Source organism: Geobacter sp. (assembly GCA_009684525.1).
Classification (GTDB): domain Bacteria; phylum Desulfobacterota; class Desulfuromonadia; order Geobacterales; family DSM-12255; genus Geoanaerobacter.
In genome coordinates this window covers 1267279-1324254 of the sequence record WKKR01000001.1, presented here as the reverse complement: position 1 = coordinate 1324254, position 56976 = coordinate 1267279, and the positions used below count along the sequence as shown (strand labels likewise).

Below are 56976 nucleotides of genomic sequence, written 5' to 3'. Positions count from 1 at the left end.
TATCAGCCCTTGCCCATGTAAAGTGGGAAACCAGCTTTGATCGTTTCGTCCGTGCTGTCAGCCTGACGCGGTTGACCAAGTACGAACTGCTTAGGAGTGAAGCAACATTGGGCAAGCTCGGTTCTCTACTTTCAAGGGTTCAAGTGGAGAGTGCACGGGAGATAATCTCGCGTGAAGCCCCAGGTCTGGTTGCCGCAGTTGACCGTTTAGAGATGGATTTGGCTTCACATTACAAAGAGTACCTGGAAATGCAAAAATCGGTTCAGCATCGAGTCGGCGATGTGTTGTGGCAACCGACTGCAGGCTGGGGTATCGTAAAATGCCCAGAGTCAGAGAAAAAGATTGAAGCTTATCTTCATCTGCGAGGTGAGCAGAAAAAAGTGGTAGCACACGGTTTCTTTGTCAATGTGACCCAACTGTCTGGCAATGTGTCTCAGGTGGGTGAATTTCTTCAATTGTTGACCTAGCTTGTTAAATTTCCTCATAGAGTTTCTTAAATAAAAAAAGGCGACCACTTGGGCCGCCTCTATCCAGGCCGGATGGGTATCCGGCCTGAAGATGTTAGCAGGGACTCCCGCCGGCATATATGGCAAGAACCTCGAATTCGCCACCGACAATGTTGTTGCGGTGCAGCGCCTTCTCAAATTCCTCCCAGCTCAGCGTGAATTCCCTACCGTTGATACGTGCTCTGACTGACATGACTCTATCCCCCTTGTAGTTTTGTTGGTGGCCCAAAAGGGCTCCCTACAACCACCGCCGGGACGGTGGCTCTAGGGAACCCTCTTGAGCCGGGGGGAAGAGTCGGGGGAGGGCGCATGGAGCGCCGCTCCCCCGTTATTTATAAAAGTCCCTGTTCGACAAAACTCAGGAACTCGTCATCACCGACGATGATGTGATCAAGTACCCTGATGCCGAGGATGTCGCCGCTCTCCTTGAGACGCTTGGTGATAGCGATATCTTCGCTGCTGGGGTTCGGATCACCGGTCGGATGGTTGTGCACAAGCAGGATGGCCGCTGCATTGGACAGACATGCCGTCTTGAACACTTCCCGAGGATGAACGATGGCCTGGTTGAGCGAACCGATGGATACCCGGTCGAAACAGACGATCCGGTTCTTGCCGTCGAGATGCAACACCACGAAATGCTCCTTCGTCTCACACCGGAGATCCCGGAACATCTCATAGACCTGCTCTGGTTTCGTGAAACGCATCGACACCCATTCCGGGGCATCGTCACGCACGACTTCATTTCTGTAGCGGGCCTCGATAGAGCGCACCATAATTCGTTTGGTGACCGGCGGTACCGGATCACCGAAGAGATTGAGATTCATGTCCTCCTCCGATAGCGGGGGCGGACTTCCCCCTGGGGGCAGTCATCGCCCCCATAGGGTTTGAGATAGATTATGTTCAGTTCTGGAGAGCCAGTACGGCTTCCCGGAAGGTCACGCCATCCAGCGCCATCGTGGCACTGATCGAATCCCAGGTCCGGTTACAGACGAAACAGTGGACATGGTTTTCGTACAGGGCCATGGACGGATTGCGGTCCTCGTGAAACGGACAGCAGCGATACCGCCCCTTGGCGAATTCTATGATGCTGGTGATGGGATACTGCCGGGCCTGGTCGATCATCTCCGGGGTGATTCCACCTGGCACCTGCACCGTCTCCTTGCCGTTGACATGGTTCAGGAGCGCATTCGCCTCCCTTTTCAGGGGGCGCAGCTCCTTTTCCTGGTCTCTGATGAAGGATTCGGACAGGGCCTTGATCAGCGGGTCGCGACTGCGATCCATCCGCCGTCGCGCTCCCCAGATCTCCCGTTCCAGATGTTTGATCTGCGGCTGCAGGAAGGCCAGCCGGCGCATTACCGCGTAACGCTCCGGCACTCCCATATCCCGTGCCGCCTGCAACGTTGCGTTTAGGGTCATGGCAAGCCTCCTTTCAGTCACGTAGCCGTTCGTCCCAGCAGCACTCGCCGATGAAGTGGGTGTAGTCGTAACGCTGGTACAGAATGCGTGCTGAGGACTGCGGAATCATGCTGCCGCAGCCGACGCATTTGACAGCTCGCTGGAGCGGGCTGTCCGTGGCATTCAGCTCCCGGATGAAGGTCTCGTCGCATTCCTGGCAGTCGTACAGCTCACGGTCGATCCCCAACAGGGTGTCGGTACGGGTGACTTCCAGAAAGCAGCCGCACACTGGGCAGCCGAGCTGGCTGGTATCGCCTTGTTCCGCGAGCCGTTCATGGTTATAGTTGTTGCGGGCGACGCGGAGATTCTCCTCGAAATCGATCTCCATCCGCTCACAGAAGTGCATCAGGTCGGTGAGCAGATCCTTCACGTCGTCTTCGTCGCCATCGAAATCCCGGCTTTCGAGGGTCAGGCAGTAGGCCTGCATGACCGTGTCGATCCTGCCGGCACGTTCCTCTTTGGTCGGTTCGTCAGTCTGTCGGTCGAGAGGGCTCATGATCACCACCCCCTCTTGTTCATCTGGTCGAGAACCATTCTTAGATCAATTCCGGACTCGGCAATCTTCTCGATGTGTCCAACAGCATGGGCGACTTCGCCGCTGCTCTGGGGAACCTTGAGAAGGCATTCCTCCTCGAACCCCTCGACATCGTAGTCGAGAATTATCACGTCTATATCCGGGATCTGCTCCGGTACATTGCTGACAATGCTCTGCACCAGACCACCTTCTAGGACTACACCGACAATCGATTTGGCCGGGGGCGGGTCATCCGTTCCCGGGCCGATATCGCCGGTTTCCGCTGCACTGATCCGCTGTTCCAGCCATTGTCCGGTGAAGCAGTACTGGATATCGTCGGCGGTAATGAATATCGCACCGCCGCCGTAGCCATCAGGGCGCATCTTCGAGCAGGTGTAGGCGCTCTCCTTGGAGATCCAGGGGAGTTCGCCGTTGGAACGGCGGATGATTTCCTGGAACCGGTTGAGAAGATCATCCTCGGTGAGTTCGATTTCCTCCCCTCCGGGCTCCTCCGGATCGAGGTAGCCGTTGCAGCACCACTCATCCGCGTAGAGGTAGAACTTGTCCTCGCCGTCGGCTTCGAAGGTGATGCTGAACGCTTCGATGAAGCGCCGGTCCTCGTCGGTGATGAGGTGTTTGGGGACTGAAGGTTGGAATACTGCCTGTGAATAGTAGTCTGCCATGGTCTGTCTCCTTTACTTGATAGGCGGGGAGACAGTTCCCCCGGAGGGAGACGTGTCTCCCCGGTGGGGTTGGTGAATGATGATCAGGAAGTTACACACTCTTCCCGCTCATCCAGGATGTCATGTTCGTCGAGCGACTTGATCAGCACCGTGTCGGTTTCCCACCGGACATCGGTGTGTTTGTAGTAGCCCGACCAGAAGAAATCACTGTCGGTGACGTTCAGAGTGGAACACTCCATCCGCCCCTCGAACTCCTTCATGGCTACCTTGCCGTTGTCCGGCTCGGCATCCCAGTCGGCAGTCCTGAAATCGCAGGTATGGTTGAATTCACTGATCTTGTAGGCCTTCATCTGTCTCACGACTACCGCCAGTTTCTTGATCCGCTCGATGAGCGCGGCGTCAAGATCGATGACGGCAAAGTCAGCGTTGTCGGAAAAGAACTCGCTGTTGTCGTGCATGGGGATGATGAGGCGCTTTACGGTGTTTGCTTCAGTCATGGTCGGTCTCCTTGTTGGTTGCTGAGACCGGCCCCTCTTTACGGGGAGTCGATCCCCGCGAGGGTTGTGGGTGATGGTCAGGCCCGCTTCCGCAGGGGAGCGGGTTGGCGCAGATAGACGCCGAACAGGGTGAATTCCAGAGCTCCCGTGTCCAGTAAGGTCTGGTACGTGCCGAACGGCAGTTCCCGGGTGACCTCCTTGCCTCCTTCACAGTGGATGACGGCAATGGATGATGGAACTGGAACGGGTTCCGGTCTGGTGACCGGCAACTGGATGACGTTGTTTCTGAGTAACGGTGCGGCCTTGATGTCCCCCCTGACGCGGGCGTTCTCGTGCTGGGTCATCTTCTTCAACAGTGCCGACGGGTCGGAGTAGTTGAAGTTCCCCTCCTTGAGCGCTTTTGTCATTAGGGATGAAAAGGACTGGCTACTGCTGCATTCCGCCGGGTCGATGTCTGGGGTTTCCCCCTCCGCCAGCTTGGCGACCATCCTCTTCTCCAGGGTGTAGGCAAGCTGCAGCGCCTGAACTTCCGAAGAGGTGAGATACCAATAGCGGACGGGACGGACTTCCCCGAACTGAGCCCGGTGGATGTCAGCGGTATTGACACGGCGGATTCTGCCGTCCCCCTGTTCGGCCAGCCTGGTATTGGATGTATAGTCGTACCAGACGAGGTTGTTGAACTGGGATAGGTTGAGACCCGTGGCGACGCGGTGGAACGAGACGACAACGACCTGGGCCGTTACCTGCTCGAACCATCCGACCAGTTTTTCAGGAGCAACCGAGTCAGGCAGGATCTCAATGCTGGCGCCCTGGACGTTATCCCGAAGGATTCGTTTCAGGACGGGGCGCATATCGATCTTCTGCGTGTTGCCGGTATAGACCAGCAGACGCTCTCCCCGGTCAATCACCCCCTGGGCGATAGTGATCAGTTTTTCTTCTTTTTCCAGCAGCAGCTCCCCGTCGGGAAGCGACAGCCGGTGCAGCGTGCCGAGCGGAGCATCCCGCAACTTCAGCTCGTCGTCGTAATGTCTGAACGTGTCACTGACACGGAGAAATGCGGCATTACGGACGGCTGCGGCTGCCAGGAGACCCTCCGGTGGCAGTTCTGCATTGTCGATGATGTTTTCGATGCTCCGGTGACAGGTTTCCACCAGAGCGTGTGACGGACACTTGATGACCTCCCGTTCTACTGGAGGCAGATCATCGAAGTCGTCACTGTCCACATTGACGAAGTTGGGGAGCGTGTAGATCAGGGCTGCCGGCGAGATTCCGGCGGTATCGTAGGTGGTGACACGCTCCGATTCCCGGTGTCGGTTCTTCTCGTCAGTTTTCCTGACCTCTTTGAATGCTCCGTACTTTGTCTGGAAATCAGTAGCAGACTTCATCTCCCAACCGGAGTTGCGCATCTGCTGCGGATTCAGCCCCCACAGGATGTTGTAGACTGATTTCGCCATACCGTTGGTAACGGTGGCGGTGAGGGCGAGAACCTTAGCGGCGGTGGCGGCGAGTCGGATGAATGCGGTCCCCTGATTGCTCATCAGGTTGGCCGCGTTGTGGGCCTCGTCGAAGATAGCGAGGTCGAACGGTATCCGCTTCAGGAGCCGGATGTACGGTAACTGCTTGTTGTGCGTCCGGGCTTCCGAGGCGGTGCCGTTTGCTTCGATCTCGCTGATCCAGCGTCGGTAACTCATGGCGGGTCGGTCGTTTTCAGGAATATAGGTGAAGAGCGGTTCGCCACAGAACCAGCATTTGGGTTTGTCACCCTTGCGGATCTTCTCGGTCAGAGGCGAACGGCAGGATGTGCAGACTTCCGCATACTCCACGGAGCTTTGCCCGTTCTTCTTGACGATGGATTTGCGGCTTTTGAGGCAGAGCCGGTATTTCGGGTGCATCCGGAGCCGCGTGTAGGCGATGAGGTAGAGTCCATACGGCCTGGTGGCGGCCAACTCCTTCATGGCGTCCCAGGAATCGATGACATGTACGGCAAACCCCTCGTTGGCGTACTCCCGTGCCAACTGGGGGATTAACTGCGGCTCCGATACCATGACCGTCCGTTTTGCCTTGGTCAGGTACTTCACCGCTTTCGCCATCCAGGTCTTCCCGGTGCCGGTGTTGGCACGAATGCCGATCCCCCGGCGACCGGTACGGTACGCCTTGATGACGGCTTTTACCGCTTCCCGTTGCGGGGGGAGCAGGCCGATCCCCTGCAGTTCGTCAGCCAGAAATGCTTCGTCCTGACCGATTTCATGGAGGGGCCGGTAGAGCCGCGAGAGCTTCTGCAGCAGTACCGAGGAAAGGTTGCTGTTCAGTTCGTAATAGTCGAACCCGTGTTCCCGGGCCGGTTGGACATTGCCGTGCCGGTCCATGAGAAACGCTTCGACCGTCGGTTTACAGACGGTCGTTTCGCTGTTGCTCTCCGGGTCCTTGAAGGTCTCGGTTCTGGTGATGACCATGAATTTGGCCAGGAAGAAGTCGCCGTTGATAGTAACGGATTCGATCTGGCTGTTCATGGCTGCCAGCTGCACGGCGTGGGCCGTACGCAGGGTCGAAACGGGCTGGATGCTGGTGTCGTAGGACGACGGATACTGCCGGTCCAGCACCATCCCTGCCGCCTTGTCGAGCCGCTCCTCGCACTCCCGATAGAACTCCGACAGGTCGCGGGCGGTCATGAGCGGGCGGTTGCTCCCGTTGCTCCCTCTGAGGGAGAGCGTCTGGCGTTCATTTGCAGTGAATTTCGTGCGCACCGCTCCGTCCTCCAGATTGGCCGGGGGCCAGCTCTGGAAGCGGGCGTATTGGCGGTAATACTCGCCGCTGTTGTCCTGGTCCTTGGCGAGAAACACCACCAGCTGCTTGAAACGGCCATGTTCTTCGCTCAGGAAGGCGTACCGGAAGGAAAACGTTCCGTGGACTATCTCCAGGAGTTTTCCCTTCAGCTCGTATTCCGGGATGATGAGAACCATCACCCCTTCATAGGCGAGCAGCGGAGCCGTCTTTTCGACCCAGGTTGCCAGTTCGTTGCCGGCGGCCCGATTGTAGGGGGGGTTCAGCAGGATCAAGTTAAACTTCCCGGCGATCTCCACGTCGAAGAACGACGCGTTGAGCTTCTGGGTTGTTCCGTGAATCCTGGCGAATCTGCCGGCATCCAGTTCAACGGCATACGAGAGGATTTCGTGAGGTGAGCCGTCGGCTGCGGCATTGCGCCGCTTGAGCCATTTGGTCACCGTGGTGAGGAAATCGCCTTCACCCGCACAGGGGTCAAGGACGGAAATGGTTTTAAGAGGGTTGCTCCGTCGGCTCTTCCAGCCGAACGACGGCTCCAGGGTCTTGAGGACGGTCTGGACGTCGGACGGGAAGGTCGGGTAGTACCCCTTGTTCAGTTCGTTTCCCCGGGTGCGGGAAAATGCGCTGTTGATGCTTGCGGTAAGTTCCATGCCTGTCTCCTTGATAAGGTGGGGCAGGCGGATTGAGATACACTCGTCCCGAGGGGAAGGTGGTCAATGCCGCCTACCCCGAAGCGGGATAGATTAAATGACTGCTGCCGGTGAAGTCTCCCTGGTCAAACGGTACGTGTCATAGTTGATCTGGTAACCGTTGGACTGGATGACCGCCAGCAGATGATTCCTGGCGGCCTTCATATCGGCGTCGTCCTCCTTGGTGATGCCGCCGATATTGGCCCGATCCAGCTCTCGGATGCCCCGGAGAGCGGCGATCAGGAACTTCTTATCGGTCCTGTTGGCGAGTGTGCTCATGGTTGCTCCTTCTCGATGGTGAAATGTGCTGTTGTCTGCGGCATTTTGAGTCCGCCGTACCTGAGCCGGTTGATGATCTCGGATTTCAGGTCGTGAGCCCGGAATTTCCAGCACCGCTTGTTGCCGGTGACCGGTTCGATCTCCCGGGAGACCTCGTTGAACAGCGTCTCGTACCAATCGCGATGAACGAACTCGCGCTGGTCGAGAATCCTGGCAAAGACCTGGTAGCACACAGCCTTTGAGGCACCAATGAGATAGGGTGAGTCGGCGGACGGGGTAATGTAGATGCCCGACTTTCTCCCATCTTAGGGATGACCCGCAGGGGGTGGTTGCTCCAGATGTTGATAGATCTGTCTTCTTTGCCGTGGCACTCAAGAACCCCCTTCATGGCCAGGATCTGGGCGAAGGCCCGGATTTCCTGGGTGGGGCCGTAGGCGGTGAGATAGAAGATGGTGCGGGCACCGGGTTGGGTATCGTCCAGGAACAGATCCCGGCAGATGACCGTTGCAGACGCCTTGTCATTTGAAATGGTGATTTTCATGACACACCCCCGAGCGGCCGGCTTGCCTTGACCGTGCGAGGGACCATGATGGTTTCCTCGGTAGCCTCGTTGTGCAGAGTGAAATTGATGAACGTCCTGATTGCGGCATCGACAGTTCTGTCGAAGTCCCAGACGATATCAACCAGCTCCTTGAGGCTTGAGGTATCCCAGTCATCGTAGTCGCCGGATGGCTCACCAACCGACTCACCGGAGGTGAATGCCGTCATGACGGGGTGGGTGTAGTTGCGGCGCGGGAGTTTGCAGACGCCGCACAGGTCTTTACCCTCCTCGGCTATCCGGTAGTTTCTCTGGCCGCAGGCGGGACAGTACGACTTGTAGCCGGTGTCCTTCCTGCCGCCGCGGTACAGCACGAGATAGCCCCCGCTGCGACCGTTACGGTGAATCTGGTAGCAGTAGTCGTTGCGGGCGTTGAATTCAGCGATTGTGTCGTCGAATTCCACGAACGCATCTTCTACGTCCAGCAGATCCCAGGCGCGGTTGCGGGTAGCGTTGTCAGGGAATTGGATGCGGTGGAGTTTGATGTTGCGGGAGAATGACGTACCCCTGTTCCAACTCGACATGGTGTCGTAGCGCTGGTGGGTTGCGAGAAACGCAATCATCTCCTTACGTGATCTTGGTTTTGCCATAAATGTCCTCCTTGTCTTGTGGAGAAGGCGGATATCCCCCGACGGGGAATATCCGCATCCCCGGCGGGTTGGCAGTTGTAAGTTTTAGGCGACCAGTTTTTCCCGCAGCAGTTCCAGCAGTGCTGGAGTGAACTGGTCAAGGTTCTTGATGATCCGATGGTTGTCAGGCAGATACTGCTTGATGCTGTTGTCCTGAATACCTATCCCGATCACCTCGATTCCCGATTCCCTCATCCGCTTGATAGCGGCTTGAGTGACAGGACCATCGCCGGTGTCGCCATCGGAGAAGGCGATACAGATCTTGCGTGTTTCCCGGCGCAGACAGAGCTCGCCCCACGCCCACCAAAGGGCATGGCCGAGTCTGGTGCCGCCGGAACCGGTAATGTTGAATCTACTGTGATCAGGCTTTTCTCCGAATCCAACCATGGGGAATACCTGGTTTTCGTGCCCCTTGAAGGTGGCAATCGCCGTGCGGACACCGGGAATGGAAAAGAGCGCCTCCGCCGCCACGAAACAGGCGCGGGATGCGATGCCCATCTTGTTGAGGACGGTGGTGTTACCCATGCTTCCGGAACTGTCCAAAAGCATGCAGACAGCCGTGTTGACTGCCCGTTTTTCCTCTTTCCTGGTAAAGACCCGAGTGTCGCAGATACGAAGACGGGTCAGTACGCGGGAATCCAGTCGATGCCCGACGCTGACCGGGGTGGATCGTTTCTGTTTCGATGCCTGGACGAGCCCTTGAAGCCTGGCCCGCAGAGCTGCTGTGTGGACACGAAGCGCGGAAAGATCATCGTATCCGCCTGTTTGGTTCAGTGGGTGGGCTGTTGGCAGCCGTGGTGCTGCTGCGGCTGTTCCGTTGAATGAACTTTCGGTGGCATTCTGGCAGAGCAGTTCGGATAATTTCTCACCCACGTTCCCGTAGGAGCCGACACTCTTGCCTGACAAAGCTTCCGCTAATGCCTGGCGGACAGTTTCCTGGGATAGTGAATCAGATGCCCCGGATTGCCCCCGAGACGAGTGCCCGGATGATCTATCCTGTCCGGACCCGGCAGATTGCGAGGAGAATTGCTGTTTATCCCCGTTCTGCGCCTGTTGACCACTGTTACTGCCAGTTCCATTCTGTTGCCGGGAATGATCGCTGCCTGTCCCGTCGTTTTGCTCTCCGTGACTGCCGGATTGACTCTGGGAAGGCCCGGATTGTCCGTTTTTCGGTTGTTGATGCGCGGAGTCGCGGATGAGCTTCATCAGTTCATCCCGGAGCACCGCTGCTTCACGGGTCGACGTAAGTGCCCCGGCCCGATCCAGTAACAACAAAGCCTGGTCGAAGTTTCTCCCCAGAGCCTGCCGGACCAAAGGTTCGGCGCTGTCCCTGGTTTGCCGCAACGAATCATGACCAAGTACTGCCATGTAGATCACGCCCATGATCCAGGCGAGGATGCTTTGGGATGGATGGGACGGGTCTGGTCTGAACACACCTTCCTGTTCAACCAGAAGACGGGTCAGTTCGCGGAGATTGGCGATACAGCCGGGATATTCCAGGCCGATGGCCAGTTCAATTCTCACATCCTCCAAGATGTTGAGCAGATCCCCCGCGAAATCGTTGGTGAGACGAACGGAAAAATCGGTGTACCGGACATGCGCCGCCTCATGATCGATATAGCCATGGGCAAGCGCTTCGGCATGAGGGCCTGACACAACCGGGATAGTGATTTCCTTCCCGCTTGTGCAGGCAACCTGTCCGGCAATGGTTACGGTGACATCGTATTTCCGGCCAAGGACCTTGGCGATCAGTGCAAGAGGTCGTGTTTTCATGGCGACTCCTTACCAGAACCAGACAGCCGGCGCTTCAATCTGCTGTACCGGCTGTGGCATGATGGTTACGGTCTTTGGTGGAAGAGGTGCAGAAGGTTCCGGTTCGACTTCAGGTTCGGGGAGCGGTTGCAGCATTTCTTCCCGTTCCTCGGTCGTGATGAAACCGGCAATGTCGGACAGCTCGCACAATACTCCGACTAGCCCCATCAGGGTTGCCCCGGTGACCGGCCCGGATCTGGGTACGGTGGCGAGCGCCGCATGTACGTTGGCAACGAGGCCGCTGATTTTGTCAGGGCCAACGAAGCTCAGACTTGATAGTTTGTCGAGGATCGCCTTGAGGGGGCGCAATGCCTTCCGGGTAACGGAAGTGCGACCCCGGTACGATTCCTCCCAGGTTGATTTTGCCAGGGCGCCGATCTCATGGATCAGCTGATCCGCGAGACTGTCAACCTGACGTTCCAGCGGTTGTACCGCTGAAGCAGTCTCTCCGGGGGCTTCCACCTTGAAGGCAGTGAAACCGCAGGAGAGCCGTTCTGCAACACGATTGGCCGGTTCCACGGCACGGGCGACGATCTCAGACCACTCACCGGCTTCGGCGAGCCAGTCCTTGAGATTGTCGTCGTATGCCGACAGAAAGTCAGTCTTTGCCGTGGCAAAGCTCTGTTCGACCTGTTCCATCTTCTCCATAAGGGGAGCCAGCTTTTCCTCGGGAATGGCATAGCCACCAAGGAATCTGACTCCCACCTCTTCGCAGGCGCGTTCAGCCTGACGCTTCAGGGTGGCGAACACCTTGAGGGCATCAGGATCAAAAATACGCTTGGACCCGAGAGAGGCGAGCTTGTCGGGTGGCAGATTCGCACCCTTCAAATCTTCCGGCCGGAGTTTCTTCTTGCCGGACCAGACGGAGAAACTGAGGTGAACCAGGACCAGACCCTGGAGTACTTTGCTGATGGTAGAGTTGTTCATGATGTCTCCTTTCGTGGGACTGTAGTTAGTTACCAAAACCAGGACTTTGGTCCGTTACCGCCAATTGCCGGCGCGGGAACCTCTGGTTCAGGTGGTGCGGGTGGCTGTTGGATATTCTGAGTGGCTGTGGATGCGGCAAGCAGGTCATTCCAGACGCCGGGGGTAATGCCGTCGGCATACTGATAGCCGTCGCCTCTGACCTGTTCCGCTTCCTTTCGGTTCATGAGTCTGCTGGCGGTCTGATAATCACGGAGATTTTCCCCACCTTTCAGGATGCCGAGGCGCAATGTCGAGCCGCGACGGCCATAGCGGTACAGAACGTCATAACCGCCGTCGTCCCGCTCGAAAACCGCCAGGTGATAAACCTTGTCGTGATTCCTGACCAGATCCTGCAGATGCAGATCCAGTGATGATTTGATGCTCCTGTATCGGTTCATGGCGACCTCCGGTCCCCGAAGTGCCGCTGCAATACTGCGTGCAGGGCGGTTCGGGTATCGGGTTCAGCCCTAAAGCCGAGTGCCCGGTCGAAGGCCTTGGTAAGCGTTTCGCCGTTGGACATCCCCTGACTGGCCGCGGCCCGTCCCTGGAAGGCGGTGATGCGTGCCCACCGGATCAGGGTGCGGGTCGAGAGGGTGACTTCCGTCTCCCCTTTGACAAACAGGGCTCTGATCTCGTTAGCGATGGCCACCATGCGGTCTCTGATGTCGCTGCCGACGGATGGCGCCACTTCGGTCAGAATTTTCTTTTCGATGTCCTGGTCGGGATAACCGACCTCGATCATGTAGAAGCGGTCGAGGAAAGCCAGGTTCTGCCGCAGAATCCCCTGGTAGAGGCCTGTGGCGTCTCCGGCTCCATTGGAGTTGGCGGTGGCGATGAAACGGAAGTCCGGATGAGCCGTTACCACTTCTCCCGTTTCCGGAATGGTGATGGGGCGGCCTTCGGCAATACCGTTCAGTCCCGCAGCAGTTGAAGGGTCGAGCAGATCGATTTCGTCGATCAGGAACCAGCCACCTTCCTTCATGGCAATGATGAGCGGCCCATGTACAAAATCCATCCCGCCGCCGGCATTGATCCGGTAGCCGCCGATCAATTCCGGTGTTTCCAGCCGGGAGTGGGCGACAACATTCCAGAGGGGGATATTGAGACGGGCGGCAACCTCGATGATGACAGAAGATTTGCCGCAGCCGGTCGGGCCGGTAAGGTAGAGTGAGCGTTCGCCGAGGAGATACCAAGTGAACAGATCCGACAGGGTTGATTGCCGGAATATGTACTGGATGTCCTGTTGGGGAACCGCTGGATGTCCCGGTGTTCTCCCCTTGATGGTTACTGATTTTGGCGCGTCGATATTGAACGTGCTTCTGATTTCGTAGTTCATGCCTGCCTCCTGTACAGTGTGTGGTAACCGGACAGGGAGACAGACTCCCCCGCAGGGATGTCGTGCTCTCCCTGCCAGGTCTCGATGGGTGATGAGTGTCAGTTGAATTCGTGGGTGCTTACGGCGTTTGCCTCTGCAAGAGCCGCTTCCTCAATCAGGTCGTTCAGGTCTCGTCCGGTTTCAAGATGTGCGAGTACCAGACGGATTGATTCGGCAACGCAGTTGAGACAGGTATTGCTCCCCAGATGACAGCCGATACCGCTCAATGCTTTGACGGCATCGGTTGCTTCCAGTCCCGAACGGAGACCGTACGAGACCAGCCTGGCAATGCCGTCGGCCATGGCGGAACCGCATCCTCCGGCTTTGCCGAAGCGCACGAATATTTCCATGGGAACAGCGGTGCCCGGGGAAAGTGTTACCGTGGTGTAGATCTTGCCGCATGACGACCGGCGTTCGATGGTGAAACCGGTAACAGCCTTGGGCCGTGGAATTTTTGGGCTCATAATGGCCTCCTTGTCCTGGCAGTGTGCTGCCGTGTGATTGCTAAGTTGCGGGAGGGACTTTCCAGGCAGTGATGATCCTGGGTAAACCGTTGACCAGACGGACAACGACAAGTACCCCCTTGTACCTGAATTTGAGCGGCTTCTCGTTGAGGAGCGGCAGAAGGTGACGGACACCCTCGACAGCCTCCAACGGAATGTCGCGCTCCAGGAAGCGGTTTGCCCCGTGCAGTGACAGGTTGACCTCATCCATGGCGACATCAGGAAGATGATTTTCATCTCCCGAACACATAATGTTGACTGGTCCATTCATCCTCGCACCTCCTCCCAGCCCTTCGGATAAACCTGGGGCTCCGGTGGAGCTGCAGCGGCAAACATGAATACGAAGAGCATTGCTGCAATGAGGATCAGTGACGCTATGGTCTGAAGAGCCTCTTTCAGATCTTCGTATCTGTTCTCCCGGGTGAAGGACTTGAGGTCAGGCGGTAACGTACCGGTACGATAGATTTTCATCGGTAATCTCCTTTCACTGGGGGCAGACACGCCTCCATGAATGGAGAGTTCCCATGGGGAGCGTGATGCCCCCTGGTGGGGTTGGTTCAGGCCGCCTGTGCTACTGGCGGAATGAAGGGTTTGATCTCAAGTTTTACGAAACCGGCTTTCGGCTTCTTGACCTGGTCATAGATGTCAGGATAGTTTCTCTTGAGCTTGCAGCTGTCGATCATTACCGACTCCGCCACTGAGGTGACGTTGATCAGTATCCCGTCCGAAGCCCCTTTGAACGTGCCATCCGCAAAGGTGAGGATGTCGTTTTTCAGGACGTCCAGCCGGGTTTCGAGAGCCTTCTTCTGCTCATTCAGCTCCAGATACTTCCTGCCGGCATCAAGTATTTCCCGGGGGAGATCCAGGGCGACAGCATGGGTAGGACAGCCGGTGCGAAACGGACAGTAACCGCAGAGAATTCCTGGTTCGGTTCGAGGGGCACACTCTCCTCGCGCTGCCGCAAGGATATGTTTTCCCTTTTCCACAAGTTGATCGAATACCAGTCTGTTGGGGGTATAGCTGTTGAATTCATGGTACGTTCCCGCATTGAGATCGACCACCAGGATCGAACCGCCAATTTCCACTGCCGGATCGAGGGTGCGTTGCAGCAGGCCCATCTGGACATGCAGCTGATCCACCCATGATGAGTAGGGTTCATCGGGGATGCCGTCGGTCGATTTCATCTCCACGATGTGCATCCGTTTGGTCTGTCGGTTCGCATAGAACAGAAAGTCAATGTGACACCTGATCTCTGGAAACTGCGGATGCTTCACTTCGACTTCTTCTTCGAAGAGGGCGCCACCGGTCCTGAAGAAATCTGCATACATGGCTTGCGCGGCGTGGCCACGGGAAAAACGCAGAAGTGTTGTAATATCGTGAGGGGACGGGTTTTGTTTACCGAGTGCCGCTTTACGTGGACAGCCGGCAATATCTGATGCTCCGACGTATAATGTACGGTCACCGAGATGTGATGATTGTTTCTGTTGATGGGCTGGAATAGCCTTTCCCAGAAAAGCAGCGAGTTTGCTCATGGCTGTCTCCTTTCAGATCAGAAACGGTATAGCGCCGACTGCGGTAAGCAGCGAGCCGAAGATAACGCCGGTAATGATCCGGGTGACGTCAATGCTGACCTGGAATTCCTTCTTGGTGGGAGCATAGACCGGCACCTGACAGCCTTTGATGGTTACGTGCTTGATGATGTGGGTAGTCATGATCTTGTCTCCTTGTCTGTGGGTTTACCCGGCAGAGGAGACAAGACACCCCCGGTAGGGAGAAAGTCGTTGTCTCCCTGCAGAGGTAGGTTGTGAGTGAAGTTCAATCCGGAACGTCAGGCACTACCGGTACTGCCAGCATTTGCCTTTGCCATCCCATTTGAAGCCGTGGTCTTTCAGCCATTGGCGGGCTGAGGTGTCGTTGAAGTCGGGAAAGGCGGAGATCTCCGATTCATCTGCGGAGAGTTCCATCCTGATTCCCTTAGCCGTCAGATACCCGATGATCTCCGAAGTCGAAACAGGTTCGGCTTCGTGGGATGTTGGGTGGCTGTCCGGCTTATTGGCAGTCTGTGAAGTCCCGGAGGTAGTGCTGGCAGTGCCGGCACTGTTTCCACCGTTGTTTTCAGTCTGACCGTAAAGGTCAGGATCTTCCTCGATGTCCTGGGTAAAAATGTCCGAGGCAGCGGTCGAGGTAAGTACTGCATCCACCAAGCCGCGTTTCTTGGCCATTTTCAGGCATGTGTTGTAAAAGTCGGCAGGATTGTCGTGTTCGACCTTTTCTCCCTGCCTGGCAATCTTCCAGTTGCCGCTTTCATCCTTTTTTGCGCTGAAGCCGCGTCCACCGATGATCTCCTGCGCCTTTGCCGGGTTCTCCTTGCGAAGATCCCAGTATCCCTTCGGTACCGGTTTATTCGTCAGTTCAACTGGACCGACACGGAAACGATACTTACTTTCCATGGTCGAACACGAACCGACACCCGTACCAAGACGCTGGCCTGCTGGTGAGTAAAGCGTCACCTTGATGCGATACTCACGATGGCCGAGATGCAAGTCGATGGTTTCCACATCCACGTCGTTTGCCAGTCTGAAGGTAAGCATGAGCTTTTCGGCGCCCGGTTTGAGAAGAACTGCTTTGTCTCCGCAGCCGGGAATGGTGCCGTAGTGCTCGCCTGATTTCATGACGTCACGCATGACGTACTGGATCAGGTTTACCTGGGCCTTCAGTTCACTGATGTTAACGGCGTGGTGAGTGAGGGATGATGCGGTGGGACTGATGGGAATAATTTGAGCTGATGCGTTCATCTGTCTGTCTCCTTTTCTGGGGGTTGTGTCCGACAGAGAAGACAGACCAATCCCTTTGGGGATTTGGTAATGTCTCCCCGTAGGACTGTTGAGTTGTGGTTGCTGGCTGTTACCTAGAACGGATCGGTGTCATCGTGCGGAATGTCCTCATGTGCCTGGTTGTTTGATGGCTGGTCGTCACTCCCGTCGGGAATGCTGCCATTTTTACTACCAAGCATAAGAAGCTTGTCGCCGATGATCTCGGTTGTGTAGCGATCTTTACCGTCCCGATCTTGCCATTTGCGGGTCTTGAGTTTACCGTCGAGGTAGACACTTTTTCCTTTCGACAAATACTCGCCAGCTACTTCTGCGAGACGTGCGTAGAGGACGATGTTGTGCCACTCGGTCCGGATCTCCCATTCGCCACTTTTGTTCTTTACCTTCTCACTGGTCGCGAGTGAAAAACTTGCGACAGCGGTGCCTCCTGGTGTGTACCTGATTTCAGGATCACGACCTAGGTTGCCGATGAGTTCTACACGGTTCAAACTTGCCATACTGCCTCCTTGTTGGTTTTCCCGAAGCAAAGAGGCAGATGTCTGTCCCGTAGGGAGAGAACAAAGTGTCTCCCGGTCGGGATGTGGTGAAAGTATCCGCCGCTTATAAGGCTTGTCGCGGAATTTGAGTAACAAAAAACCCACTCCGGCAAGTGCCAGAACGGGTCGTATCTTCATCAATAGTTGTTTTGATAGGCAGTGTCCGAAAATGGACGTACCTGTAAAATGTATTTAAGTCGCTTTACCCAAACGACTATTCGGAAGGCATAAATGCCTGTTCCGAACATCATCCGAAAAGGGGCAACTGCGGCCTGATCTTTTCGGTGGTCACATCCCTGCCGGGGCGATTCTTCCTCGGGCTATCCGAAGAAGTTTGTCCGGAAGCATGAAAGCTCGCGGAGTCTCTTTTGGTGAAAGAGTCTATAATATTTAGATAGTTAACAATGAAAAAGCAAGTTGTCAATAGAAATATTATGTGGTAACTGTCTGGAAACATGTAGAAAGACATTGAAACAATACGAGCTTGATTCGTTTATTGAGCGAGCCTGCGATTAAGTCGCCCGTTAGAATCTCTTGACATCCTCTGAACAAGTGCTTATCATCATACTGTAAGTTAAAGGGGAGTAGTTATCGGCCACAGACAAGGCCGACCCGGATTCCGTCAATACGGTCGAAAGACCCGGGACCGGGGCAGAAATCTGCCAACAAGACCTTTATCCAGGCAATAATGCCGGGGGTAAAGGTCTTTTTTATTACCCCCGGCGAAAAATACATCGCCGGGGGTAGTCACATGATGAACCGTTTTAAAACAACATTTCTCCTCTCCCTGCTCTCCATACTGCTAGTCTTCATGGGGGGCGTCATCGGTGGTCAGGGTGGCATGCTGGTTGCCTTCTGCATGGCGGCCGTCATGAACTTCGCTTCCTACTGGTTTTCCGACAGGATCGTCCTCAGGATGTACAACGCCCAGGAGATCTCCCAGGCGGCTCACCCCCTGTTCTACGGGATGGTCGAACGCCTGGCACGGCAGGCAGGGCTCCCCATGCCCAGGGTGTACATCATACCTGACGAATCCCCCAACGCCTTCGCTACAGGCCGCAATCCGAAACATGCCGCTGTCGCCGCCACCGAAGGCATCCTGCGTATCCTCTCCCCGGATGAACTGGAAGGCGTCATGTCCCATGAGCTGGCCCATGTCAAAAACCGCGACATACTGATCTCTACCATTGCCGCAACGTTTGCCGGCGCAATTTCGATGTTCGGCAACATGCTGCAGTGGGGCGCCATGTTCGGCGCCGGCCGGGTTGACGATGATGAGGGCGGCGGAGTAAGCGGCCTGATCGGTTCGCTGGCCATGGCGATCATCGCACCGCTGGCGGCGATGCTTATCCAGATGGCTGTTTCCCGCTCCCGCGAATATCTGGCGGATGCCTCTGGTGCTGAAATCTGCGGTAGACCGCTCGCCCTGGCTGAAGCTCTGCGCTAGCTGCACAACGCCTCGCAGGTCATGCCGATGCAGGATGCGAGACCTGCCACAGCCCATATGTTTATCGTCAACCCACTGACAGGCGGCGGCATGCTGTCGCTCTTTTCCACCCACCCGCCAATGGAGGAGCGTATCGCACGACTCGAAGCACTGGTCACCCAGACTTCTGACCACCACTAACAGCAGGGCTTACTGCCCGGCACACCACACAGGAGGAAACCATGTCTTACACAAGAAAACTTATCACCAGGGAACCGAAATCGTCCAAAAAGAATAAAAAAGAAACAGAGCAGTTGCAGAATGTCATTTCACTGCGCATCAGCGATGACGAAAAAAAGACGTTGGAAAAGATGATCAAGACAACATCCAAAAGCATCTCCGAAATCATGAGAGAGGCCATTGATCTGTGGAGATCCAAACAACGCAAACTGTGCATGTAAGAAAGGCGACTCAGTCGGAGACTCTATTACAGCAAAAAAAACTGATGCTTATCGACGAAAGTCTGACACCGGATACAAGCAGGTTCTGGTCAATGGACAGATATCGGCATGGAGAGCCGATGCCGAGTATGGGCAAGCAGATACTTGCTGATTTTCTTGGGAGTTTGGGAATGTCTGAAATGATTTCTTTGCCCGATGAGATGCTTGCAATGCTCGGAGAGAAGGGTCCCGAGGTATATAAACTGATAACAGGGAAAAGTTTCTATTCAATGAAGGAATGTCTTGAAAATTACAGGGAGGCAACATGTTGAAAGACGTCTTTTTGCCTGAAGGTATGTCACGGGTTATTCAACTTGCCATAGCTCCGGTATTTCTGTTGACCGCAATCGGAACGTTGCTTGGGGTAATGATTACCAGGCTGCATCGGATAATTGACCTGGCACGGGAGTGGGAAACAAAGCTGGTAAGCGAGTTCCAAACTTATGAAGTTGATTATCACAAGTCGCACCTCGCAATTCTGTCACGTAGAGCAAAACTAATAGGAAGAGCCATTACTTTCTGCACCGCAGCCGCACTTATAATTTGCACGCTTATCGCCGTTCTTTTTATAGATCAATTTGTGCATCTTGATATCACTGTGCTAGTCGCAGTGCTTTTTATCCTGGTCATGGTGTCACTGGTTATCGGGTTGCTCAGCTTCCTACGGGAGATCTATGTTGCGACCTCCAATCTTCGTATTGGTCCACACTGAGATGTCACTTGTGGTCAAAAATGGAAAACCAGAATATGCTGCATAAGATCAAATAACGATTGCCAAAACGTGCAGCTAAATAACTTCGGAGGGAACCAATGAAAACCAAATATTGCAGAATCCTACCCTGTGTTGCCTTTGCCGGCGTCATGTCGCTGGCTATCTCGTGTTCCAATGCCAATGCGGCAACCGGCGCGAAACCAGATCCTGCTCTGTTTAGCCAACTGGAGGCTTTTCACGGTCACGTCTGCGCCGGATCGATCTTCGGCGCCCGTATCGGGCTGGCGGCAAAAGAATCGCTGAAAAAGGCAGGGGGTACTGGTAAATTCACGTCGCGCTACTATGACCTTTCCTGCCCGGTGGACGGTGTCCAGTTCGGTGCCGAGACCACTTACGGGAATGCCGCCCAGTCAGTCGAAGATCGTGACGAACATCGGCTGGTGCTGACTGCCGAAGGGAACAAACTGAAGATTGAGGCCCGGCTTACCAGGAAGGCGGAAGAACTTGGCTTGAAAAGCCGCGACCTAGGGGAAAAGGCAAAGGCCCTCCCTTCCGGGTCGCCGGAACTGCATCAACTGGAACGGGAAATTGAAGAGATTTTTTCCTGGCTGAAAACCGCCCCCGAGCAAGAGGTGGTGGTTGTCAGCCTCCTTTCCGCGGAGGATAGAAACCGCTGATGTCCATGTGGATGGCATTCGCCCTGCTGCTGACGGTCATGCTCGTGGTAGACCTAGGTATGAACCGCAAGTATTGCCTCGATCCTGTTGAGTAATAGGCGTCGACCCGATCCTGTTTGAAGGGACGGCTCCAAAAATATTGTCTAAACGGCTACCGGGAGTTAGAAGTTTGTGACCCCATGGGAGGCAAAATGAAAATTGAAGTTATCGAAACTATTGGTAAAGTACGCAACACCTTATTCGGCAATGTATTGGAAGCCTTAAAGGCATGCGGTATGAACGGGAAAGTTGTGTTGGTTAATGATATCAAGACCATTTTGAAATATGGGGTGAAATCAGGCCCAGCACTTATTGTAAATGGGATTGTATTATTTGCTGGAAAAACTCTACCGCCGGAGAAAATCATGAAGTTTCTGCAGCAAAATCACTCGACCTTTTCGTAACAGTTGGTGGATGAAGATGGGGTGGTCTATATCTAAATATCTACCGGAGCACCTGTTCGGCAGGGATAACAGGTGAAGGGGGGCCAGAAATTAGATCACTTATGTCTTCTTGCCTGAGATGCTTAAAGTGATGATTGATGGTCCGTTCTAACGTGAATACATGATACAAATAATTACAACGCCTAACCCAACTACATGGATAAATAAATTGTTCTTGTGTAACGCAATGATAATGTATAGGTTAATGATATGAAAATATTCGGATTTTATCCCACAAGCAGGAAATATTTGCTGCCACTAGTCATGATGGCTGCAGTGATTTTTATTTTCCAAGGGATAAGTTTACCCAATTTATCAAACCCTCAGGATCCCAAGCTTTCAAGTTCACAAAAAGCCGAACCGTCAACCAGTGCTGTTGTTAAAACCCTTCTGCAGTCCCCTCAGTTAAAGGCTGCAAAAGCTGCTCAGCATTTCGATCTTTTCAACAACGAACATCAATTCAAGTACCCTGTCGTTTACATTTCTGCTTCACAGTTTGACTCTCATTCCTTTGCTTCTGCAACAATCACAGTTGGTCACTCCAGAGCTCCACCCGCGTAACACCACCACTGCCTCGCAACATCTGTAGCTTGCAATTGCCGTCTTCCCAGCTTTTTTTACACTGGGGAAGTATCTATGCTAGCAGTTTATTCGAGTCTCTGCTGCCAGGTACGTGCATGCAGTAGTGGCCCCTTATCTGCTTGATGCAAGCATGTCGCGTAAATTTAAACTACCTGATGATATCCGGGGATACCGCCTCATCATAAAACAATGGGAGCTTTCGCAGCCTGAACAGCATGCAGTTAGAAGACTGGTTGTCTGCATAACTGAATGTTTTTCTGCTGCTCGTACCCCGAATAACCATAATAGAAAGGAACAACACCCATGTCCAAGAGTATTTCATGGCGCATATGTCTCATATCGTTTTTTGCGCTGTTATCGTTTCTTTATCTCACGCCGACACTGGTTACCAAACTCCCTTCATGGTGGGGTGGTCTTCTTCCCAAGGACAAAATAAGCCTTGGTCTTGATCTCCAGGGAGGTACCCACCTTGTTATGGAGGTTGACACACAAAAGGCCGTTGAAGGCACTCTCGATCTGATTGCTACCGACCTTGAAGATTCCTTGAATACCAGAAATGTCCGCTACAAGAAGGTCGCCAGGGTTGGTGAAGACTTGATCCAGCTGACACTGTACGACAAGGGAACTGCTGAAAGCGAACAGCAGCTTATAAAGAAAAAGTATCCTGAGTATGAATTGATTCCCCCGACTGATGAAGGCGGACTTGTTATCATCCAGCTCCGTATGGACAAAAACACCATCAAAGACAGGAAAGACAAGGCGGTTGCACAATCACTTGAAACCATCCGCAATAGAATCGATCAGTTCGGCGTGTCAGAGCCGGTAATTCAGCGAGATGGGATAAATCATATTGTCGTTCAACTACCCGGCATAAAGGATCCCAAGCGGGCCATAGAATTGATTGGCAAGACTGCCCGTCTCGAATTCAAGCTGGTTGACGAGAAAATTACCGGTACATCTGCTACGCCTGGGACCATCCCTGAAGACGAAGAAATACTCGTGGAGAAACGATCTGATTCAGCTAGTACATCAGTTCAGGATATCCCGATCGTGGTGAAGAAGAAAGCCATTATCACCGGCGACCTTCTTACCAATGCGCAAGTGAAGATAGATTCACAGTTCAATCAGCCGTATGTGGCAATCGACTTCAACACAACCGGAGCCAGGCTTTTCGACCAGGTAACTGCTGCTAATGTGGGAAAGCGTTTCGCCATAGTACTCGACGGCAATGTTTACTCGGCGCCGGTGATTCGTGAACGGATATCCGGCGGCAGTGCACAGATTTCAGGAAGCTTCAGCGAGAAAGAGGCGGCGGACCTGGCTATCGTCCTGCGCGCGGGGTCGCTCCCGGCACCGGTAAAGATAGTTCAAAATGTCACTGTCGGGCCTTCCATTGGTCAGGATTCGATCGCCAAGGGACTGACAGCCGGCGGGATAGGTGTAGTGCTAGTGGTGGTGTTCATGGCAATTTACTACCGCATGGCAGGAGTGGTTGCTAATATAGGTATGGTACTGAATGTACTTTTTCTTATGGGGGCGCTTGCGGCCCTCGGGGCTACCCTTACTTTGCCCGGTATCGCAGCCATCGTCCTGTTGATCGGCATGTCGGTTGATTCGAACGTCCTTATCTTCGAACGGGTCAAGGAAGAAATCAGGCTTGGCAGAACACCCCGAATGAGTCTTGACGTAGGTTACGACAAGGCTTTCATGACTATTATGGACTCTCACATTACTACACTGATTACGGCCGCGGTCCTCTTTCAGTTCGGGACCGGCCCGGTCAAAGGATTTGCGGTTTCGTTAAGCCTTGGCATTATCATAAACCTCTTCACATCTCTGGTGGCAACCAAAGTCATTTTTGACAGTTGCTTGCGCCGATTTGATGTGAAGAAGCTCAGTATTTAAGGAGGCAATGATGCAACTCATAAAAAAGACCAATATAGACTTTGTCGGCAAGAGAAAGATTTCTTTTGTCATTGCAGCACTAATAGCGATTACCGGCGTCATTGGCATTGTCCAGATCGCGAGAAATGCCGCCAACATGGGAATTGACTTCTCAGGCGGGACTTCAGTTCAGCTCGATTTCAGCCAACCGGTTTCCATTGAAAAGGCCAGGATTGCCCTGGCACATAACAATCTCAAAGAGGCCAATCTGCAGGAGGTTAAGGAAACGAATAAATTACTCATCAAGGTGGGCAAGACCACTTTGGCGTCGGGAAGTGTCGCGGACACAATAACTGCTGTTTTCAAGAAAGAGTTGCCGGAGAATGCCTTTGTTGTGGAAAGTTCCACCGAGATCGGCCCATCCATTGGTGAAAAACTGAAAAAGGACACCCTAGTCGCAGTTGGCATTTCAATGCTCGGCATCATTATTTATATTGCCTGGCGCTTTGATCTGAAATTTGGCATTGGTGCGACCATCGCCACACTTCATGATGTTCTGGCCATGATTGCCGTGTTTTATGTAATGAACAAAGAAATAAACCTTCTCTTCATAACGGCAGTTTTGACGATTGCCGGGTATTCTCTGACCGATACGGTGGTTGTTTTCGACAGGATCAGGGAAAACCTGCGTAAGAACCTGAACGAACCACTGATAAATGTGTTCAATGGGAGTATTAACGAAGTCCTGCCCAGGACGGTAATAACTTCCTTGACCACGTTTATGGCTGCAATTTCCCTGCTGCTCTTCGGTGGTGAAGTGATTCATGACTTTGCCTTTGCGCTGGTCATCGGCATAGTTGTAGGGACGTGTTCTTCGATATTCATTGCGAGCCCGATTGCTCTTGAATTGGAAAGTAGAAAAAGTGAGCTGGCAAGCAAATAACCATCAAGGAGAGAAAGTAGTGACGATTCAGGTGAGTTTCCCGTCAAAAGAGTCAATCTCGATTGCCTGCCCGGTAGAATCCTTTGCTGCCGGGCAGGCATTTGAATTTGCGTGCTACTTAAAATACATGATGGAGAAAACACCATGAAATGTCCGATATGCAGCGATCACAGAAAGATCGAAATCAACATACATTCCGAAGGGTATGCTGACAACATGCTTGAATGCAGTAAGTGCGGGGCTATCTGGATTGAAAGTCTAGAGGCGAACTGCAATTATAGAACTCTCATTTTAGCCAACAAATCAAATTACGGAGTGAAATTATGTGTAACCGGATGATAGGTGTTTTCTTGATTCTTTGTTGCGGTGCCTTTTGGGTCAATGGTTGTGCCAACAAAGAAATGGTAAAGAAGGAAGAATCTTCAATTACAACACACATCGAGAAGAATTTAGCTGAACCGTTCATAAATGACACACTGCCACGTGAAGAAAAGCAATCAGCAGGGTCAACTTTTGGTATTGTGAAAGCATCGTCAGAAACTCAGGTGCTGGCAGTCAGTGAAATTATCTTGGAGAAAATCCATTTCGATTTCGATTCATACCTTTTGGGTTATGCTGCTCGTGATACTTTAAGCAAGAACGCTGAATATCTTTTGAAGAAAAACACGGCTGTCAAGATCCAGATTGAAGGTCACTGTGATGAACATGGTTCAGATGAGTACAACCTGGCCTTAGGTGAAAAGCGGGCACAGGCAGCATTCAACTATTTGGAGACATTGGGAGTCCCTTCTGCACGGCTTTCTGTCATTAGCTATGGCAAGGAAATGCCACTTAATAATGGACACGATGAAGCTGTGTGGGCTCAAAACAGACGCGCTGAATTCGTTATTATCAAATAGTGCCAATTTTTCTCACTGACATGAACATATTCAATGAACCCTCTTTATTGAAAACGAGAGTATACGTAGAGGGTAGTTTCTCACTTAGACGTTTTCTCTAAAGAGGGTAATTCTCATGCCTCGAAAAAGTAGTTAAACAATATGGAGGAAGTGGTGACTACCGCGACGAAAGTCCTGTTACGGGAGAGCAACAATTCCAATAAGGTTCGTTTGCATGGGAAACTGATCCTTGTGACCAGGGCTGCCGGACAGGCCGAGGAATTTGCATGTCTACTAAAAGCCAAAGGTGCACGGGTACTGGAATATCCGACCATCCGGATAGCACCGCCGGAAAGCTACGCAGACTTAGACGTCGCTTTGAAAACGTTGACAGCGTTCGATTGGGTCGTCTTTACCTCCAGAAATGCGGTCGGCAATTTTGTTGAACGTCTACAGATGCTTGATTTAGACGTCAGTACCGTGAATTTTTGTCGGATATGCGCCGTAGGGCCAAAGACCGCAGAATTGTTGCACGACAATGGTGTACGCGTTGACCTGATAGCAAGTAACTACACAGGCGAAGGAGTCGTTGCTGCTTTTGCCGGACTGGAGATGACAGATAGATGGGTGCTTTTCCCCAAGGGCGACTGCGCCCGCGATGTTGTCATAGATGGACTTCTGCGACAGGGAGCACATGTCAGAGATCTGATTACATACCGCAATCTGCCACAAGACAAGATCCCTACTCAATTAGTAATAGCCTTGGAGGAACGGCAGATTGACTGTGTTACATTCACTGCCTCCTCCACGGTCACCAATCTCGCAAGCCTTCTTGGTGAGCAGCGCTTTGCGAAACTCTTGCAAGGAGTTGTTATAGCGAGTATCGGACCGATTACTTCCAAAACGTGTAATAAGTTCGGGCTGGAGGTTCATGTCGAACCCAGTGAATACACAATTAAGGCATTGACTGAAGAAATAGCGAAGTACTTTGATCGCGTTGATTAACTTGGCGCAAATACAGATAATGTGCACCACATGCAGTCTTGGTACCGTTTTAGCGCCAATAGTATGAACACAGAGTGGAGTCATAATGCAACATGCGAATGAAAACATAGTTGTTGGGCTGGATATTGGTACATCCAAGATCTGCGCTGTGGTTGGGAGGCAGCATAACGATCATATTGAGATTCTCGGAATTGGCCAGTCCCGAACCAGTGGGTTGCGTAAAGGTTTTGTGATTAATATCGAGAGCACAGTAAAGTCAATCCGCAAAGCAATAGAGGGAGCGGAACTCATTTCTGGATGTTCCATTAAAAACGTGGTGGTGGGGATTGCCGACAGATTCATGCATGGTCAAAACTCTAACGGCATGGTGACGCTCAAGGGGCGCGAAGTTACAAAGAATGACGTGCAACGGGTCATTGATTTGACGCAAGCTGTACCGCTTCTTGCAGACCGCAGAATGCTACATGTTATCCCACAAGAATTCATCGTTGACTCATACGATGGAATTGAGAATCCTCTGGGAATAAGCGGTGAGAGGCTGGAGGCTCGGGTACACCTCGTCACAGCGGCATCTGCAAGTGTTGCGAATATCGTGAAGGCGTGCGGGCAGGCTGAATTGGTAGTGGATGAAGTTATCTTTCAGCCTCTGGCGTCTGCACAGGCAGTGCTTATGCCAGAAGAGCGGGATCTTGGGGTGGTCATGATCGACATCGGCAGCGGTACAACGGATATTGCAACATTCAGAAGAGGGACGCTCCGGCATACTTCTGTGATACCAGTTGCCGGCAACCACTTGACCAGTGATCTTGCTGTTGGGCTACGCGTTACTACAAGCGAAGCTGAGCAAGTCAAATGTATCCATGGTTGTTGTCAGGGAGACATAATGGACGGAGAACCCCCGGTTGAACTCCTTACGACAATTGGCGTTCGCAATCGCTTTGTGTCCAGGGACAGCATTCGCAACATTCTTTATTGCCGGGCTAACGAAATATTCACCATTATTAACAGGGAGCTAACTTGTTCAGGATTCAAAAGTAACCTGGCTGCCGGTGCAGTGATTACTGGTGGCTCTTCGCGCCTTCCAGGTATGGTTAAGCTGGCCGAGATGGTGCTCAACATGCCGGTACGGGTAGGCGAACCACGGCATATCAGCGGACTCGCTGATAGCGTCTGCTTGCCGCAGTTTTCCACAGGTGTCGGTCTCGTATTGAGTGGCTTCAAGGTTAAGCATACGCCGGAAATTCAAACGGAAACCTTATTTGATAAACTCAGGTTGAGGATTAACTGTCTGTGGGGATAAACGTGATCAGAAATCGATTATTGATGATTTGGTTTAGGAGGCACGGGCACGCATGAAAAAACAATACTACCATGTTGCTGTGATTGTCATTACAACTATACTGATCCTGTGTCTGCATTTATTGTCAATGCAGTGGTTTTCGAATCACATTGTTCTGAACGAACTGTTTTACATCCCACTGATTCTTGGTGTGTTGCGTTTTGGTCCGAAAGGCGCTCTGGTGACCTATCTGTTTGTTTCGGCAGCATACACTCCCATGTTTTTCGGAGGTTGGGCGAACTCAGTTCCACAATTGGTTGATAGATCGTTGCATGTGGTGTTGAGCGGGTTGGTCGCTATTTTTGCAGGCCAACTTGTTACACGGGAGAGGAAAAGACACAGGCAGGCGGAGCAGGAACGTTATTTTTCTGGTATCGGCCAAGCTGCGACCGTAATCGTGCATGACCTGAAGAACCCGCTCATCTCGATTCTGGGGTTTGCTCGTCGCATCCAGGAAGGTAAAGGCGACACTTCACTTGCGGCTCAGACAGTCACGGAATCTGCAATGACCATGCAAAGGATAGTTAACGAGGTACTCGAATTTGCCAGGCCAATACAATTGGATTCCACAGAGGGGGATGTTAGGCAAAGTATTCAGCGGGCTTGCGAATCGTGCTTTATAAAGGCAGAAACGAAAGGAGTGAGTTTTAGGGTTAACTCCCCGCCTGAGCCTCTAATCTGTAAGGTTGATAGCTTCCAATTGGAACGGGCTCTAGTCAACCTGATTGATAATTCTGTTGACGCCTCATATCAAGGTGGAAATGTCATCGTGACCATTGCAAGCGGTAAGAATATGCTTACGATTACAATCAAGGACCATGGAGCCGGAATGAATCAAGAGACATTGGATAATCTTTTTACGCTGACTTACACGACAAAAAACGAAGGGACCGGTTTTGGCGTTCCTATCTCGAAAAAAATCATTGAAGCGCACGGCGGAACTATTCGAATAAAAAGTAAAAAAAATTCCGGTACAGAAGTGATCATAGACTTGCCTTTGAAGCCAGCTAATATGCTGTGAAATATTGATTGTCTCATGAAAGGAGCAATTTGTGCGATACATCCTCCAAATTTCTTTTTCTACCTTAGTTGTGCTGTTTTTACTGTTGTCGTGGACGGTCCCAAATTTCTGTTGGTCCGCTTCATCCGAGATCAGGTTGTCAAAAGGGCAGACCGTCTATGTGCCTGCTTACTCAAATGTTTTTACTGGCCCGAGAAAGCTGCCTTTCCAGCTTGCCACGACGTTGAGCATTAGAAACACAGACATGTCGTCCTCATTTCAGGTTACTGACATCGACTATTACGACACAAGTGGCAAATTGATTCGTCGTTATCTTGAAAAACCATATATCCTTGGTCCATTGGCTTCTTCCTTCGTTCATATTGAGGAGAAAGACACCAGCGGAGGTTTCGGAGCAAACTTCATTGTCAAATGGAACTCAGACAAGGCTATCAATAGTCCCGTCATCGAGTGCGTCATGATCGGAGCCACATCCGGACAGGGGATATCTTTTGTCAGTGCAGGTCAGGAAATTAAATGAACTATCCGTTGAGCAACCAATGAAAACGCTTATTCGAGAATTGATTGATTCCCTTCTGATCGTATTGGGGATTTTTTTAGCCGGGATGGGTATTAAAGGTTTCCTGTTGTCGTCTCACTTCATAGATGGCGGAGTTACCGGTATATCCATGCTGCTGAGCAATCTGCTTGGCTATCCATTGGCGATCCTTATCCCGCTTATCAATCTCCCGTTCATCGCTTTGGGCTATCATCAGATCGGGAGCAAGTTTGCCTTGAAAAGCGTCTTCGCAATAACTGGTTTGGCTCTTTGTCTTGCCTTTGTCAACTATCCGGACGTAACCCCCGACAAGCTGCTGACAGCCGTTTTCGGTGGCTTTTTCATTGGCGCCGGAATAGGCTTGGCTATACGGGGTGGCGCGGTTCTTGACGGCACTGAAATAGCGGCTTTGCTGATCAGTAAAAGTAGTAATATTTTGAAAGTCGGCGATGTCATCCTCATCTTGAATATTTTCATCTTTTCCACTGCGGCTTTTTTTCTCGGCATCGATTCAGCGCTCTATTCTGTATTGACATACTTTGCAGCATCTAAAACAGTCGATTTTCTCCTTCACGGTATAGAGGAGTACAACGCCATAATCATAATGTCAGAAAAAAGTGATGAAATCAGGGTGGCAATCATCCGCATCCTGAGTCGGGGCGTGACGATTTACAATGGACGCGGTGGCAAGTCCGGCAAGCCTATAGATATTATCTATTGTGTCGTTACCAGGTTGGAAATCGGAAGGGTAAAAAATGTTACCAATGAAATTGATGAAACAGCATTTGTAGTAATTCACCCTTTAGCTGATGCCGTCGGCGGTATTATCAGGAAATCCGTCTTGCATTGAAAGGTAGCCGAACCACCGGTGTAAGGCAGATAAGGCGCTGAGTTCTCGGCCATAGAAGGACAGTTCTTCGTAAATCAGCTGAAGCGTCTCGGGTTGAAGAGTCCGCAGTGCTGATATATTTCAACAGGAAGTAAGCGAAATCCCGTTTAGTGTGCTGTTGATTTTGAAAATACATACAGAACGAGTACTCCCAAGAAAATCAGTAAGATTCCGGCCACAGCAGGCAAGTCTAGTTTCTGTCCCATAAAAATCCAAGCGACCAAAACTATCAAGGCTGTCCCGACGCCTGACCAGATTGCATAAGCAATACCTACAGGGATAGCTTTTAGGGTGAGCGACAAAAAGTAAAAAGCAGAGGCATAACCCAAAACAACAATGGTCGAAGGCCATAGCCTCGTAAAACCTTCGGCGGATTTTAGAGCTGAAGTTCCCGCAACTTCACTAACTATCGCTACTATAAGGAATACCCATTTCTGCATTGATTCAATCCTTGGTAATTTGTATTTAACTTATAAAAAGCCAGCATTGTCCGGTTTGGTTTATGCGTTAAGTCAAAAACACCCCTCAGAACTCAACGATGTGCTTTCAAAGACCTTAGCTGTCCGGAAATCAGCTGCAACGATCTTACCAATGGTTTTATTTCCTGCAATTGAATATCATATAAAATTAACCTTGAAATGCTGACGTTAATTTTTGTAACTATTCATACTTACATGCCTTGAGAATCAGACGGATTGATTTTTAAAGCATTGTTGGTAAAAGTTACATTCCATCACGCTGGATCCATTTATTCATTTGCAGAGGAGATTTATATGCCAAAAATTGATTCAGAAGTCGCTGAGGGTTGTTTTCAATAATGAGCATTGAATGGTGTTCTTTTTTTATAAACTGCTCGTGTACGGCGTGATTCAGAAAAGATGATAACCCATCATAATATCCAAGAATGTTTAACAAGCCGCACGGTTTTGTATGAAAACCTAGTTGTGCCCACGTGAGAACTTCAATTATCTCCTCTAACGTTCCAAGACCTCCAGGAAGTGCTATGAAGCCGTCAGACAGCTCAGCCATAAGTGCTTTCCGTTCATGCATCGAGCCAACAATTTTCAGTTCGGTCAATCCATTATGGGCAATTTCCTTGTCAACCAGACTCTGTGGAATGACCCCGACGACCTCGCCGCCTTCATGCAGGACAGTGTCAGCGATTGCCCCCATGACGCCGATACTCGCACCTCCATAAACCAGACCGATGTTACGTACAGTCATTTCACGAACGAATGAACAGGCTTCTTCGACATACCTTGAGTCTCTTCCGGGATTGGAACCGCAATACACACAGATCATTTTCATATCAGCTTGATCCTCCAACGTATAAGGATTGTTCGCTCTTGCGTTCAGCTGCAACTACAGATGGAAATCTCCGGCAGCTTCCGGCTGGTAAAGGATGCGTTTCACCTTCAGTTTTTTAATGCCACTAGGTACTTGCCACGTGATTCGATCCCCGGTGCGGTACCCGATCATGGCAGTACCAATCGGGGCAAGCACTGAAATCTTGCCGCTTTCTAAATTGGCATCACCCGGAAATACAAGCGTATAGACCAGGTCTTCTCCAGAATCCATATCCGTGAGGCAAACTCGTGAGTTCATGGTTATAACATCGGGCGGGATGCCAGATGGAGCTACCACTTCTGCTCTAAGCAGTTCCTGTCCCAGTTCTTCCAGATATTTGCCATCACGAGATGGTTTGCTGCTCGCATTTTCAATCAAATCCTCCAATCGCTGCAAATCGAAATCCGTGATAAATATCTGCCTGCTGTTGGTACGTTCTTTCATGATGCAACCCCCCAATGTTTTTTGTCGCAGAGTTGTTATCTGCAGTTGCTGCTTGAGAACTATCTCCATAGATTTAAAAACAGAATAACCGGCACAATGGCACGCGCACCCTCTGCTACCGAGGCACGGGGATTGGTGGCAATTGTAGTACTGATGCCAGTCCGCTGTTCAAAATAATCTCGCACTCCGGGAATCAACGCCCCACCGCCGGTAAGACAGATGCCGTTCTCAATGATCTCGCAACCCACGTCATGAGGTAGATCCCGCATAAATGAATCAATTGTAGCGGCAATTTTTTCTATTACCGGCAGTAATGCCATCTTTGTAAATACACTGCCTACATGTTCAGGCGAACGCAACAGTCCGTTGGTACGCATCAGCATATCTGAATGCGAATCGTCAATAGTAGATCCATAACTAATTGCTGTAGATACGATCGCGCGGCGCATCTGATCACACCCGATTCTGATTGCGCAAGTGGTCCGAATTTTACTTGAGCGTATGATTGCACAATCAGTAACTCCTTCCCCAATATCAATTACCATCTGAGCGTACGGAGACGAAACATCGAGACCTGCACCAATGGCAGCGGCAAGTGGTTCAGGTATGATCATCACCGAAGCTGCACCGGCGTTTATGATGGAGTCGATTAGTAATTGTCGCTCTTCCTGGCGAGCATCGCTGGGGGCACAGGCTAAAACGCACGGTTTGAAAATGCCGAATCGACGTACTCGATCCATAAGTGGCTCCAGGATGTTTGATACAGTCTCACCATCCACCACCACTCCGTTGCAGAGTGCCCGTTTAAGCCCAATTAAAGAGGGGTATTCCGTTAAAGGAGACAGTCCTGTGGCAATTCGTATTGTCGCAGTACCAACATCCAACGCAATGTGCTGACGCCAGTGCGCGCTGTGGAACAGGGGTATCATGGCAATCCTTTTATATTGTTCTGAACGAAGCGGAGATCTGTTTTTATGTTGCATGCGCAAGTACGCACTGCTGTCATCACTTGCTCAGCAAGTGAAATTTACAGCTTAAAAAAAAACCCCCACTAGCTTGTGCCGGTGGGGGGTTAGGTTTACCTGGTTTAAAAACTAAGTATCTCCCTCCAGCACAAGCAAAATCTGTGCATAATGACGAACCGGTACGATTTCAATCAAGCAAATGGTTGGTTTAGTTTTGAAGAGAATGTTCGACAACATAAGAGGTGACTTCCTAATTTGATAAACAATTTTTAAAAATATAGCATAGATAACAATAGGAGTCAATTGACGCTGTAGTCGAAGTAGGTTAGGCAAGATATTCACGGATCGATATTAATTCATTTAGTTGTCATGGCAAATATATTGAATTTATTGCCGTCGTATTTGCGCTTGCACAGAGTTTTCTTAGTGGTAAACTAAGGTGAGCGCACACTTGCAAGAGGGGCTTAAATGACTAAAAGAAGGCGGGAATCAACTGAGGTAAGACAACAGCAGATAACCGAGGCTGCCTTGCATGTCATAGGGCAGAAGGGGGTAAACGGTGCTACTACGGTTGAGATTGCCTCTGCGACAGGCATTTCCGAAGGGAACCTTTACCGGCATTTCCGAAACAAGGAAGAAATAATCAAATCGGTAATCGACAAGATCGGGAACGACTTGGTAGCGATACTGAATGCCGTGGCAGAAGTTAGTGATCCACTACAAAAACTGGAAATCACATTTAAACGCCACCTTATGTACATAGAAGGGAATGTCGGTATACCAAGAACAATTTTCTCAGAAGAAACGATTGTGTCGAATGAAAATCTTCGAGCAAGGGTGAAAAATACTATTTTAATGTATTTCCAAGGGATCAAGCAAATAGTTGAACAAGGACAGAAGATTGGCGCGCTTGATGCTGAAATGGACTCGCAGGCAATCACCAGCATGTTCATTGGCACTATCCACTTTGCTGTCACGCGGTGGTTGATGAATAATTTTTCCCCTAAACTGACCGATGATGCGGAGGGGCTTTGGAAAAACTATGCACGAGCAGTAATTCATAAAGATTAAAATTATCAACACACCATTACAGGAGGAAATCAAAATGGAACTGATTAACAAAGTTGTCGGACTCACGGTTGTTTTTGTTGCCTGCTTAAGTCTGCTTGTCCCACGGTTTGCCGTGGCTCATTGCGACACTATGGATGGCCCGGTTGTCCAAGATGCCCGTAAGGCCCTGGAGACCAAAGATGTCACACCGGTTCTCAAATGGGTACAGAGCAAAGATGAAAAAAGCCTTAAAGATGCATTCAAGAAAGCACTCGCCGCACAAGGTAAGAAACAGCAGCCAGCCGCGGAGAAGAAGTTTTTCGAATTACTGGTAAAAATCCATCGTGCTGGCGAAGGCGCACCCTTCACAGGGCTGAAGCCCGCAGGCGGAGTGGAGCCGGTTATCGCCGAGGCGGACAAAGCTTTGGCCGGAGGCTCTCCCGACAGTTTGGTAAAGATGGTGACCGATTCGGTCAGCCAAGGTATTCGCCAGAGATACGAGAAGGTGGCTGAAGCGCTCAAGCACAAGGATGAGAGCGTACAGAAAGGTCGAGAATACGTGGCGGCATACGTCGAGTATACCCATTACGTGGAGCGCTTGCAGATGGATGCGGAGGGACATGCGGCGCATCATGGGGAGGCTGCCCACAAAAAGCATGAGGTTCAAAAACACGAGCATGGCCATTGATCATGCACCAAGCAGTTGGGTTGAGATAATTATTTTAAAAGAAAAACTGACACAAGCACAAGGAGACGACAATGGCAAAAAAAGCATGGGTTGATCAGTCTGAATGTATCAGCTGCGGACTATGTGTTGACAACCTTCCCGATGTCTTCCGTTTTGATGATAGCGGCAAGGCGGAATGTTTCGATTCCTCTGCTGCAACCGAGGATGAAATCCAGGCCAATGCCATCGATATATGCCCTGTATCGTGTATCCATTGGGAAGAGTGAAGTGTAAATCGTAGCCAAAGGAGAAAATATGAAGAGTTGGCAATGTACCATCTGCCAGTATGTGTATGATCCGGCTGTCGGAGACATGGAGCATGGGATTGCACCCGGAACCGCTTTCGAAGATCTTCCGGCTGAGTGGGTCTGCCCTGAGTGTGGTGCCGGAAAAGATTCCTTTGAGGAGCTATAAAGGGAGTTTTTGATTCGACGTATTATCCAATGATGGCCCTGATCAACTGTCAGGGCCTGATATAAAAGGTAACTGTTTATAAAGGAGGTATTTGCCATGTTTGTTGTCATTATCAATTTCCCACCCATTAAAGAGGGAAAGGATGCCGCTTTCAGGGAGTGGTTTGCAGATACAAACAAGGAGTTTGGGAATTTCAAAGGATTTATTGGGCGGCGCCTTTTAAAGCCCATGGAGAGTGGCAACTATGCGGCCATTGTGGAGCACGAGAGCCGGGAAAGCTTCATGGTCATGCATGAGAGCCCGGCCCACATCGAAGCTGGCAAGCGCGTCGGACTATTGTTCGACGGCAGCGCATCTCCCAAGTTTTACGAAGTAATTATTGGGTAAGGGGTGTGAATAATAAAACAGATGGTAACTGAAATATCTTATCTTCTAAATAAAATGAATCACCTGTTTAAGTAGTACAAGAAGGGACGGAAATGACTGATAAAATACTGCCGATTGAAACTCTCTCCCCTTGGTGGAGAAATGCCCTAATCCTTGTCATGATCATGGGCTTCACGATTTTGATCTGGTTGGCAGTTAGAAGTTATCAGGACGCCCCGCCAATCCCGGGTAAAGTTGTTGGACCTGCTGGTGAGACGGTCTTCACCCGAAATGACATTCTTGCCGGCCAACAGGTGTTTCTCAAGTACGGCCTGATGGAAAACGGGACTGTCTGGGGGCATGGTGCATACCTCGGGCCAGATTTTTCAGCCGAGTATCTCCATGCGCTTTCCGTCGATATTGGATCGATGCTTGCCCAACAACGATTCAAGCGTAACTTGCAGGATCTCTCCAACAACGAACGTGATCTGATTAATGCGGAAACCGCACAATGGCTTAAACAGAACCGTTATGATTCACAAACAGAAACATTACCCATCACCCAGATTGAGTCTGCTTCGTACCGACAGCAAATAACGAAATGGGCAGAGTATTTTTCCGTGCCAGCTGGGAATGCCGGTCTTCCGGCAAAGTACATCAAAGCCCCGGTTGAACTTGAGCAGCTCACGGCTTTTTTTGCTTGGACAGCCTGGGCATCAGTCGTCAACCGTCCCGGCCAGACATATTCCTACACTAATAACTTCCCCTACGACCCGGTGGTCGGCAACACACCGACCAGCGACGCGGTCTTGTGGAGCGCCTTCTCTCTGATCTCGCTCCTGGCCGGGACCGCCGCCGTCCTGTTTGCCTGTGGTAAGTTCGATTTTCTGGGGTGGAAGGAAAAGGGGGAGCATGTTCATCCGCAGATGCTGCCCGGTGTTACTACGAAAAGCCAGCGGGCAACCATCAAGTATTTTCTAGTTGCAGTACTCCTCTTTTTAATTCAGGCGTTGGTTGGCGGTGCCACGGTACATTACCGGGCAGACCCGGCCGGTTTTTTGGGTATTGATCTCTCGACGCTACTTCCGAGCAATATTGTCCGGACCTGGCACTTACAGTTGTCGATTTTCTGGATCGCGACCGCCTATGTCGCCGGCGGCTTGTTCCTCGCACCATCTCTGGGCGGGAAGGATCCCAAAGGGCAGGTAGGCGGTATTAATCTGTTATTTTGCGCTTTAGTTTTGGTCGTTACCGGAAGTCTTGTGGGGGAGTTGCTCGGCATTAACCAGCTCCTTGGCAAATTCTGGTTCTGGTTCGGGCACCAGGGGTGGGAGTACCTGGACCTTGGACGCGCCTGGCAGATAATGTTGGCTGCAGGTCTGGCAGGATGGGTCGTTCTGTTGTTCAGGGCGATAGCGCCTGCAAGGTGTGATAGCGAACAGAGCGAAATTTCATCTTTGTTTCTGTACGCGGCTATCGCTATTCCACTCTTCTATCTTCCCGCCATGTTCTTTGGAAGCACCAGCCATTTCTCAGTTGTCGATACCTGGCGGTTCTGGATCATCCATCTTTGGGTAGAGGGTTTCTTTGAAGTCTTCGTAACAGTCATGGTGGCCCTCATCTTCTACAAGCTCGGCATTGTTTCCCATAAGACGGCGGCCCGGGTCGTTTACCTGGATGCAATACTCTACCTGGGGAGCGGCATTGTCGGTACTGGTCACCACTGGTACTGGACTGGGCAAGCGAACATCACCATGGCACTTGCAGCGGTCTTCTCCGCCATGGAAGTGGTGCCGCTTACTCTTTTAACTTTGGATGCTTGGGACTTCGTCAAACTGACCAAAGGGAATTGCGATATCTGCAACAAGTCCATCGCAATACCACACAAATGGACCTTTTACTTTCTGATTGCCGTCGGTTTCTGGAATTTTGTTGGCGCCGGCGTCTTCGGCTTTCTCATCAATCTCCCTATTATCAGTTACTTCGAGGTTGGCACCATGCTCACGCCAAACCATGGGCACGCGGCAATGATGGGGGTATTCGGCATGCTCGCCGTTGCTCTGATAGTTTTTGCCTTGCGGCAGGTGTTGACTGATGAACAATGGGTACGTCCGGAAAAATTCATCAAAGTTTCCTTCTGGGGTCTAAACATCGGCCTGGCTCTGATGGTAGTGACCAATTTATTTCCCGGCGGGGTGCTCCAGTTTATTGACGTCCTCAAAAATGGTTACTGGCATGCCCGAGGGGCGGGGTTTCTGCAAGGTAAAATCCCTCGCATGATTGAATGGCTGCGTATGCCAGGTGACCTTGTCTTTGTCGGTCTGGGTGTATTTCCATTGCTTGTTGCGTCGGTCCTGACCTGGCGAACCATGAAGAGAATATCACCAATGTGACATAGCGGTTGAATTAAAGAAAAAGGAGAACAACCATGGCAAAAGAACCATTTGTTGAACAAGACATGTGTATTGGTTGCGGAATTTGTATCAACAACCTCCCCGACGTATTCCATTTGAACGATCATGGCAAAGCAGAATGTTTTGATCCAAATGGTGCTACGGAAGAGGAAATTCAACTTCAGGCCATTGCAGCCTGCCCAGTAACTTGCATCTTCTGGAAGGAAACTTGCGTCTGCTAGATAGCTACATAAATACCATTTCGAATATTCAAAGGGGGAGACATGAAAGGAAACGAGAAGATAAATACTCACTCGAATTTATGTCTGTCAGAGGAACACTTTAGAACGAATGATGTGTTGTCGGAGCAAATTGCGATAATCCAAGAGTTCGCACCTCAATTGAATCCGATTGATTTGCAGCAACTTGGAGCAAACCTTACCGAAATAGAAAAGGCATTGGACAAACTCAGGGAATTTATGTTGTATCTCCCCAAGTAGACAATGTGAGCGGTGGTGGTGGAAGGTGGCGCTTGAACATTTCGATCCGAACTGAGCCGGCTCCCGGCAAATCCGGGTTATAATTAAAACAGGAGGTGTAGCGTGAGAGAAAGTGAAATTTTGAAGATGATTGAAGAGCGGCGTAACGAGAACCATCACTTTGTAAAGTGGTGGAGAAAAGAAGATGATTTCCTTGATTACGAACTGATTGAACGATTCATCGAAAATGCCGGCAGTAACAAAGAATTGGAAGGCTTTGAATTGCTGACCATGGATGACATGTGGAATGAGTTGAAAAGGATTGCTGGAGTACGCGTAAAATTAATGCACGAGACTGCCGGCGATAAAGTCGAATGGGTGTACAAGGGAAAAACTGGTACAAAAACTCAAGTTTGCACCTATACACCGGAGACGCTCATGTCGATCTTCGATGTAGAAACAAAAAATAACCCAGTCGACTAAAAACCTTAATGTATCAATAGGAGTCAAGCCCGGATCTGCCCAGTGCTAGCATTATTGATATATGCGGGGCAAATTGAGTTTGATCGTTAATATTGACCATCAAACTACTATCGCCCAGGTTGAGTGATGTCGCAACTTCGCCAAGATGCTTGGAATCAGGGTGCAGGCCATGAACATCGTGAGGCGCCGTTATGGTTAAAACAATAAGGATATTGATCCACGTTGATCCTGAAACCATTTGGAGTGTGCTTTTGGACAGTATTGAAGACCCTCGGCGTTACTTGCCGGATGTGGACGCATCCGGTGTTGTGGAGCGACTGGAAGGTGGGACTGCCAAGGAACTCAAGATCGGCTGGGAGTGCCCTGTGCCTGGAGGCTTTGATTATTTTGTGTTCGACCAGGGAACCCTCAGGGAAATCAAGGCCCGGAGAAATGGAAACGATTATGAACCCGGATTGTTGAGATCCTTTGTGTTTGATAGCGAAATCATCAGGAATATCGCGGTGCGGGGCTTACCATACAAAGAAAGGATTATGATAAGTAAAAAGTATAAGGATATTCGCCGCGAACTGGTCGATCACCCTGTCTTCTCCGGGCGGATCATCATTAAGGTTGCTCCCTATTCTGCTCAGAATCCCATGTCACCGGTCGATCTGCAATATTTTGTGGTGTTAGTGTCAAAATCAGCAGATGCAAAAGGAATAGTTGACCATGAAAAAGAAATGGTATCGGCTATCGAAACTGAACTACAGCGAATTAAAGAGCGTGCCGAGGAATTGGAACAGAGAGTTTGAAAATGGATGTGGAGGCGGTGATGGGAAATACACTGAACAGTTTTGATTCCCTCATGACCCTAGAGGTCAGCGGTAAAAAATATCGGTACCATTCCCTGCAGGCGTTTGCCAAATCCGCCCGCATAGATCTATCGCGAGTACCTTTTTCCTTGAAAATAATCCTGGAAAACCTTCTGCGACGGGAAGACAGCGTGACCGTCAGGAAAGAGGACATCGAGGCGCTTGCACAGTTGGACCCCACGGCTCTCCCGAACAGGGAAATCCAGTTTATGCCGGCGCGCGTACTCCTCCAGGACTTCACCGGTGTGCCGGCCGTTGCCGATCTCGCCGCCATGCGCGCGGCGCTGCACCGGCTCGGCGGGAAGCCTTCACGCATCAACCCGCTGCAACCGGTTGACCTGATAATTGATCATTCGGTGCAAGTAGACCGTTACGGTACCGTTGCCGCGCTGAAGGCGAATTCCGCCATCGAATTTGAACGGAACCATGAGCGCTACCAGTTTCTCCGCTGGGGGCAGGGGGCGTTCGGTAACTTCCGAGTCGTCCCACCTGAAACCGGCATCTGTCACCAGGTGAACCTGGAGTACCTCGCCCACGTCGCTATGACGTCGGAACTCAATGGTGTGGAGTGGGTTTACCCGGACACGCTGATTGGTACTGATTCTCACACCACCATGATCAACGGGCTGGGGGTGGTGGGGTGGGGCGTTGGAGGAATCGAAGCGGAGGCGGCCATGCTCGGCCAACCCTGCTCGATGCTTATCCCCCAGGTGGTCGGCTTTCGACTCAATGGTAGGCTCAATCCGGGAGCGATGGCCACCGACCTCGTTCTGACCATCACGCAGTTGCTCCGCAGGAAAGGCGTAGTAGGGAAATTCGTGGAGTTCTTCGGTTCCGGCCTTGCCTCGCTTTCCGTGGCCGACCGCGCAACAATCGGCAATATGGCGCCGGAGTACGGCGCCACTATCGGCATCTTCCCGGTTGACGAGCAGACCAGTGCCTATCTGCGCCTTACCGGGCGGGGTGCATTCGTGCCACTTGTTGAAGCCTATTTCAAGGCACAGGGGTTGTGGCACACACCCAGTCAGCCTGAGTCGGAATACAGCGATACGCTGGAACTGGATCTCGGAGCCGTCGAGCCGTGTCTGGCCGGTCCCTCTCGACCTCAGGACCGGCTGCTGCTCAAGGATGTGCGTAGTTCTTTTCGTACATCACTGATTACCCTCATGCAACATGAAGCGGTAAAGCTGGAGAAGGAGACCAAGGAACGATGGCTTGGCGAGGGAGGTTCGCCGATGACCGTCGCCCCGGAGTTGGCGGTGGTTCATCCCGACCGGGAACTCGGAGCTCTGGGTCAGTGTGTGCCGCTGCGTCAACCGGACGGTACCGCGTACAGCCTCTGCCACGGTTCAATTGTCATTGCCGCCATCACCAGTTGTACCAATACCTCCAACCCTTCAGTGATGATAGCTGCCGGAGTTCTGGCGAAAAATGCGGTACGGCGCGGCCTGCAGGTCAAGCCGTGGGTGAAGACGAGTCTCGCCCCTGGCTCGAAAGTGGTAGCCGATTATCTTGTGGCCTCAGGGCTGATGCCCTATCTCGAAGGGTTGCATTTTCACCTGGTCGGCTACGGCTGCACGACCTGCATCGGCAACAGCGGGCCTCTGGCCGGGCATATCGCCAAAGCGATCGTGGACGGCTCCCTTTCGGTTGCGGCGGTACTCTCCGGCAACCGGAACTTCGAAGGGCGGATCAACAGCTACGTCCGGGCGAACTATCTCGCCTCTCCCCCGCTTGTCGTCGCCTATGCCTTGGCGGGAAACATCAACATAGATCTCACCCGCGATCCCCTCGGGATCGACCCGAATGGCCAGCTCGTCTACCTCAAGGATATCTGGCCTGCGGAAGAAGAAGTGGCGGAGCTTGTCCACAGCCATGTCTTAGCGGGACAATTCAGCAACATCTATGGGGACGTTTTTAATGGCGGTGAACTGTGGAACGGGCTTGAAACACCAACCGGCGAGCTTTACCAGTGGCAGGAGCAATCGACCTACATCAAGGAACCGCCGTTTTTTGCAGATTTCACGGCTGTTCCGGCACCAGTCGCCGACATCAAGGGCGCCCGGGTCCTTGTGCTCCTCGGGGATTCCGTCACGACCGACCACATATCTCCGGCAGGCACGATCGGCAAGGAGTCACCAGCAGGTCGCTACCTCATCTCCCTCGGCGTGAAGCCGGAGGAATTTAACTCTTACGGCTCCCGCCGCGGCAATCACGAAGTGATGGTCAGGGGGACCTTCGCCAACATCCGCATCAGGAACCGGCTGGTGCCGGGGGTGGAGGGGGGACTCACCGCCTGGATGTCAGCAGATGGCAAAGGGAGCGAGCAGATGTCCATCTACGATGCAGCCATGCGCTATCGCGAAGACGCTGTCCCGCTCATCGTCATTGCCGGCAAGGAATACGGGACCGGCTCGTCGCGTGACTGGGCCGCCAAGGGAACGCTACTTCTGGGAGCCCGCGTGGTGATCGCCGAAAGTTTCGAGCGTATCCACCGTTCCAACCTTGTGGGGATGGGGATACTTCCTCTCCAGTTTATGTCAGGCGAAACATATAGCTCTATTGGCCTTCACGGAGATGAGCTGTTTGACATCGAAGGGCTTACCTCCCTGCAACCGGGGCAGAGACTCACAGTTAAAACCAGGTCTGCCGATGGTTCAACCGGTCAGTTTTCTGTGAACGTTCGAATCGACACCCCCAATGAACTCGATTACTTCCTGCATGGTGGGATTCTGTCGTATGTGTTGCGACAGACACTTAAATGATTATTGAAACTGCCACTGGAAACGCTTAAATCAGCCGGCTCTGCCTACAGGCTGGCTGGAGATGTAGGGGATGATTAGAAGATCTCTGGCCAGATCAAAATCGAAGGAGGTAATTATATGGTCAACGGATTAGGAATTACCGCTAACGATCTTAAATCACGCATGAATCGCGGGGATCAGCTCTTTTTTGTCGACGTTCGCCATCACCATGACTGGGACTGGGCAGTCTTGAAAGTTCGAGGTGCATTGAGGGTAAACGACGACGAAGCCGTGAAACATTTGGAGCAAATTCCCCGTAACCAGACAATAATTGTCTATTCGACCTGCCCTGGCGACGAGCGGAGCAGTCACACGGCCACGTTGCTCCAGCAACTTGGCTGGAATGATGCCCACTTTCTGGTTGGCGGCTTCGATGCATATTGCGAGGAAGGTTTGCCGGTAGAGGAGCTTGGCAGAGGAAGCACCACGAGAAAGATCATGTTGCTGTGAGCGCTCAGGCGTGTGTTTTTGAAGTGAAAGAGGAGAGAATAGATATGCAATTTGCCGCAAAATTCGCCGAAGTTCCTCTTTGGAGCAAGAAACTCATCACCATCAACGGGGAAGAAGTGGTGTTGATAAATGACAAGGGTACTATTTTCGCCTGTGAAAACTATTGTCCTCACCAGGGGAGTACGATGTTGACAGGTATAGTCAAAGAAGGTGTCATCTCCTGCCCTCGGCACGGCTGGCACTACGATTTAACCAGCGGTGTCTCCACAGACCACCCTGGCTATACCCTGAATACCTATCAGGTTGAAGTGGTTGGCGACGACATAATGATAGATATTGTGTAGTCATCTCTGCACAATTACGATCATAGGCAAAGTTTCAATCCTAAGTCCAACGTGCACTATAATAATTGATTATAACTAGTTGATGTTGTTGAATGTCAAGACACAGATGGAGTGAGACCCATGAAAATTATTAGTATTCTTTACCAGCCTGAAGCCGCCTGAGATTATCATTTGTAGACCTTCGTCATCATTATCCTCATGAATATGGGGGCTGACATCAACTGTCATTGTCGAACTGTTGTTTGTGAATACAGTGAGGTGGAAACATCGTGAGATTTTTTTTCAATCAACTACCTAAAGCGTTTGTAATTATCTTGGGAATTATCCTGCTTGTTGTAGTTGGAATTATCGATTATTTGACTGGTCCCAATTTTTCACTTTCAGTTCTCTACCTGATTCCTGTTTTATTTGTCGCATGGTATGCGGAGAGATTCATTGGCATTGCCATTTCCTTTGTAGCTGCATTGGTATGGCTTGTCGCGGGCTTGTCAGCTAAAAAATATTATGAACATCCAGTCGAGCTGTATTGGAATGACATGATGGAATTGATGTTTTTTCTTATTGTATCTCTTCTCATATCGGCCCTGAGATGTTCACTGCAACGTGAAAAAGAAATGGCAAACACAGACTATTTGACGAAGGTGCCAAACAGGAGATGTTTTTATGAATTTGCTGAAATGGAGTTGAATAGAAGTATCCGTTATCAACATCCTCTCAGTGTTATTTATCTCGATATTGACAATTTCAAGAGAGTTAATGATTCGATGGGGCACAGTGCAGGCAACAACTTGTTACGTCTGGTCGCAGACACATTTATTGACAATATTCGGTCAACAGACATGGTGGCAAGGCTTGGCGGTGATGAGTTCGCCTTGCTTCTAACGGAAAGTGGTCCGGAATCGGCAAAAAATGTGATCCATAAAGCGTTGAAAAGCCTTAAAGAAGTTATGAAAGACGACTGGCCCGTTACCTTCAGCATCGGCATGGTAACATTCCTTAATCCACCGGCAAGTGTTGATGCAATGCTTAAACACGCCGACAATCTCATGTATGCGGTAAAAGCCGCCGGCAAGGGGGCAATCAGGCACGAGGTCGTTGGCAATTAAAGTCTGACGGCTGTATGTTCGTTGTAACTTTATCACTATGCAAAAAATAATTTATGCACACGAAGGCATTATTCGGGTAAAGAGCAAAAAGGGAATGGGTGCAGAAGTCATATTTGACCTGTCTATATTAAAAATTCCACCGCAGTAAAATGCGTGTAGCGTTTTATGCTGCTACATTTTAAGGAGATAACAATGCAAAAATTAACAACAGGGAACAATACCATCGGTGAGATTGTAGCTGCCGATTTCAGAACTGCCAAGATCTTCGAAAACCACGGAATTGATTTCTGCTGTGGCGGAAAAATTGCTCTCGAAACAATCTGCGCCGAAAAAGGCCTCGATCTTGTCTCGCTGTCAAGGGAGCTAGAGGCAGTGCAGAGTGAAACCACTGACCGGAGCCAGAATTATTCATCATGGTCATTGCCGTTTCTCGCCGACTATATTGTTAACACCCACCATGCCTATCTCAAGGAGAATGACGGGCAGATCGCCGCTTATGCCAGGAAAATAGCCGGTGTTCACGGGGTTCACCATCCCGAAGTGATCCGGATCGCCGACATCTTCGAAAAGATCGCAACCGACATGGTCGGGCATCTGCAGGAGGAAGAGGAGGTGTTCTTCCCGGCTCTCAAGCGAGTCGATACGGCCAGAATTGCCGGCAATACGCCAGATGACGGGGATCGGGAAACTATCCGAGCATCCCTCCTCAGGCTCCATCGCGAACATGAAGAGATTGGTGATGCAATCCACGAGATCCGACACCTTTCAAAAGACTATGCAATCCCGAGCGATGTCTGCAACACCTTCATGCTCACCTACCAGAAGCTCAAAGAGTTCGAGGATGATCTGCACAAACATGTACACCTGGAAAACAACATCCTTTTTCCAAAGACGTTACAACTCTAGTTCAAGTCTTATTCCAGCCATGCTGCATATGCCCGGCTAATTGAAATTTTACAGAGAAGGTTTCCAAAAGGTAAAATTATGAAGAGAATCCTGAAATATGACTGGGATGCTATTGCCGGAATAATTGCGGCAGTTGCGGCAATTATCATGCACATGTTGCATGTGGTTGAAGCGGAAGTCCTGTTAATGATCTCCGTTGTTCTCATCGCCCTGTTATTCCTGCGCGATTTACGCCGTGAGCGACAATCCGAACATATCGAAGCATCTCTTCACCAGACCGAAGTAACTGTCAAGGATATTCTATCTCAGCTGAGCCCACCGGATGCAGTGTTGGTCGGGCCACTGAGCATTCGCCAGACGATGGAAGATTTTTCCCGCCGAGCGCGCAATGAGATGTTGTGGTTTCACGTCTGCCCCGTCATGTTCAAGCGCCAGGAGTTATTTGATGCACTTCTCAAAACCGCTATCGAAAACCCCGCAGTAAAGTCGATCCAGTTTATCCTCGATACTAGTGATCGAGAGATGTGGGAAAGCGAAGTTGTGCCAAAAATCAAGCGTTGTGCAAGCAAGAGTAAAGTTCGAAATACTATTTGGACCTCCATCTCAGGAGGAGTTTCAGCAATCATCTCCGATCTTGACAAAGAGGGCAAAACTGAATGTTTGCTGAGTTTTTGGGGAGAACCGTTTATGGCAAGGACAGCCAGCCACAACGTGCCCCGTTATGTTTTTCAAGTGCAGAGTCATTCTGAACTGGTAGGACGAATGGTTGAGGTTGTGCGTACGGCTTGTCTGCATAAATGCTGAATCTAATCGCCCTCTGCAATCAGGTTTCAGTCGGCAAGACGATAGTAGGAAGGAACCTCATGTCTAAAATAGTTTTACAGCACCTTATCGGATTAATTCTTTTTACGTCATTCGCGATGTTGGTACCCCAGCAGGTTGGTGCTACCGAGGAGTATGCCAAGCAGACCGGCCAGGCATGTGCTGCTTGTCACCTTGATCCGGGCGGTGGCGGCGAACTTACAACAACAGGCAAGGCATTTGCCGAATCGCTCCGAGCCCAGACAGTAAATCCTGAAAGAAGCGCGTTCGTAAAAGGGTTCCGACTGGTAATCGGCTATTTTCACTTTCTGACCGCCATTTTTTGGTTCGGTACGATCCTCTACGTGCACTTAATTCTTAAGCCGGCTTATGCGGCAAGCGGTCTCCCACGCGGTGAACTGAGAGTCGGGATCGTCTCGATGATTGTCATGGGTGTAACCGGCTCTATCTTGACCTACTATCGGGTGTCTTCATTGTACACACTCTTCCACACTCGTTTCGGCATTCTCCTGTTCATAAAGGTCTGCCTCTATCTGGTGATGGTGATCTCTGCCCTGTTCGTAATTACCGTCATCGGGCCGCTCCTCAAGGCAAAAAGGAAGGAACTGTCGTCTGCGGATACGGCAGGTGGACTGACACTTGAAGATTTGACAGCATACGATGGGAAGGATGGTCGGCCCGCTTATTTTGCTTTCGAGGGAAAGGTTTACGATGCGACCCAAAGTAAACTCTGGAAGCAAGGGGTTCACATGGGACGGCACAATGCCGGTAACGATTTGACGGAGGCACTGTCGCTTGCACCGCACGGTCGGGAGAAGTTGACTACCATGGCAACTGCGGGAGAAGTCATCGCTGCCGGTCCCCGAAAAGCTCCACTGCACGAACGGGTGTTTTTCTTCATGGCGCACATGAACCTTACGATTGTCTTTATCATCATCCTGATACTTTCTCTCTGGCGGTGGGGATAGACTGTGAAAAACAATCTCTGGCGGCCGAAACTATTAAATGTGGTATTTGGGTCAACACTATGCAGATCAAGCAACAATTACGTCTAACCCAGCCGGGAACCTATTCCCTGATTCTTGCCCTTGGTTGGACAATCGTCATTGCCATATCGCTTCTGGTAAGCATTTCGGTTCATCGGCAGGAAATCGTGGCCATCGCCCAGAATGTTGCCAGAGCCTATATAGATAAAGATATCCTCTACCGCAATTGGAATGCCCTCCATGGCGGCATCTATGTGCCTGCAGACCGGGGACTCTCGCCCAATCCGTTCTACCCTCCGTCGATCCTGGAGCGGGATGTGACAACTCCATCCGGACGTCACCTTACACTGGTAAATCCTTCGTATATGACACGCCAGATTTATGAATACGCACTCAAGGAACATAAAGTGTCCGGACGGATTACGAGTCTCAAACCATTACGACCCGAGAACAGGGCCGACATCTGGGAGGAATCGGCGTTGCGGGATTTTGAACGCGGGGTCCAGGAAGTCAGCAGCGTGGTAAAGGAGGGTGAAACTGGTTACGTACGGCTCATGCGTCCTTTAGTGACAGAAGAGAGCTGTCTCCCTTGTCATGCCCACCAAGGGTATAGAAAAGGCGATATTCGCGGCGGCATCAGTATAAAATTGCCGATGACACTCTTTGAGTCAGCTACACGCAAACAGATCGAATTGCTCTGTGCAGGTCATGGCATCATCTGGTTGCTGGGGATTACCGGGATGTATGTCGGCTACACGGGACTGAGGCGGCGCACTGAAGAACGCGACCGTGCGGAAGAAGAGCTGAAACGAGTGAATGCAATTCTTGAAAACCAGGCAACTACCGATTCTCTGACCGGTATCTGCAATCGGCGCAGATTTTTGGAATTGCTCCAGGCGGAAATACAAGAGGCAAGGCGCTATAGCATGCCGCTGGCGCTCATTTTCTTCGACATCGACCATTTCAAATCAGTTAACGACACCTACGGGCACGAAGCCGGCGACACCGTATTACAGGAACTTGCCCGCATCGTTACCGGCATGATTCGCCAGACTGACATCTTCGCCCGCTTCGGCGGAGAGGAATTTGTCATTCTTGTACACAACAACGATGTTAGGACGGGGCGGGAACTCGCTGAAAAAATCAGATACACGGTGGGTGAACACCGGTTCCCGCTGATGGGCACCGTGACCTGCAGTTTCGGCGTTGCCCAGTTTTATCCGGACGACACACCGGAGACCATCATCAAGCGCGCCGATGATGCCATGTACGCCGCCAAGCAGGCAGGAAGAAACCGGGTCGAAACCCGTTGTGACTGCAATACCGGAACGGTTTAAAGCCAGATGCGTTTATTTGTCAGCACCCGAATGTTAAGTGGAAGGAGCTGCCAACATTAAGATGTTGGAGGTAATCAGATGAAAACAGTGATTATTGGCGGGATAGCCGGTGGACTGTCTGCCGCCAGCCAGATCAAGCGCGAAGACCACGGAGCGCAGGTGGTCGTCCTGGAAAAGTCAGGCGATGTTTCCTACGCCGCTTGTGGTATGCCCTACAATCTTTTCTACAAGGATAAGCCGGTCGAGGATCTCTATGCGATGAGCCTTGAAGCGATCCGCAAGGAACGCGGTATCGATTATCGACAGCACCATGAAGTTGTCACTATCGACCCGCTACGCAAGGAGGTGACGGTTGTTGATCACCAGCTTTCTCGGGAATATCGTGAGAGTTACGATTACCTTGTGTATGCCACAGGCAATCAACCGAACAAGCTGACCCTTCCCGGATTTGATGATGCTGACGTCTTCTATTTCAAAACACTGGACGACACTCGATTGGTCAAAAGCATCATCTACGAAAAATCTCCTTCCAATGTCATTCTCGTAGGTTCCGGTTATACCAATCTTGAACTGGTTGATGTCCTCTACAACATGAAGATCAAGCCAGTCATCCTTGAGAAGTCTGTCACGATCCTCCCCTCGTTTGCCGAAGAAATCCGGGCCAAGGTGCTTGAAAAATTGGAGGAGAAGGGGATCAAGCTCCATACCAATGTGGATATCACTGAGAAGCAAGGTTCCGTGGTCAGGACTACAACCGGAGACTTCGAAGAGGGCATGGTTGTTGTCTCGATCGGCGTAAGGCCGAATACGGCACTCTTCTCGTCTGCCGGTGGCGAACTGGGTGTTGGCGGAGCGGTAAAGGTCGACCGCTTTTTGCGGACAAACCTTCCTGATGTCTTCGCTGCCGGCGACTGTGCCGAGCACTACGTCCGCCAGCTCGGCAGGAACGGCTACATGCCGCTCGGTCCGGTGGCAAACAAACAGGGACGGCTTGCCGGCAGCAATATCGTCAATAGCAATGCCATGAAGGAGTTTTACGGCATTGACCAGACCGCGGTATTCAAGTTCTTCGACCTGACGGTGGCCACCACCGGTCTCAGTGAACGGCAACTTCAGGAGAACGGCGCAAACTATGTAAAGGTCTACGTGGACACTCCGACCAGGGGCGCATTTCCTGGAGGCGGCACCATGCGAGTACTGCTCCTGTTTGAAGAAGGGACAGGATTATTGCTGGGCGGGCAGATGATCGGGCAGGACGTCGTGGCAAAACGGCTCGATGTTCTTGCCACCGGAATATACAAACAGATGACGGTGTTCGAACTCGCCGAACTTGATCTGAGTTATTCTCCGCTCTACGCCCCGGTCTGGGATCCGCTCCTCATTGCGGCAAACAAGGCGATTAAGGAAGTATGAGACCAAAATCTCCAAGCGTGATGCAAGTTGCTACAGTGCCAATCAGCCGTTATTACATGAAAGGAGCTCGGTTCTATGGATAGAGAATGGCTCAACATATTCATACATCTGCTTGTTGCGACAATTGCCGGTGGGATTATCGGCCTGGAGAGGAGCTATCATGGCCGTCCGGCCGGTTTTAGAACACATACACTCGTATGTGTTGCGTCAAGTTTGCTTATGCTCGTCACAATGTATCAAAACAAGTGGTTTGCAGGAACGGCTCTGGAGACTGTACGGGTAGACCCGACTCGAATGGCTCAGGGAATCATGACCGGTATAGGTTTTCTTGGAGCGGGCGTTATTATGCGGGAAGGGCTTAGCGTTCGCGGTCTGACTACCGCCGCATCTATCTGGATTACAGCAGCAATAGGAATTCTTTCCGGCATAGGTTTTTACAGCGCTGTGTTGATTGCGTCCGTCATAACAATTGGAACGTTAACCGTATTCCGGAAGATTGAAAACAGAATGCCTTCACAGATATTTGCGCACCTCTCCATCAGCGTTTGCCGACAGAATTGTATGGCAGAGACAGGAATCAGGGGATTGCTATCACAAAACGGCTTTTCAGTTGCCAATGTCAGCTACCAGTTGTTGGAGAAGGGTGAAAAGCTGGAGTATCGAATGACCGTGCGAACCATGGATAATGGTAATATCGAAAAATTGTCTAAAACACTTATGGACTTGGCCTCCGTTATCGAATTCAATATTTCGATGGCTGGGGACTGAGATATCGAGGTAGAGAACATGATACGAGTCAAGCGTGTATATGACCAGCATGATCAGGACGACGGGCTACGTTTTTTCGTAGATAAACTCTGGCCGCGTGGAATGAAGAAAGAAAACCTCCAGATGGATGGGTGGCTGAAAGAGGTAGCCCCCAGTGATGAATTGCGACGCTGGTTCGGGCATGAGCCTGCCAAGTGGGATGAGTTCTGCCGTCGCTACAATGCTGAACTGGAGGCCAACAGCGAAGCCTGGCGTCCACTCCTGGAAATGGCCCAAAAGCAGGACATCACCTTGCTCTACAGTGCTCATGACATTGAACACAATAATGCCGTAGCACTCCGGTCGTTTCTCGAAAAAAGACTGGGCGGCGCTTCTTAGTCTGTTTGTACAAATAAAACGTATTCAAGGGAGGAGGAAAATGAGAAAGCCATGGGTTGACCAGGATGCCTGTATCGGTTGTGGACTCTGTGTGACAAATGTTCCAGAAGTATTTCGTATTGCAGATCATGACAAGGCGGAAGTTTACGATCCGGAAGGAGACTGAAGACACTATCCAGCAGGAGGCCATCGATATCTGTCCGGTTTCTTGTATCCACTGGCAAGAATAACCATAAAAGGAGAAAATACCATGCAAAAATGGAGATGCACCATCTGCGATTATGTCTATGACCCTGCAGAAGGGGACATTGGAAACGGAGTCGCACCGGGAACTCCTTTCGAGGGACTCCCCGACGGATGGGTTTGCCCCATTTGCGGAGTCGGCAAGAATTTGTTTGTTCAGATTTAACCTGATGATAAAAATGAAATTGAGACTGAATACCGTCTTTGCAGGTGTGTCGTCAATGTTACAACTAGCCAGGCAAGGACAATAATTTGTTTCACTCGGATTTTTGGCGACGTTCCGGGATTCTATCTACATTACTTTTGCCATTGCCGTGAAACATACTGCTCACAGGTCGTGCCTCCAAACCGGCGAGACCCGGACAAAGAGAGTTATAGTCTATGAACTCTGTTACCTTTACCCTCAAACCGCTCTCCCCCTTCCGACTTGACCTGACGGTCTGGGTTCTCCGGCGCCGCCCCGATAACCTTCTCGACCGCTGGGACGGATACACCTACCGGCGCGCCTTAGCACTGAAGGGCGGAATCACTATTGCTACCGTCTGCCAGGCAGGCACGACTGCTTCACCTGAACTCCTGGTCACTCTCCTCGCTTCGCGTTTCGATACTGATATGACAGAGGAGGCTACGGCGTTACTGGAACGGATGCTCGGGTTGTGCATTGATCTGAGCGGTTTTTACGATCTTGCAGCCCGCGACAGGAAACTCTCCGTGTTGGCCGAACGTTTTCGGGGAATGAAACCTCCTCGTTTTCCGACCCTTTTCGAAGGGTTTGCCAATGCCATTGCCTGCCAACAATTGACTCTCACTTTCGGCATTCAGCTCCTCAACCGTCTTGTCCAAACCTTTGGACCTTCGCATTCTCCGGACGCGGATGCGCTGCACGCCTTTGCCCGACCGGTAGATGTGGCAGGGTTAGATTCTGCGGTATTTCGAACGCTCGGCTTCAGCCGCCGGAAGGGAGAGACCCTGATCGAACTTGCTCATGGCATACTGAGCGGGCGCCTTGACATGGAGGCTCTGGAAGCGCTTGACGATGAGGCCGTGCTTCGTGCGCTCTGTTCCTTACGCGGTATTGGTCGCTGGTCAGCTGAATACATTCTGCTGCGCACACTCGGACGAATAAATGTTTTTCCAGGAGATGACGTGGGAGCGCAAAAGAACCTTCAACGCTGGTTGCAGTTGCAGGAGCAACCCGATTATCAGGGCGTTCGAAAGCTCCTGGTCCGCTGGCAACCGTATGAGGGTCTCATCTATTTCCACCTTCTCCTCGATCGGCTGGCGGTTGCCGGACATCTGCCCTGATTGATATTCATACGGTCTCGATTAATATTAAAGCATCGTAAATATTCACAATAAGCGGTAGAGGAAATGTGAATGGCCGGGTATCAGGCATTCTGCCTCCGGTGCAGAGATTACAATCCAGTATTTTTCTCACAGGCGTTTCATCGGCAAATTACTACCGTTTCAGCAGGCTGGCCAAAAAAATAAAGTCTCGTCTATCCGGATCAAAGATGTTCTTAACCATGAAGAAGGTCGCTTTCAGCTCCGATGTGTATGCTTCTTTACAAATTGTGTGGCAGCTCTTTCTCGATAAAATCGAAAAACCACAAGACTTATATTTCGGGCATAGCGGAAGTAAAGATACTTGAAAGATATGACGACTGACTCCTGAGAGAGCTCAGGAGTCAGGGGATTGTTATAAAGGTGGGGGTATGCCAGGGCACGGGGTGAAACTGTGCAGCGCCTTTAGTTTGATGCCTGGCGAGAAAGCCCTTTATTTAGGGCGTGAATAGGCAGCACTGGCCCGGATCGAAGCAGTTACGCTCATAATCAATGGTCATGTGCCAGATAATTTGCATGAGGAAGTTCGGAAGCAGTTTTCAGATGTTGAAGTAGTCAATCTGACGCTTGCCATTGTTGTGCAATCAACGGATGGAATCGTTTGGGTATTGCATTCGTGCGGTTCCTGCGCTTACGAGCCGAATCCGTTTGGTGGTATTGATTCAATTTCTGTGGTTTGAGTAATAAAAGAGTTTTATTGACATGGGTCATGTTGTTTGTTGCGCATAGGTATAATGGATATCACACAGGCTTGTGCAGTTTCAAAATTGCTCATACCGCAATATCTTTGTGAAAGCAATTTGCTTGTATGTTCCAATGAATAAAACTCTGTAAACAGAGGTTAACTCTTTTGTCCAGGGAAGGGGAGAATGGTATGGCAAATCGAAACTGTTTCCTGAGTTGTTGCAGCACACTTTTAGTTCTATTAGCATGTTGCTGTCCAGTGCAGGCGGATCAGGGTAAAGATCTGTTCGATAAACAGTGTGCCGGTTGCCACAGTATCGGTGGTGGTGATGGCGGTGGTCCCGACCTTAAGGGCATAACCGCTGAGCGGCCCCATGAGTGGCTCGAATCGCTCATCATGGACCCGGGCAAGCTGACGGTGAGCAAAGATCCGGTTCAGGCTGAACTGGTGAAGAAATACGGCTATGAGATGCCGAACCTGGGTATCAGTCATGAAGATGCCCTGAAAATTATTGTTTATCTTTCGAGTACAAGCGGCGCGGGCGCTTTACCGGCTGGCGAACAGCTGGCAGTTTCTGTCACCCCGGAACTGATCGCCCAGGGAAAGGCGCTTTTCACGGGGAGCACACGTTTTACCAAGGGCGGTGCACCCTGTCTCTCCTGTCACCCCTTCACCTACCCTGGTATCACTGGGGGCAACCTCTCGATTGCCGATCTGAGCAAATCCTATCAGAAGATGGGTGATGCTGGTATGCAGGGCGCCCTCAAGTCACTCAAGTTCCCGATTATGAAAAGGGTCTACGCCGACCGACCACTAGCCGATGACGAGATCGCGGCGCTGATGGCCTTGTTTAAGGACTCGGCTACCCAAAAGGGCGGTGGCGGCTGTCCAATTCCCTTTCCCCTGATGGGCGGCGGTCTGTTTGTGGTGCTGCTGCTGGGATTGACTCTCTACAAGAGGAGGATCAGATAATGTCGAACGAGCGGATCAAAGACGACCATAGCCCGTGCAATCGGGGGTGGGAGGAGTTCTACCGGAACCGGTGGCAATATGACAAGGTGGTGCGCAGCACCCACGGGGTCAACTGCACCGGCGGCTGCAGCTGGATGGTACATGTCAAGGACGGCATTGTCGGCTGGGAACTGCAGGCCAACGATTATCCGCAGTTTAACGGTGATATTCCCAATCACGAGCCACGCGGCTGTCAGCGCGGGATCAGTTTTTCCTGGTATCTCTACAGTCCGTTGCGGGTCAAGCACCCCTATATGCGGGGCGCACTGATCGATCTTTGGCGTCAGGCCCGTGCGGTCCATGACGACCCGGTTGAGGCCTGGAAAAGCATTGTTGAGAATTCCGAGTCGCGTGAGAGTTATGTCAGCAAGCGCGGCATGGGCGGCTTCCGTCGCGCTTCCTGGGAGGAGGCGAATGAGCTTATCGCCGCTTCTACCCTCTATACAGCCAAGAAATATGGACCGGACCGAGTGATCGGATTTACACCCATTCCTGCCATGTCCATGATCAGCTATGCGGCCGGTACCCGTTTCCTCCAGCTGATAGGCGGAGTAGCCATGAGTTTCTACGACTGGTACTGCGACCTGCCGCCGGCATCTCCCCAGGTCTGGGGCGAGCAGACCGACGTCAACGAGTCGGCCGACTGGTACAACGCCTCCTACATCGTCCTGTGCGGCTCCAACGTTCCCATGACCCGCACCCCGGATGCCCACTTCATGACCGAGGCCCGCTACCGCGGCACCAAAGTAGTGGTCATGTCTCCCGATTACAGCATGGCCAGCAAATTTGCCGATGCCTGGCTACCGGTAGAGCAGGGGCATGATGGCGCCTTCTGGATGGCGGTCAACCACGTGATCCTGACCGAGTTCTACGCCAACCGGCAGGTCCCATTCTTTGACGAATACGTGCGCAAGTTCACCGACCTGCCGTTCCTGGTCAAACTGAACGAAAAAGACGGCGCCTTGCGGCAGGGAGAATTCCTGCGGGCAGCCGACCTGGAGCGCGGCCAAGGGATTGAACATGCCGACTGGACCCTCTGCGTCGGCGACAGTGCCGGGAATGTCCGTTTTCCCCATGGCAGCGTCGGTTCACGCTGGAGCAAGCAGGAGGGAAACTGGAACCTGGATATGGTGGACCTGGTGGACGGGGGCGATATCGATTGCAGCCTGACCAACCTGGGCCAGGATACCCGTAAGGTCCGTTTCTCCTTTGAGGCCGACGGCGACGTGCTGCGGGATGTCCCGGTCCGGCGTGTCATGACCAAGGATGGGGAGATCACGGTCGCCACCGTTTTTGACCTCATGATGGGACAATTCGGTGTTTCACGCGGCCTGGGGGGCGACTACCCGAAGAACTACGAGGATGACAAACCCTTTACCCCGGCTTGGCAGGAAAAATACACCGGCATAGCCGCCGACAGCCTGATCACGATCGCCCGCGAATGGGCCGTGAATGGCGAGCAGAGCACAGGCCGCAACATGATTATCATCGGCTCGGGTGTCAACCACTGGTATCACAACGACCTGATTTACCGGGCCGCCATCACCGCCCTGATCCTGACCGGCAGTGTCGGCAGGAACGGCGCCGGCCTGGCCCATTATGTCGGCCAGGAAAAGGTGGTACCGCTGGCCCCCTGGACCTCCATCACCATGGCTCAGGACTGGATCAAGGCGTCACGGCTGCAGAATACACCAAGCTTCTGGTATATGCATTCGGACCAGTGGCGTTATGACCGCAATTTCGTCGACTACTTCAAACCGGAGACCGGCGAAAACATGCCGATGCACACCGCTGATTTCAATGCTAAGGCGGTCCGGCTCGGCTGGCTTCCGTTCTCCCCCCATTTCAACGAAAGCCCTGTCCGTCTGATGGAGCAGGCCCAGGCGGCCGGAGCCACGACCGACGACGAAGTCCGGGCCTGGCTGATCGCCCGCCTGAAGAGCGGCGAGACCCGATTCGCCATCGAGGATCCGGATGGTGACGGGAACTCTCCCAAGGTCTGGTTTATCTGGCGCGGTAATGCCATCTCCGCCAGTGCTAAGGGGCACGAATTTTTCCTCAAGCATGTAATCGGCGCGCCCAACAGCAGTTTTACCGCCCGGGAGGCGGCCAAGGGGCAGGTCAAGGATATCGTCTGGCACGAAAAGGCCCCCACCGGCAAATTGGATCTGGTGGTGGATCTCAACTTCCGCATGGACACCTCAACCCTGTATTCGGACATCGTCCTGCCGGCGGCTACCTGGTACGAAAAATCGGACCTGAACACCACCGACATGCACTCCTTTGTCAACTGCATGGATGCCGCCGTTGATCCAGCCTGGGAATCAAAATCCGATTGGAACATTTTCGCCGGGATCGCTAAAAAGTTCAGCGAACTTTCGCCGAAGCACTTCCCCGCACCCTTCAAAGACATCATCGCAGCGCCTCTGCAGCACGACACGCCGGGTGAAATCGCCCAGCGAAATGTGAAGGACTGGAAGCTGGGCGAGTGCGAGGCGATTCCGGGCACAACCATGCCGCACCTGCCGATTGTCGAGCGCGACTATGTCAATCTCTACAACCGCTTCATGTCGCTCGGGCCGCACATTGGCCATCTGCATGCCCACGGGGTCAGTTGGGAGGCGGAAGACATCCACGAACAGCTCCTTAAAACCATGCCGACACGCTCCTGGGGAGATAAGACCTTCATTGATATGGAGGACGTGCGCGACGTAGCCGACGTAATCATGGCCCTGGCCCCGGAGACCAACGGCGAGCTGGCCCACCGCGCCTATCAGAGCCTGGAGAAGCGGGTTGGGAAACCGCTGGCGCAGATATCCGAAGGCGACCGCAATTTCCGTATCACCTGGGAAGATATCACCCAGAAGCCGCGCCGCCACATCAGCTCCCCGGTCTGGAGCGGCCTGGTCAACGAGAATCGCCCCTATGCACCGTTCACACTGAACGTGGAGTATGGCGTGCCCTGGCGGACCCTCACCGGCCGGCAGTCGCTGTATCTCGACCACCCCTATTACGGTGAGTTCAACGAGGGTCTGCCGACCTTCAAGGGAAAACTTGATCCGGCCATGCTGGATGAAACCGAGGGGGAAACCGGGCTGATCCTTAACTTCCTGACTCCCCACGGCAAGTGGAGTATCCACTCCACCTACAGTGACAACCTGAGAATGTTGACCCTTTCGCGAGGCGGTCCCGTCGTCTGGCTCAACCATGAAGATGCGGCCAGCGCCGGGATTGAGGACAACGAGGAGATTGAGGTCTTCAACGCCAACGGCGTGGTGACCAGTCGTGCCGTGGTGTCGTCACGCATTCCACGCGGTGCGGCGATCA

The 56976-nt window shown here is 51.6% G+C and carries 64 protein-coding genes and 4 pseudogenes (2 of these 68 cut by a window edge); 43 read left to right on the top strand and 25 right to left on the bottom strand.

The window, feature by feature from the left end; translation table 11 throughout:
* A protein-coding gene (locus tag GJT30_05880; protein ID MSM39132.1) for a hypothetical protein crosses the window boundary here: on the top strand, nt 1–467 show its 3' end. The gene continues 2083 nt to the left of window position 1, outside the view; 467 of the gene's 2550 nt are visible here — the last part of the coding sequence; its start codon lies off the left edge, out of view; its stop codon occupies nt 465–467.
* A gap of 94 nt (nt 468–561) precedes the next feature.
* On the opposite strand, the gene GJT30_05875 is transcribed toward GJT30_05880, so the two are convergent.
* The 21 genes and pseudogenes from GJT30_05875 to ssb form a co-directional block, all read right to left on the bottom strand.
* The gene (locus tag GJT30_05875) at nt 562–699 is read right to left on the bottom strand and encodes a hypothetical protein (protein ID MSM39131.1); all 138 of its coding nucleotides are present in this window, start codon (nt 697–699) and stop codon (nt 562–564) included.
* A 139-nt stretch (nt 700–838) separates the two neighbouring features.
* On the bottom strand, nt 839–1330 hold the full coding sequence (radC, locus tag GJT30_05870; GenBank protein ID MSM39130.1) for a DNA repair protein RadC: 492 nt from the start codon (nt 1328–1330) through the stop codon (nt 839–841).
* Between the two features lie 76 nt (nt 1331–1406).
* Entirely contained in the window at nt 1407–1922 is a 516-nt protein-coding gene (locus GJT30_05865) for a molecular chaperone (protein MSM39129.1), read from the bottom strand.
* A gap of 13 nt (nt 1923–1935) precedes the next feature.
* Nucleotides 1936–2457, bottom strand: a complete 522-nt coding sequence (locus GJT30_05860; GenBank protein ID MSM39128.1) for a hypothetical protein — start codon at nt 2455–2457, stop codon at nt 1936–1938.
* Between the two features lie 2 nt (nt 2458–2459).
* Entirely contained in the window at nt 2460–3158 is a 699-nt protein-coding gene (locus tag GJT30_05855; GenBank protein MSM39127.1) for a hypothetical protein, read from the bottom strand.
* Nucleotides 3159–3241: 83 nt separating this feature from the next.
* On the bottom strand, nt 3242–3655 hold the full coding sequence (locus GJT30_05850; GenBank protein MSM39126.1) for a hypothetical protein: 414 nt from the start codon (nt 3653–3655) through the stop codon (nt 3242–3244).
* Between the two features lie 77 nt (nt 3656–3732).
* Complete coding sequence (locus GJT30_05845) at nt 3733–7086, bottom strand: type III restriction endonuclease subunit R (protein MSM39125.1); 3354 nt, start codon at nt 7084–7086, stop codon at nt 3733–3735.
* A 93-nt stretch (nt 7087–7179) separates the two neighbouring features.
* Entirely contained in the window at nt 7180–7404 is a 225-nt protein-coding gene (locus tag GJT30_05840; protein MSM39124.1) for a hypothetical protein, read from the bottom strand.
* A pseudogene (locus tag GJT30_05835) lies at nt 7401–7945 on the bottom strand (hypothetical protein). The gene GJT30_05840 and the pseudogene GJT30_05835 overlap by 4 nt, the downstream one beginning before the upstream one ends.
* Nucleotides 7942–8592, bottom strand: coding sequence for a hypothetical protein (locus GJT30_05830; protein MSM39123.1), 651 nt, complete (start codon nt 8590–8592; stop codon nt 7942–7944). The pseudogene GJT30_05835 and the gene GJT30_05830 overlap by 4 nt, the downstream one beginning before the upstream one ends.
* Before the next feature lie 84 nt (nt 8593–8676).
* Nucleotides 8677–10404, bottom strand: coding sequence for a VWA domain-containing protein (locus GJT30_05825; GenBank protein MSM39122.1), 1728 nt, complete (start codon nt 10402–10404; stop codon nt 8677–8679).
* A 9-nt stretch (nt 10405–10413) separates the two neighbouring features.
* Nucleotides 10414–11370, bottom strand: a complete 957-nt coding sequence (locus GJT30_05820; protein MSM39121.1) for a DUF3150 domain-containing protein — start codon at nt 11368–11370, stop codon at nt 10414–10416.
* Nucleotides 11371–11399: 29 nt separating this feature from the next.
* The gene (locus GJT30_05815) at nt 11400–11807 is read right to left on the bottom strand and encodes a hypothetical protein (GenBank protein ID MSM39120.1); all 408 of its coding nucleotides are present in this window, start codon (nt 11805–11807) and stop codon (nt 11400–11402) included.
* Nucleotides 11804–12745: an AAA domain-containing protein gene (locus GJT30_05810; GenBank protein ID MSM39119.1), complete on the bottom strand. Its 942-nt coding sequence runs from the start codon at nt 12743–12745 to the stop codon at nt 11804–11806. Before GJT30_05810 ends, GJT30_05815 begins: the two co-directional genes overlap by 4 nt.
* Before the next feature lie 98 nt (nt 12746–12843).
* Entirely contained in the window at nt 12844–13248 is a 405-nt protein-coding gene (locus GJT30_05805; GenBank protein ID MSM39118.1) for a TSCPD domain-containing protein, read from the bottom strand.
* 40 nt (nt 13249–13288) lie between these two features.
* Complete coding sequence (locus GJT30_05800; GenBank protein MSM39117.1) at nt 13289–13558, bottom strand: hypothetical protein; 270 nt, start codon at nt 13556–13558, stop codon at nt 13289–13291.
* Nucleotides 13555–13758 carry a hypothetical protein gene (locus tag GJT30_05795; GenBank protein ID MSM39116.1) on the bottom strand — a complete coding sequence of 68 codons (204 nt, stop codon included), beginning with the start codon at nt 13756–13758 and terminating at the stop codon, nt 13555–13557. Before GJT30_05795 ends, GJT30_05800 begins: the two co-directional genes overlap by 4 nt.
* 86 nt (nt 13759–13844) lie before the next feature.
* On the bottom strand, nt 13845–14819 hold the full coding sequence (locus GJT30_05790; protein MSM39115.1) for a hypothetical protein: 975 nt from the start codon (nt 14817–14819) through the stop codon (nt 13845–13847).
* Nucleotides 14820–14831: 12 nt separating this feature from the next.
* On the bottom strand, nt 14832–14999 hold the full coding sequence (locus tag GJT30_05785; GenBank protein ID MSM39114.1) for a hypothetical protein: 168 nt from the start codon (nt 14997–14999) through the stop codon (nt 14832–14834).
* 123 nt (nt 15000–15122) lie between these two features.
* Nucleotides 15123–16082, bottom strand: coding sequence for a hypothetical protein (locus GJT30_05780; GenBank protein ID MSM39113.1), 960 nt, complete (start codon nt 16080–16082; stop codon nt 15123–15125).
* Nucleotides 16083–16195: 113 nt separating this feature from the next.
* The gene (ssb, locus tag GJT30_05775) at nt 16196–16615 is read right to left on the bottom strand and encodes a single-stranded DNA-binding protein (GenBank protein ID MSM39112.1); all 420 of its coding nucleotides are present in this window, start codon (nt 16613–16615) and stop codon (nt 16196–16198) included.
* A gap of 790 nt (nt 16616–17405) precedes the next feature.
* Here ssb and htpX point away from each other — a divergent pair.
* From htpX to GJT30_05700, 15 genes and pseudogenes are all read left to right on the top strand, one after another.
* Nucleotides 17406–18281 (top strand): annotated as a pseudogene (gene htpX, locus GJT30_05770) (zinc metalloprotease HtpX).
* Nucleotides 18282–18322: 41 nt separating this feature from the next.
* Entirely contained in the window at nt 18323–18541 is a 219-nt protein-coding gene (locus tag GJT30_05765; GenBank protein MSM39111.1) for a ribbon-helix-helix protein, CopG family, read from the top strand.
* A 44-nt stretch (nt 18542–18585) separates the two neighbouring features.
* Nucleotides 18586–18852: a hypothetical protein gene (locus GJT30_05760; GenBank protein MSM39110.1), complete on the top strand. Its 267-nt coding sequence runs from the start codon at nt 18586–18588 to the stop codon at nt 18850–18852.
* The gene (locus GJT30_05755) at nt 18846–19292 is read left to right on the top strand and encodes a DUF2721 domain-containing protein (GenBank protein MSM39109.1); all 447 of its coding nucleotides are present in this window, start codon (nt 18846–18848) and stop codon (nt 19290–19292) included. The genes GJT30_05760 and GJT30_05755 overlap by 7 nt, the downstream gene beginning before the upstream one ends.
* A 98-nt stretch (nt 19293–19390) precedes the next feature.
* The gene (locus tag GJT30_05750; GenBank protein ID MSM39108.1) at nt 19391–19969 is read left to right on the top strand and encodes a formylmethanofuran dehydrogenase; all 579 of its coding nucleotides are present in this window, start codon (nt 19391–19393) and stop codon (nt 19967–19969) included.
* 179 nt (nt 19970–20148) lie between these two features.
* Nucleotides 20149–20412, top strand: a complete 264-nt coding sequence (locus GJT30_05745; protein ID MSM39107.1) for a thioredoxin family protein — start codon at nt 20149–20151, stop codon at nt 20410–20412.
* 249 nt (nt 20413–20661) lie between these two features.
* Nucleotides 20662–21012, top strand: a complete 351-nt coding sequence (locus GJT30_05740) for a hypothetical protein (GenBank protein MSM39106.1) — start codon at nt 20662–20664, stop codon at nt 21010–21012.
* Nucleotides 21013–21336: 324 nt separating this feature from the next.
* Nucleotides 21337–22938, top strand: coding sequence for a protein translocase subunit SecD (gene secD, locus GJT30_05735; GenBank protein MSM39105.1), 1602 nt, complete (start codon nt 21337–21339; stop codon nt 22936–22938).
* 10 nt (nt 22939–22948) lie between these two features.
* Nucleotides 22949–23860, top strand: coding sequence for a protein translocase subunit SecF (secF, locus tag GJT30_05730; GenBank protein ID MSM39104.1), 912 nt, complete (start codon nt 22949–22951; stop codon nt 23858–23860).
* Nucleotides 23861–24183: 323 nt separating this feature from the next.
* Nucleotides 24184–24759 (top strand): peptidoglycan-associated lipoprotein Pal, encoded by a 576-nt coding sequence (gene pal / locus GJT30_05725; protein ID MSM39103.1) that lies wholly within the window; start codon nt 24184–24186, stop codon nt 24757–24759.
* A 141-nt stretch (nt 24760–24900) separates the two neighbouring features.
* Nucleotides 24901–25743 (top strand): hypothetical protein, encoded by an 843-nt coding sequence (locus GJT30_05720; protein MSM39102.1) that lies wholly within the window; start codon nt 24901–24903, stop codon nt 25741–25743.
* 85 nt (nt 25744–25828) lie between these two features.
* Entirely contained in the window at nt 25829–27043 is a 1215-nt protein-coding gene (gene ftsA, locus GJT30_05715; GenBank protein ID MSM39101.1) for a cell division protein FtsA, read from the top strand.
* Nucleotides 27044–27095: 52 nt separating this feature from the next.
* Nucleotides 27096–28103 carry a GHKL domain-containing protein gene (locus tag GJT30_05710; GenBank protein ID MSM39100.1) on the top strand — a complete coding sequence of 336 codons (1008 nt, stop codon included), beginning with the start codon at nt 27096–27098 and terminating at the stop codon, nt 28101–28103.
* Between the two features lie 40 nt (nt 28104–28143).
* A complete protein-coding gene (locus GJT30_05705) occupies nt 28144–28623 on the top strand; it encodes a DUF3124 domain-containing protein (GenBank protein ID MSM39099.1) in 480 nt (159 codons plus the stop codon).
* Between the two features lie 19 nt (nt 28624–28642).
* The gene (locus tag GJT30_05700; protein ID MSM39098.1) at nt 28643–29491 is read left to right on the top strand and encodes a DUF2179 domain-containing protein; all 849 of its coding nucleotides are present in this window, start codon (nt 28643–28645) and stop codon (nt 29489–29491) included.
* A gap of 146 nt (nt 29492–29637) precedes the next feature.
* On the opposite strand, the gene GJT30_05695 is transcribed toward GJT30_05700, so the two are convergent.
* From GJT30_05695 to GJT30_05680, 4 genes are all read right to left on the bottom strand, one after another.
* Complete coding sequence (locus GJT30_05695; GenBank protein ID MSM39097.1) at nt 29638–29970, bottom strand: QacE family quaternary ammonium compound efflux SMR transporter; 333 nt, start codon at nt 29968–29970, stop codon at nt 29638–29640.
* A 283-nt stretch (nt 29971–30253) separates the two neighbouring features.
* Nucleotides 30254–30838, bottom strand: coding sequence for a TIGR00730 family Rossman fold protein (locus tag GJT30_05690; protein MSM39096.1), 585 nt, complete (start codon nt 30836–30838; stop codon nt 30254–30256).
* A 54-nt stretch (nt 30839–30892) separates the two neighbouring features.
* On the bottom strand, nt 30893–31321 hold the full coding sequence (locus tag GJT30_05685) for a nucleoside diphosphate kinase regulator (GenBank protein ID MSM39095.1): 429 nt from the start codon (nt 31319–31321) through the stop codon (nt 30893–30895).
* Between the two features lie 59 nt (nt 31322–31380).
* Nucleotides 31381–32250, bottom strand: coding sequence for an Hsp70 family protein (locus GJT30_05680; protein MSM39094.1), 870 nt, complete (start codon nt 32248–32250; stop codon nt 31381–31383).
* A gap of 504 nt (nt 32251–32754) precedes the next feature.
* Between GJT30_05680 and GJT30_05675 the strand changes: the two genes are divergently transcribed.
* The 27 genes and pseudogenes from GJT30_05675 to GJT30_05545 form a co-directional block, all read left to right on the top strand.
* Nucleotides 32755–33357, top strand: coding sequence for a TetR family transcriptional regulator (locus GJT30_05675; GenBank protein ID MSM39093.1), 603 nt, complete (start codon nt 32755–32757; stop codon nt 33355–33357).
* 34 nt (nt 33358–33391) lie between these two features.
* Nucleotides 33392–34024 (top strand): hypothetical protein, encoded by a 633-nt coding sequence (locus tag GJT30_05670; protein ID MSM39092.1) that lies wholly within the window; start codon nt 33392–33394, stop codon nt 34022–34024.
* A gap of 71 nt (nt 34025–34095) precedes the next feature.
* Nucleotides 34096–34290, top strand: a complete 195-nt coding sequence (locus GJT30_05665) for a ferredoxin (protein ID MSM39091.1) — start codon at nt 34096–34098, stop codon at nt 34288–34290.
* A gap of 28 nt (nt 34291–34318) precedes the next feature.
* Nucleotides 34319–34477, top strand: a complete 159-nt coding sequence (locus GJT30_05660) for a rubredoxin (GenBank protein ID MSM39090.1) — start codon at nt 34319–34321, stop codon at nt 34475–34477.
* A 96-nt stretch (nt 34478–34573) separates the two neighbouring features.
* Nucleotides 34574–34864, top strand: a complete 291-nt coding sequence (locus GJT30_05655; protein ID MSM39089.1) for an antibiotic biosynthesis monooxygenase — start codon at nt 34574–34576, stop codon at nt 34862–34864.
* Between the two features lie 92 nt (nt 34865–34956).
* A complete protein-coding gene (locus tag GJT30_05650) occupies nt 34957–37236 on the top strand; it encodes a nitric-oxide reductase large subunit (GenBank protein ID MSM39088.1) in 2280 nt (759 codons plus the stop codon).
* Nucleotides 37237–37271: 35 nt separating this feature from the next.
* Nucleotides 37272–37478, top strand: coding sequence for a ferredoxin (locus tag GJT30_05645; GenBank protein MSM39087.1), 207 nt, complete (start codon nt 37272–37274; stop codon nt 37476–37478).
* Between the two features lie 42 nt (nt 37479–37520).
* Entirely contained in the window at nt 37521–37736 is a 216-nt protein-coding gene (locus GJT30_05640) for a hypothetical protein (GenBank protein MSM39086.1), read from the top strand.
* 102 nt (nt 37737–37838) lie between these two features.
* Nucleotides 37839–38198: a hypothetical protein gene (locus GJT30_05635; protein MSM39085.1), complete on the top strand. Its 360-nt coding sequence runs from the start codon at nt 37839–37841 to the stop codon at nt 38196–38198.
* Nucleotides 38199–38389: 191 nt separating this feature from the next.
* Entirely contained in the window at nt 38390–38992 is a 603-nt protein-coding gene (locus GJT30_05630; GenBank protein MSM39084.1) for a hypothetical protein, read from the top strand.
* Nucleotides 38993–39009: 17 nt separating this feature from the next.
* The gene (gene acnA / locus GJT30_05625) at nt 39010–41817 is read left to right on the top strand and encodes an aconitate hydratase AcnA (GenBank protein MSM39083.1); all 2808 of its coding nucleotides are present in this window, start codon (nt 39010–39012) and stop codon (nt 41815–41817) included.
* A gap of 117 nt (nt 41818–41934) precedes the next feature.
* Nucleotides 41935–42306 carry a sulfurtransferase gene (locus GJT30_05620; GenBank protein MSM39082.1) on the top strand — a complete coding sequence of 124 codons (372 nt, stop codon included), beginning with the start codon at nt 41935–41937 and terminating at the stop codon, nt 42304–42306.
* A 44-nt stretch (nt 42307–42350) separates the two neighbouring features.
* The gene (locus GJT30_05615; protein MSM39081.1) at nt 42351–42650 is read left to right on the top strand and encodes a Rieske 2Fe-2S domain-containing protein; all 300 of its coding nucleotides are present in this window, start codon (nt 42351–42353) and stop codon (nt 42648–42650) included.
* A gap of 269 nt (nt 42651–42919) precedes the next feature.
* The gene (locus tag GJT30_05610; GenBank protein ID MSM39080.1) at nt 42920–43756 is read left to right on the top strand and encodes a diguanylate cyclase; all 837 of its coding nucleotides are present in this window, start codon (nt 42920–42922) and stop codon (nt 43754–43756) included.
* 192 nt (nt 43757–43948) lie between these two features.
* A complete protein-coding gene (gene ric / locus GJT30_05605) occupies nt 43949–44662 on the top strand; it encodes an iron-sulfur cluster repair di-iron protein (GenBank protein MSM39079.1) in 714 nt (237 codons plus the stop codon).
* Nucleotides 44663–44740: 78 nt separating this feature from the next.
* A complete protein-coding gene (locus GJT30_05600) occupies nt 44741–45466 on the top strand; it encodes a hypothetical protein (protein ID MSM39078.1) in 726 nt (241 codons plus the stop codon).
* A gap of 59 nt (nt 45467–45525) precedes the next feature.
* On the top strand, nt 45526–46452 hold the full coding sequence (locus GJT30_05595; protein MSM39077.1) for a cytochrome B5: 927 nt from the start codon (nt 45526–45528) through the stop codon (nt 46450–46452).
* A gap of 59 nt (nt 46453–46511) precedes the next feature.
* Complete coding sequence (locus tag GJT30_05590; GenBank protein ID MSM39076.1) at nt 46512–47807, top strand: diguanylate cyclase; 1296 nt, start codon at nt 46512–46514, stop codon at nt 47805–47807.
* Between the two features lie 78 nt (nt 47808–47885).
* Nucleotides 47886–49220: an NADH oxidase gene (locus GJT30_05585; GenBank protein MSM39075.1), complete on the top strand. Its 1335-nt coding sequence runs from the start codon at nt 47886–47888 to the stop codon at nt 49218–49220.
* 75 nt (nt 49221–49295) lie between these two features.
* Nucleotides 49296–49988, top strand: a complete 693-nt coding sequence (locus tag GJT30_05580; GenBank protein MSM39074.1) for an MgtC/SapB family protein — start codon at nt 49296–49298, stop codon at nt 49986–49988.
* An 18-nt stretch (nt 49989–50006) separates the two neighbouring features.
* Nucleotides 50007–50366, top strand: a complete 360-nt coding sequence (locus GJT30_05575; protein MSM39073.1) for a DUF488 family protein — start codon at nt 50007–50009, stop codon at nt 50364–50366.
* 40 nt (nt 50367–50406) lie between these two features.
* Nucleotides 50407–50596: pseudogene (locus GJT30_05570) on the top strand (ferredoxin).
* 20 nt (nt 50597–50616) lie between these two features.
* Nucleotides 50617–50775, top strand: a complete 159-nt coding sequence (locus GJT30_05565; GenBank protein MSM39072.1) for a rubredoxin — start codon at nt 50617–50619, stop codon at nt 50773–50775.
* A 215-nt stretch (nt 50776–50990) separates the two neighbouring features.
* Complete coding sequence (locus tag GJT30_05560; protein MSM39071.1) at nt 50991–51914, top strand: DNA-3-methyladenine glycosylase 2 family protein; 924 nt, start codon at nt 50991–50993, stop codon at nt 51912–51914.
* A 412-nt stretch (nt 51915–52326) separates the two neighbouring features.
* Nucleotides 52327–52614, top strand: a pseudogene (locus GJT30_05555) (hypothetical protein).
* Between the two features lie 213 nt (nt 52615–52827).
* Entirely contained in the window at nt 52828–53610 is a 783-nt protein-coding gene (locus GJT30_05550; protein ID MSM39070.1) for a c-type cytochrome, read from the top strand.
* On the top strand, nt 53610–56976 hold the 5' portion of the coding sequence (locus GJT30_05545) for a nitrate reductase subunit alpha (GenBank protein ID MSM39069.1). 209 nt of this gene lie beyond the right edge of the window; the window shows 3367 of its 3576 coding nt (coding positions 1–3367); its start codon is at nt 53610–53612; the stop codon falls past the right edge of the window. The genes GJT30_05550 and GJT30_05545 overlap by 1 nt, the downstream gene beginning before the upstream one ends.

Excerpts from the sequence above, each read along its gene's own strand:
- GJT30_05875 (MSM39131.1), bottom strand. The coding sequence starts at position 699 with ATGTCAGTCAGAGCACGTATCAACGGTAGGGAATTCACGCTGAGCTGG.
- radC (MSM39130.1), bottom strand. The coding sequence starts at position 1,330 with ATGAATCTCAATCTCTTCGGTGATCCGGTACCGCCGGTCACCAAACGA.
- GJT30_05865 (MSM39129.1), bottom strand. The coding sequence starts at position 1,922 with ATGACCCTAAACGCAACGTTGCAGGCGGCACGGGATATGGGAGTGCCG.
- GJT30_05860 (MSM39128.1), bottom strand. The coding sequence starts at position 2,457 with ATGAGCCCTCTCGACCGACAGACTGACGAACCGACCAAAGAGGAACGT.
- GJT30_05855 (MSM39127.1), bottom strand. The coding sequence starts at position 3,158 with ATGGCAGACTACTATTCACAGGCAGTATTCCAACCTTCAGTCCCCAAA.
- GJT30_05850 (MSM39126.1), bottom strand. The coding sequence starts at position 3,655 with ATGACTGAAGCAAACACCGTAAAGCGCCTCATCATCCCCATGCACGAC.
- GJT30_05845 (MSM39125.1), bottom strand. The coding sequence starts at position 7,086 with ATGGAACTTACCGCAAGCATCAACAGCGCATTTTCCCGCACCCGGGGA.
- GJT30_05840 (MSM39124.1), bottom strand. The coding sequence starts at position 7,404 with ATGAGCACACTCGCCAACAGGACCGATAAGAAGTTCCTGATCGCCGCT.
- GJT30_05830 (MSM39123.1), bottom strand. The coding sequence starts at position 8,592 with ATGGCAAAACCAAGATCACGTAAGGAGATGATTGCGTTTCTCGCAACC.
- GJT30_05825 (MSM39122.1), bottom strand. The coding sequence starts at position 10,404 with ATGAAAACACGACCTCTTGCACTGATCGCCAAGGTCCTTGGCCGGAAA.
- GJT30_05820 (MSM39121.1), bottom strand. The coding sequence starts at position 11,370 with ATGAACAACTCTACCATCAGCAAAGTACTCCAGGGTCTGGTCCTGGTT.
- GJT30_05815 (MSM39120.1), bottom strand. The coding sequence starts at position 11,807 with ATGAACCGATACAGGAGCATCAAATCATCACTGGATCTGCATCTGCAG.
- GJT30_05810 (MSM39119.1), bottom strand. The coding sequence starts at position 12,745 with ATGAACTACGAAATCAGAAGCACGTTCAATATCGACGCGCCAAAATCA.
- GJT30_05805 (MSM39118.1), bottom strand. The coding sequence starts at position 13,248 with ATGAGCCCAAAAATTCCACGGCCCAAGGCTGTTACCGGTTTCACCATC.
- GJT30_05800 (MSM39117.1), bottom strand. The coding sequence starts at position 13,558 with ATGAATGGACCAGTCAACATTATGTGTTCGGGAGATGAAAATCATCTT.
- GJT30_05795 (MSM39116.1), bottom strand. The coding sequence starts at position 13,758 with ATGAAAATCTATCGTACCGGTACGTTACCGCCTGACCTCAAGTCCTTC.
- GJT30_05790 (MSM39115.1), bottom strand. The coding sequence starts at position 14,819 with ATGAGCAAACTCGCTGCTTTTCTGGGAAAGGCTATTCCAGCCCATCAA.
- GJT30_05785 (MSM39114.1), bottom strand. The coding sequence starts at position 14,999 with ATGACTACCCACATCATCAAGCACGTAACCATCAAAGGCTGTCAGGTG.
- GJT30_05780 (MSM39113.1), bottom strand. The coding sequence starts at position 16,082 with ATGAACGCATCAGCTCAAATTATTCCCATCAGTCCCACCGCATCATCC.
- ssb (MSM39112.1), bottom strand. The coding sequence starts at position 16,615 with ATGGCAAGTTTGAACCGTGTAGAACTCATCGGCAACCTAGGTCGTGAT.
- GJT30_05765 (MSM39111.1), top strand. The coding sequence starts at position 18,323 with ATGTCTTACACAAGAAAACTTATCACCAGGGAACCGAAATCGTCCAAA.
- GJT30_05760 (MSM39110.1), top strand. The coding sequence starts at position 18,586 with ATGCTTATCGACGAAAGTCTGACACCGGATACAAGCAGGTTCTGGTCA.
- GJT30_05755 (MSM39109.1), top strand. The coding sequence starts at position 18,846 with ATGTTGAAAGACGTCTTTTTGCCTGAAGGTATGTCACGGGTTATTCAA.
- GJT30_05750 (MSM39108.1), top strand. The coding sequence starts at position 19,391 with ATGAAAACCAAATATTGCAGAATCCTACCCTGTGTTGCCTTTGCCGGC.
- GJT30_05745 (MSM39107.1), top strand. The coding sequence starts at position 20,149 with ATGGGAGGCAAAATGAAAATTGAAGTTATCGAAACTATTGGTAAAGTA.
- GJT30_05740 (MSM39106.1), top strand. The coding sequence starts at position 20,662 with ATGAAAATATTCGGATTTTATCCCACAAGCAGGAAATATTTGCTGCCA.
- secD (MSM39105.1), top strand. The coding sequence starts at position 21,337 with ATGTCCAAGAGTATTTCATGGCGCATATGTCTCATATCGTTTTTTGCG.
- secF (MSM39104.1), top strand. The coding sequence starts at position 22,949 with ATGCAACTCATAAAAAAGACCAATATAGACTTTGTCGGCAAGAGAAAG.
- pal (MSM39103.1), top strand. The coding sequence starts at position 24,184 with ATGTGTAACCGGATGATAGGTGTTTTCTTGATTCTTTGTTGCGGTGCC.
- GJT30_05720 (MSM39102.1), top strand. The coding sequence starts at position 24,901 with ATGGAGGAAGTGGTGACTACCGCGACGAAAGTCCTGTTACGGGAGAGC.
- ftsA (MSM39101.1), top strand. The coding sequence starts at position 25,829 with ATGCAACATGCGAATGAAAACATAGTTGTTGGGCTGGATATTGGTACA.
- GJT30_05710 (MSM39100.1), top strand. The coding sequence starts at position 27,096 with ATGAAAAAACAATACTACCATGTTGCTGTGATTGTCATTACAACTATA.
- GJT30_05700 (MSM39098.1), top strand. The coding sequence starts at position 28,643 with ATGAAAACGCTTATTCGAGAATTGATTGATTCCCTTCTGATCGTATTG.
- GJT30_05695 (MSM39097.1), bottom strand. The coding sequence starts at position 29,970 with ATGCAGAAATGGGTATTCCTTATAGTAGCGATAGTTAGTGAAGTTGCG.
- GJT30_05690 (MSM39096.1), bottom strand. The coding sequence starts at position 30,838 with ATGAAAATGATCTGTGTGTATTGCGGTTCCAATCCCGGAAGAGACTCA.
- GJT30_05685 (MSM39095.1), bottom strand. The coding sequence starts at position 31,321 with ATGAAAGAACGTACCAACAGCAGGCAGATATTTATCACGGATTTCGAT.
- GJT30_05680 (MSM39094.1), bottom strand. The coding sequence starts at position 32,250 with ATGATACCCCTGTTCCACAGCGCGCACTGGCGTCAGCACATTGCGTTG.
- GJT30_05675 (MSM39093.1), top strand. The coding sequence starts at position 32,755 with ATGACTAAAAGAAGGCGGGAATCAACTGAGGTAAGACAACAGCAGATA.
- GJT30_05670 (MSM39092.1), top strand. The coding sequence starts at position 33,392 with ATGGAACTGATTAACAAAGTTGTCGGACTCACGGTTGTTTTTGTTGCC.
- GJT30_05665 (MSM39091.1), top strand. The coding sequence starts at position 34,096 with ATGGCAAAAAAAGCATGGGTTGATCAGTCTGAATGTATCAGCTGCGGA.
- GJT30_05660 (MSM39090.1), top strand. The coding sequence starts at position 34,319 with ATGAAGAGTTGGCAATGTACCATCTGCCAGTATGTGTATGATCCGGCT.
- GJT30_05655 (MSM39089.1), top strand. The coding sequence starts at position 34,574 with ATGTTTGTTGTCATTATCAATTTCCCACCCATTAAAGAGGGAAAGGAT.
- GJT30_05650 (MSM39088.1), top strand. The coding sequence starts at position 34,957 with ATGACTGATAAAATACTGCCGATTGAAACTCTCTCCCCTTGGTGGAGA.
- GJT30_05645 (MSM39087.1), top strand. The coding sequence starts at position 37,272 with ATGGCAAAAGAACCATTTGTTGAACAAGACATGTGTATTGGTTGCGGA.
- GJT30_05640 (MSM39086.1), top strand. The coding sequence starts at position 37,521 with ATGAAAGGAAACGAGAAGATAAATACTCACTCGAATTTATGTCTGTCA.
- GJT30_05630 (MSM39084.1), top strand. The coding sequence starts at position 38,390 with ATGGTTAAAACAATAAGGATATTGATCCACGTTGATCCTGAAACCATT.
- GJT30_05620 (MSM39082.1), top strand. The coding sequence starts at position 41,935 with ATGGTCAACGGATTAGGAATTACCGCTAACGATCTTAAATCACGCATG.
- GJT30_05615 (MSM39081.1), top strand. The coding sequence starts at position 42,351 with ATGCAATTTGCCGCAAAATTCGCCGAAGTTCCTCTTTGGAGCAAGAAA.
- ric (MSM39079.1), top strand. The coding sequence starts at position 43,949 with ATGCAAAAATTAACAACAGGGAACAATACCATCGGTGAGATTGTAGCT.
- GJT30_05600 (MSM39078.1), top strand. The coding sequence starts at position 44,741 with ATGAAGAGAATCCTGAAATATGACTGGGATGCTATTGCCGGAATAATT.
- GJT30_05595 (MSM39077.1), top strand. The coding sequence starts at position 45,526 with ATGTCTAAAATAGTTTTACAGCACCTTATCGGATTAATTCTTTTTACG.
- GJT30_05590 (MSM39076.1), top strand. The coding sequence starts at position 46,512 with ATGCAGATCAAGCAACAATTACGTCTAACCCAGCCGGGAACCTATTCC.
- GJT30_05585 (MSM39075.1), top strand. The coding sequence starts at position 47,886 with ATGAAAACAGTGATTATTGGCGGGATAGCCGGTGGACTGTCTGCCGCC.
- GJT30_05580 (MSM39074.1), top strand. The coding sequence starts at position 49,296 with ATGGATAGAGAATGGCTCAACATATTCATACATCTGCTTGTTGCGACA.
- GJT30_05575 (MSM39073.1), top strand. The coding sequence starts at position 50,007 with ATGATACGAGTCAAGCGTGTATATGACCAGCATGATCAGGACGACGGG.
- GJT30_05565 (MSM39072.1), top strand. The coding sequence starts at position 50,617 with ATGCAAAAATGGAGATGCACCATCTGCGATTATGTCTATGACCCTGCA.
- GJT30_05560 (MSM39071.1), top strand. The coding sequence starts at position 50,991 with ATGAACTCTGTTACCTTTACCCTCAAACCGCTCTCCCCCTTCCGACTT.
- GJT30_05550 (MSM39070.1), top strand. The coding sequence starts at position 52,828 with ATGGCAAATCGAAACTGTTTCCTGAGTTGTTGCAGCACACTTTTAGTT.